Here is a 56915-nt window from a genome sequence, read left to right as displayed (position 1 = left end):
GGCCTACGACGGGACCCTGCAGACAAGCGCCGACGGCGTCAACTGGACGCAGTCGCCGTCGTCCTTCGCTCCCGCAGTACTGGCCGGCAGCCCCGCCAGCACCGTTGTCCTGGCCACCACGGAACAGGGCCTGCAACGGTCCACCGATGGCGGAAAGACGTGGCAGCCTAATCCCGGCGCCCCGGTCATGCAGTACGCCGCCTTCGCAACTTCCAAGGACAAAGCAACGACGGCGGCCGTCGGAGTCACGCCGGACGGCAGGGTCTACCTTTCCGGCGACGCGGGACTGAGCTGGGTGCAAACCGGCCAGATCAGCGACCAGGTGCAGGCGATCGCAGCAATTGAGGGAGAAACGGGGAAGCCGCAGATCTGGGCAGCCACCTTCTCCGGTGTCCAGGTCTCCACCGACGGCGGAGCCACCTTCAGCCCAGCGGTATCCGGGTAGCTCAATGAACATCGGAGAATTTTTCGCCACGACTGTCAGCTCCGGAGCTCGTAGGGGCACCAAACCTTGCTGTCGCAGATCTTCGGAAGGAGGTGTTTCTATACCTGACGTGACCTGCCGGGAGAATGAACTATGAGCATCGAACTCCGCATCATTGCTCATTGCCCTAACAGCGCGCCCGCCCGTGAGCTTTTTAGGCGTGCCTTGGAGTTGGAAGGCCTGGATGGCCAAAGTCTCACGGTGCGGGAGATTACGACGCAGGAGGAAGCGGAAGAGTTACATTTTCATGGTTCGCCGACATTCAGCATTAGAGGTCTGGACCTTTTTCCGTCTGAAGCGGATCCGGCCATCACCTGCCGGATGTATGCCTGCCCGTCCGGGCTATCCGGGTTACCGACGTTGGCTGCGTTGCGTCAGGCACTGAATGAACTAATATCCTGACGACATCGGCAGAACCCGCTGGCCGGCTTTATCGGTGGAGTTCAGGCCCGGATCCGCGGCCACCCCTGAGCCGCACAAGTAGTAGACCGTCCGACCCTTGAAATGGCGCGTCATCGCCTAATAGGGTCGAATTTCAAAGTTTCGGGAAACGACAGAGTGGCTGTACGCCTGGCAGCCTTGGGTGGGCGTCAACTGCTGGACGTGGCGATCAGTACGTTGCGTGCCGAATTATCGAGGTGGATCGAACGGGCTCGACCAGCTCATCCCGGGTAGGTTGCTGCGCCGGCCGGTCCGTGCTGGTCGTCCTGCCGCGCGTGGTGCCGGCCGGCTATATGCGCGCGGTTCCGCCAGAGCTCCCCGCCCTGGCTACGGGAACGGATAGACCTGCAGAAAAGCGAGTACTGGGTTCGCGAACAGACCCAGCAGCAGCGACAGGATTCCTAGCGCCAGTGCCACTCGGGCACTGCTCGGCGCGCCGAGGGCGGCACCTTGTCGGTGGGAAGTCGTCGGTGCGGAACCGTCGGAGGGGGCGGCTTCCCCCGGCAAGCCGGCGCCGCCGTCGTCCGCAGATGGCTGACCGCGCACCGGTTGGAAGAGCGGGTAGATCCAGCGCAGGTAGTAAAAGACGCTGGCCACAGAATTTATCAGCGCGAGCACCACCAGCCAGCCGAGACCGGCGTCGACCGCGGCGGTGAAGGCGGTGAGTTTGCCCACGAAGACGGCCGTGGGGGGTGTGCCGACCAGCCCAAGCAGGCAGACGATCAGGCTCAGCGCCAGCCAGCGGTGGGTGCGGAACAACCCACGGTAATCGTCCAGAGTGCGCAGCGCAGGTAGCGCACAGACGATGGCAAAGGCCCCCAAGTTGGTGAAGGTGTAGCCGAGCAGATAGAACAGCAGGCTGGGCAGCGCGAGGGTCGAATGCCCAAATGCCGCGGCAACCATCAGCAAGTAACCGACCTGGCTGATGGTGGAGTAGGCGAGCAGCCGCAGCACCGTATTTTGGAAGAACGCGGCCAAATTGCCCAGCGTCATGGTTAATGCCGCCAGTACTGCCAGCATCAGCGGCCAGGCTACGGGCACACCTGGCAGGGAGCTGAGCCGGAAAAGCGCAATGAGCGCGCCGATTTTGGGGATCGTGGAAATAAACGCGGCGGCCGGCCCGGTGGTGCCGTCGATGGCGTCCGGGACCCAGAAATGGGCCGGGACGGCTCCGGCTTTGAACAGCAGCCCGGCTGCAACTGCCAGCAGCCCGACGGCGGCGGCACCAGCGGGTGCGCCGGGCAGGGCGCGGGCTAGATCGGCATAGGAGGTGCTCCCGGCGGCACCGAATAACACCGTGATTCCCACCAGCAGCAGCACGCCGAAGAGCGCGCCCATCAGGTAATACTTGAGCATCGCCTCGGTGTCGGTTGAGCCTTTGGCGAATCCCACCAGGGCATAGAGCGGAATACTGGCGAGCAGGTAGCCCGCTCCCAGTACCAGCAGGTCGCTGGCGCCGGCCAAGACCAAAGTCCCGAGGGACCCGAGCAGCAGCAAAACGTAGAACTCAGATTCTCGTTTGTGGCCGCTAAACCTTCCGCCGGCCAGCACCAGGACGACGGCGGTGCCGGCCAGTACCGCGATGCGGGCCACACTTAGGGATGAATCGATGGTGAAGGTTGCCGCCGCAGTGACTTCCGCAGGCTGCGCCGCTCGGGCCACGGACAGGATCAGTGCAGCAATGACGGCCGCCATCGCCAGCGAACGGGACAGATATTGCCGGCGCCTCGGGAGCCAGCTGCCCAGCAGCAGGATGGCGACGGCGGCCAGGGCCACGATGATCTCGGGCGCCAGGGCGGCGAGACTGATGGCCTCCCCAGCGGGCCTTGCGTTCACTGTGTCCCCGCCGCGACAAGGGCGATCAGCGCGCGCGCCGCAGGTTCAATCAGATCCAGCAGAAACCGCGGGAAGACGCCGATGACGACGGCCAGTACCAGCAGCGGAGCCACAGAGAGCAGTTCCCGCGGGCGCAGATCGTACGGCGTTTCAGCAGCTGGCGCGTCACGTTCCGACGCCTCACTCTTGGGCTGCCGCTCGGGGCCGAGGAACACCTGGGCCAGCATCCGCAGCAACAGGGCCGCGGTAATCAGGATGCCCAGCAGAGCCAATGCCGTGGGGATGGGCGCAGCACCCAGGCTCCCAGTGAAGATCTGGAACTCGGCGATGAACCCGGAGAGACCTGGCAGGCCCAGGGAGCCGAAGACGGCGACGGCGGTCAGGGCGGCGAACCGGGGAGCGGTGCCGGCGAGACCCCCGTATTCGGTCATTTCGTAGCTGTGGCCGCGTGCAAAGAGCACCCCGGCCAGCAGGAACAGGGCTCCAGTCAGGAGTCCGTGGCTGACCATTTGCGTCACCGCGCCAGTGACCGCCAGATTGGCTGCCTGCGGGTTGGATCCCGCAGCAAGCCCGGCGGCCCCGAGTCCCAGGATGATGTAGCCCATGTGATTGACTGAGGTATAGGCCACCATCCGCTTGAAGTTGGTCTGGGCCATGGCCACCAGTGCTCCGTAGAGCACCGAGACCACGCCGACAATAACGAAGACCATCGCATAGCTGTGCCAGGGTCCCGGCAGAATCGGGATGGCGATCCGGACAAAGCCGAAGGCTCCCATTTTGAGCAATACGCCGGCCAGGATCACCGAGCCAGGCGCCGGGGCGTCGGTGTGCGCGGGCGGCAGCCAGGTATGGAACGGCACAGTAGGTGTTTTGACAGCCAGGCCGATGCTGATGGTCAGCAGGGCCAAGCCGCCCACCAGTGGATCATTTTTCAGCGGATCCTGCCGGATGAGTTCGACGATGTCGAACGTGTGCGGGTCGCTGGCCAGATAAAGGACGATGAAGCCCAGCAGCAGGGCCAAGGAGCCGATAAACGTGTAGAGAAAGAACTGCAGGGCAGAGCGGGCGGCGTTCCCATGCCCCCAGACGGCGATGATGAAGTACATGCCCACGATGGACAGGTCGAAGAAGACAAAAAAGAGAATCAGGTCCAAGGACACGAACAGACCCAGCGAAACGGTCTGCAGGAACAAGAAAAGCGCGGCATGGGTCCGGGGACGGTGGTCCTGACGCACGGAGTAAATGGCACAGGCCAGAAACAGCAGGGCCGTCATGGCCGCCAATGGCAGGGACAGACCGTCCACGCCCACGTGATAACCGGACCCAAGCGTGGGCATCCAGGCAAGGTTGGTCTCGTAGGCGATCGCTCCCGTCCCGGATGACGCCCCGGCAACGGCTCCCGCTCCGGTGCTTCTGCCGCCGCCGGCCGCGTAGCCGATCCACAGCGCGACTATCAATGCGAGGTCGACGGCGGTCGTCGTGATCCAGATTCCGGCCACCAGCCGCCGTCGTGCTTCGGGCACCAGCAACAGACCGATCCCGACCAGAACCGGAAGAAAGACCACCATCGATAACACCGGCAGTTCAGATAACACAGTCACCTCAGAAAGCACAGTCACCTCAGGACGACGAAGAGGGCGGCAAGGACGGTCAGCGCAATGATGGCCTGCGCATAATACTGGTGAACCAGACCGGTCTGCGGCCGGCGGGCCGAGCGGGCCAGCTGCCGGACTGCGCCGGTGAGAGAGCCGACGGCGGCGCTGATGCCGTGCTCGATGCGTCGGTCGTTGCCCGTAGCGGCTTTCAGGACAAGCACCGCCGCCGCGTCGACACTGCGGGCCAGCACCCGGTCGTCGAACTGGGCCAGGGAAACCGCCAGCGCCATGGTCGGGCGAGTGACGAGCACAGACGCCGCGTGTTCAAGCCCGAGCCAGTCGCCGAGCCAAGTCTTTAGCCGGTTACCCGAGGGCGCGCCCAGCAGCGTGCCGTCCCTCAACAGCCGCCGGGTCTGCTGACCGTAAATACCCCCGATGACGGCGAGGGCCAGTACTCCCGAGACGGCCAGTTCCCACGGCTCCGGGGTGCTGGTCTCCGGCAGCCCCAGCAGGTCCTGCCACCAACGCGAGAGGGCGGGCAAGCCGGCGACGCCGAGTACGACCGCCGCGGTGGCGAGGACGGGCAGGGGAAGCAGCGCCGCGGTAGGAAGAGGATGTTGTTGGCGTTTCCCGGCGGCGGCAGCCGGGTTGGCGTCGGAAGCGGATGCTGCCGGTTTTGCCGGGCCGGAAACCGACGTGGCCGGTTTTGCCCAGACCACGGCAAGCGCTTTGGCAGCGTAGGCCGCGCTAACGGCAGCTGCGGCGAGCCCCACTATGTAGAGCGCCGGAGATTCCTGCAGAACCCCGGCAAGGATCTCGTCCTTCGCGGCCCAGATAGACAGCGGCGGCAGGCCGCCCAGGGCGAGGGCGCCGGCAGTGAACGTGATTCCTGCGATCCGGTACCCGAGGACGGGCCCGTTCGCAGGGCCGCGGGCTACGCCGCGCAGCTCCAGCAGGTCCTTGGTTCCCAGTGCGGTCAGCCAGAGCCCGGCCACCAGGAAGAGCAGGGACTTCACGGCTGCGTGGACCACGAATTGGGCGCCCCCGCCGGCCACGCTTCCGGCGCCCGCGGCGAGCACGATGAAGCCGATCTGCGAACACGTAGAGGCGGCCAGCAGTTGCTTGAGGTCCCGCTGGGCAAAGGCGACGGCGCCCAGCAGCAGGGCCGTCAACGCGCCCACCCACGAGACCGCCAGTCCGAGCCAACCGGTAGCGGCCATCCCGGGCTCAATACGCAGCAGCAGATACCCGCCGGCTGCGACCATGGTGGCCGAATGCAAGAGAGCCGAAACGGGGGAGGGGCCGACCATGGCATGCGAGAGCCAGAAACTAAACGGCAATTGCGCGGATTTACCCAGCGCGGCCAGCGCCAATCCGGCCAGCGCAGCATCCCGCCAGCCGCTCGGCATCCCCGCGAGGGAATCGAGACGGAGTCCGGCTGCGCCACCAGCTGGACCCGGACCGCCGGCTGCGCCCGCAACTGCGCTGCCGGCCAACGCCGCTCCGGCGGCCAGATACATGCCCAGGTCTGCCGCCCTGGTGGTGATAAACGCCAAGGTCGCGGATCTGACCCGTGCGGCGTCCGGCCACCAGTATCCGATCAGTGCATACGAAATGGCGCCCATCAGTTCCCACGAGCCGAGCAGCGTCAGAATCCCTGTCGACGTGACAGTCGTGAGCATGGCGGCACCGAACAGCAGCATGAGGCCGAAAAACCGGGCTCTGGCCTCGGTGGGTCCGAGGTCCGCACCGGCAAAGACGACCACGGCGAAAAAGATGCCGGTCACCGTCACCACCGCCGCGCCGGCGAGCCCATCGACGGCCAGACCGGCAGGGATGCCTTCGAGCCCCGGTGCTTCGACGGCGGGCCGCAGGAGCGCCGCGGCCACAGCAAGACCGAGCAGCACAACGGCGACCAGCACAGACACCGGAGCCGCGGCGCCGTCGGCCTTCCGTCCGACTGCCAGCAGGATTCCGCCGGCGAGCGCGGGTAGAAGAATCAGCAGCCACAAGACCATACCGGTTAGCCCGCCAGATCCGAGGCGGAATCAGCCATGTCCACATCGCGGGCGCGGAAAATGGCAGTGGTGATGGCAAACCCCATGGCCATTTCAATCGCCATTGCGCTGATGGCAACCAACACCAGGACCTGCCCGTCGGGTCGTCCGGATGCGGCGAAGAACCAGAACGCGGCTGCGGCGACGATAATACCGTTGATAGCGAGTTCGAGGCCCATTAAGATCATCACGATTGACTGCTGGCTCAGCAGCCCGTAAAGGCCCACTGCGAACAGGGCCGCGGCCAGGAGGAGGAACAACTGCAGCGTCATTTGCCCAGCCCTCCCCGCACCGGATCGTCCGCCGGTCTGCGCTGAAGATCATCGCCGAACCTGTCATAACGTCCGCGGTGGGTAGAGAGGACGACGACGGCGACCATGGTCGCGAACAGGGCCAGACCAATGACGATCATCACCAGCATGTGTGGGCCCATCAGATCCAGTCCGAGCGCGAGCGTCGGGTCAGCGGCGGACCTGCCGGCCGCCGTCGTCGATCCTGGAACTGCCGCCTCCGCCGTTCCGGAAGGCCAGGGAGTGAAGAGCACCCCGGCTGCGAGCAGGACGAAGACCGCTACAGCGATAACCAGTGACATTTTGTTGTTGTGGACCATTTTCATCGGCATGAGTCCGGCCGGGTTCATCATGTACATGACCATGAAGACGGCCATGATCATCATTTCCATCACCATCATCAGAATCACCAGCATCCCGAGGTACGACAGGCCCAGCAGTAGGATCGGGGCGGCCGCGAAAATAAAGGATGCCAGCAGCGCAAGGGTGGCCCGGGCCATAGAGTCCACCCGGAATACCGCGATGCCCGCCGCCACCGCCCCGACGGCGCAGATCAGGAAAATTACCGTCTGCAATGTTGCCTCCTCACATCCATCCAACAAGGACAAAGATCGATACGGCCAGCGCCTGGAGAATGGTCAGCGGCAGCATCACCAGCCAGCTGATCTCGGTGAAACGTTCCATCCGCACCGCCGGTACCCGGTGGCCGATCCAGACCAGGACCGCCAGGACCACTCCGGTCTTGAACAGAATCCATCCCCAGGCCGGCAGTAGCGGGCCGGCACCGCCGCCCAGAAACAGCGGAACAGCCATGGCGGCGCCGGCCGTCAGCAGCAGGTACCTGCCGGCGAGGAGCAGTAACCTGTCGATTCCGGATAGTTCGGCTGCCGCCCCGCCGGCGATCTCCCTGCCGAGGGGTTGACTGAACGGACCCCAGAAGGCGAACCCCAGCGCCGAGAGCAGGAAAACCAGGAACGCCGCAGGCATGTACACCACGAACCACAGATGCCCGGATTGTCCCTGCACCGCGGCAATGTCACTGACGCGCAGCGACCCGGCCCCCACGGCAGCCGTGATCAATGCGAACATATGCGGGAGTTCGTAGGCCAGACCCTGTGCCAGGAAACGGTTGGCTCCGACCAGGCCCCAGCTGGAATTGGACCCCCAGCCGACCATCCACACGGCGGCCCAGGCCAGGACCTCCATGGCATTGAACCAGACCACGCCGACGGACAGATCGCTGATGGCGTGCTGACCCAGCGGGATCACCAGGATGGACATCAGCGCAGCCAGCGGCAGTAACCCGGTGCCGAGCCTGGCGAGCATGGGGTCAGCGCCGGGAGTGACGCTGCGCTGGCGGATCAGCAGCCGGGCCGTCTCCCGGCCGGGCAGCGTCAGCGCCGCTGCCGCCGGCGTTCCGCTTTCGCGGGCGTTCATGGCAGCGGACAAGGCTGCAGCCGCATAGGCCAGCATGCCAAAGACTGCGAAGCAGGCGATGATGCTCCACGGCGGCGCGCTAGTCATGGGGCCGCCTCGGTGCGGATTTCGCTGCGAACAGTGCTTCGATGTCCGGATCAAGAGAGGCGACAATCAGGCGGACAGACGCCAGCTCCTGACCGGCGAGCATGTCCGGCAGTGCGGCCAGGGCGGCACGGGCGGTTGCGGCGCGGTTGTCCGCGGTGCGGCTGGCCGGACCTGATTCGGGGCCGGGCCGAAACGCTGGATCGAGGACAATGGCAACGTCATCCAACCAGCGCAGCACGCGTGCGGTGACATCGCCGGTCAAACCCGACGAAACGCGGTCGTCGAGTTGCCCCGGATTCAGTTGTTCCAGCTCCAGTAGTCCCAGACCAGCCGTAGACCAGCGCAACACCTGCGAACGCCGCACGGTGCGCAGCCAGCGCCTGTATCGGGGAACCAGCGCGCGCTTCAGGGCCGCAGTTCCAGTCGAAGGAGAATTTCTTCGGGCAGCATCCAGCAGTTCATCGCGCAGCCACCGTCCGGTCCGGGCAGCGGATGGCCAGCCGGCCACGTTTAGGAACCGCTGCAGCGAATCCGCGGATGCGGCGGCGCGGGCCAGTTTGTAGCGCCGGGGTTCCTCCGACTGCTCCGATCGCTCTGCCACGCCGAGTGCAGCTGCCCAGAAGCACGAATGTGGCCGGTAGCCCGGATCGGCGTCCAGCATGGAAATCTCCGCACTTTGAGCAATGTCGCCTTGCAGGACCAGTCGGACCACCAACCCGGTGGGCCAGTCCGGCAGAGCCGGCCCCAGGACCAGATGCAGCTGGTCAAGCTTTAGCCCATCGCGGTCGGCGCCGCGGTCCGCCATCGGCAGGCCGCCCGGCAGCTCCATGTCCATATCCATGTCACCCATGTCGCCCATACCCGTGCCGGGCGTTGCGGAGTCCATGTCCGCGTGGTCTGTTGTGTCGGCCTCACTTGTGTCGTCTTTCGCAGCGTCGTCTTTTGCAGCCGCGTTGGTTTCCCCGTGTGCTGCAGGGGCATCCAGCCGGTTGGCTTCGGCTCGCCGGAGCCCTTCGACGTCCCGCAGGGCCGCGGCCGCCGAGTCCAGGCTGCTCGCCGCCCCTTCCGGGACAGTAATCAGCATGCGGGTCCGCGGGGCAGGCAACTGGTGCCATACCCGGTCTATCGCGTCGTTGAATTCGGTGCGGCCATTTCCGCACTGCACCAGCATGTCCGCATCGGCCGGGCTCAGCGCCTCTTGCCAACCCCGCTCGCGGATCTGCTGCTCCACGGCCAGGCGCACCGCCGTGAAACCAGGGGCCGTGATCACGAAAGGGTGCGGAACGCCGAGTGCGAGCAGCCGGGAGGTCAGCTCCACCGGAACGCCCCTTCCCGCCATGCGTAAACGACTGCGGAGAACAGCACCGCCAGGAAGGCGAACATTTCCACCACTGCTCCGGCACCCATCTGTCCCACCACTAGCACCCATGGATACATGAAAACCATTTCCATATCGAAGGCAAGGAAGAGCACCGCGACCGTGTACCAACGCACATGGAAACGTGACACGGCGTGTTCGACGGGAGCCATCCCGGACAGGAACGGCTCCCGGGACAGCGGCTGGCGGATCACTCGGACAGCAGCGGACAGCCCGCAAACGGTCAGGATAATGACCACGGCAATGCCAAAGACCAGTAGAGCGGCTCCGAATTCCATCTCGTCCCCTGTCTTGGTTTCGCCTTGTTATCGGTCCACGCGGTCTTGGTTCCATTCGGCCGCCGGCGCGCCTGCGCCATTCGTACTTGTCAGTCTTACTTGCCGAACCGCCGCAGGCGCAAGGAATTGGTGACCACCAACACCGAGCTGGCAGCCATAGCCGCCCCGGCGATCATTGGATTCAGCAGTCCCAGCGCGGCAACGGGGATGCCAATGGCGTTGTAGAAAAAGGCCCAGAAGAGGTTCGTCTTGATGGTCCCGAGGGTTTTGCGGGACAGCTCAATGGCCTGCGCCACTTGGGCGAGGTCATTGCCCATCACGGTCAGATCCGCCGCCTCGATCGCGACATCCGTGCCGGATCCCATGGCGATCCCCAGATCAGCCTGCGCAAGCGCTGCTGCATCATTGACGCCGTCGCCGGCCATCGCCACAGTGGCGCCTTCGGCCTGGAAACGCTTGACGGCGTCGACCTTCCCCTCCGGCAGCACGCCGGCATAGACATCTTCCGGCGCGATACCGACGACGGCGGCCACCTGGGCTGCTGCGGCGGCGTTGTCTCCGGTGAGCAGGATGGGCCGCAATCCCAGCGTCTTGAGCCTGCCAATGGCGGCCGCTGATCCGTCCTTGATGGTATCGGCAAGGCTGATGATGCCCTCCGGGGTTCCATCCACGGCTACCCAGATGGCGGTGGCGCCGGTCTGCTCCGCGCTGAGCAGTGATTTCTGTTGGGCATCAGTGATTGCGATCCCGTTTTCTCCCAGCCATCCGACCCGCCCGGCCACAACTAGGTGCCCGTCAACGGTGCCTCGCACGCCGCCACCGGGAGCGGACTCGAACCCGGTTACCGCTGCGAGGCCTACTGCCGCTCCCGCAGGCCGTCCTTGCGCGGCTGCCGCCGCGATGGCGCGGGCAATAGGATGTTCGCTGGCCGACTCGACAGATCCGGCCAACCACAGCACTTCGGTTTCCCGGCGCCGGCCCAGTGGGATAATGCCGCTGACGGCGAGTTTGCCCTCGGTGACGGTGCCGGTCTTGTCCAAAAGAATGGTGTCGACCGTGCGGGTGTCTTCGAGGACCTGCGGGCCCTTGATGAGAATGCCCAATTGGGCGCCGCGCCCGGTGCCCGTGAGCAGGCCGACGGGTGTAGCCAGTCCGAGGGCGCAAGGACAGGCGATCACCAAAACGGCGACGGCAGCGGTGAAGGCGCTTTGGATGTCCCCGCTGAGCAGCAGCCACAGGACAAACGTCACGACGGCGAGGCCCAGCACGATCGGGACGAAGACGGAACTGATCCGGTCCGCCAACCGCGCAATAGGCGCCTTGCCGGACTGCGCCTGACTGACCAGCCTCCCCATCTGGGCCAGGGTCGTTTCGCTGCCCACGCGGGTGGCCTTGACCAGCAGCCGGCCGGACGTATTAATGGTGGCACCGGTGACCGGGTCATCTACGTCCACGTCTATTGGCATCGATTCGCCGGTGATCAGGGAGGCGTCCACGGCGGATCTACCCTCCACGACGATGCCGTCAGTGGCGACCTTTTCACCCGGCCGGACGACGAAGATATCCTCTGCCACGAGCTCTGCGGCTGGAATGCTGACCTCGGCGCCATCGCGAATCACTGTGGCATCCTTCGCACCCAGGCTTAGGAGTGCCTTGAGTGCGTCCCCGGCCTTCGCCTTAGCCTTCGCTTCCAGGTAGCGGCCCAGGAGCAGGAAAGTCACGACTATCGAGGCGACCTCAAAATACAGTTCCGCGTGGCCGTCCATTGTGGGGTGCGCCGTCATGGCCGGGTCCAATGCGAGCATGACGGCAGAAAACAAGTAGGAGGCGGTGACGCCCAGGGAGACGAGCGTGTCCATAGTGGAGGAGAAGTGCCGGGCGTTGATGGCCGCAGCACGGTGAAACGGCCAAGCGGACCAGGTCACCACCGGCAGGGCAAGCGCGCCAACAACCCAGCCCCAGTTGGAAAACTGCAGAGGAAGAAACATAGAGATCAGGAATACCGGCACGCTGAGCGCCGCTGCGAGAATCAGCCGGGGCCGTAATTGCGCCGCCACGTTGACGGCGGGTTCCTCCACCGATTGGCCAGAACCGCCCCCGGCCGCGTCGAGCCCTGTCCTTGTGCCGCCGTCGACCGTTCTAGTCCGGCTTTCAGCCCTCAGCCGCGCCTTGTACCCCGTGGCGTTGACGATGTCGATGATCTTCTGATCGGTCACGCCCATCGGAACGGTCACCCGGGCTGACTCCAGCGGCAGATTCACCGCCGCCTGCACGCCGTCGAGCTTTCCGAGTTTGCGCTCCACCCGGCTCACACAGGAGGCACATGTCATGCCCTCAATATCCAGGTCAATGACCCGGGTAAGCGGCTGATGCAGCAGTTTTTCGGTGCTCATGGATTGTCCTCTGCAGGTGGTGGGTTTTTCGCGGTTGGACGACGCAGACCCTCAGGCGTCGTTGGCGACGACGAGATAGCCGGCCTCGGCGACCGCCTCGCCGATCTCCTCCGGGGAGATTGTCAGGTGCGAGGTTATGGTGGCGGTGGAAATCCCCTCGGCGGCCAGATCTACGCTGACGTCGTCGACGCCCTTAAGGGATGTGAGTTCTTCGGAGACCGCTGCGACGCAGTGTCCGCAGGTCATGCCCGAGATGCTAACGGTGGTGATGATGGGGTTCATGATCGTTCTTTCTTGTCGGTAGCGGTAGGTAACGGGGGTGACTAACGCAAAAGCCGCCCGATCGCGTCGGTGGCTTCCTTGACCTTCGCCTGGACAATCGCCGGATCCCCGGCTTTGTCCGACTCACGGGCGGCCCCCACGACGCAATGAGCTATGTGATCTTCGATCAGACCGAGGCTCACTGCGTGAAGCGCCTTATTGATTGCCGCCACCTGAGTGAGAATGTCGATGCAGTATTTGTCGTCATCCACCATGCGGGCGATACCGCGGACCTGACCTTCAATCCGCTTGAGCCGGCGCAGGTAGGCATCCTTGTCGGTGGTGTAGCCGTGGTCGAGATGCTGGTCGACCGTCTCGCTGCTGATAGTGCCGCTCATGATGGTTCCTTCCCGGGGCTTCGTTCAATAGGATATACCCCTTGGGGGTATATGTCCACGGGTTCGTATCGCCACAAATCAGCTGATTTCTTACGGTTCAACCACCGCACGTTATCGTCGGCGGACGTCGAACGTCGGGCCCGCGCGGCCATGCACGTCCGCGCTGGCCTTGGATCATCGCACGGAACTGGTCCAGCCCAATGGTGCAACCGTCTATTCACGCACTCGACCGCGTAGCCTAGTCTCGAGATAGGTCCAGCCGTACAGCCGTGCCGCGGAGACATCCGATATGAGAGGCAAGCACATCGTGGTTCAAACCTTGCAGAACTTTATTAACGGGCAATTTGTGCCCGTGATGGGCTCGGATTCGCTCGAGGTCGTAAACCCGACCAATGGCGAGACGGTCGCCATTGCGCCGATCTCCGAACAGGCCGATATAGCCGCAGCCATGAGCGCTGCGGCCACCGCCTTCCAGACCTGGCGCCGGACCACCCCGCGTGAACGCCAGTCGTTACTGCTGCGGCTGGCCGATGCCATGGAGGCCCGCAGTGATGAATTGGTCCAGGCACAGCACCGCAACACCGGTCAGGTGCGGCAGATGATTGCTGATGAGGAAGTGGCAGCGGGCGCGGACCAGCTCCGCTTTTTCGCCGGCGCGGCCCGGCTGTTGGAAGGCAAATCCGCGGGTGAATATATGGAAGGGTTTACCTCCTTTGTGCGCCGCGAGCCAGTGGGCGTCATTGCCCAGGTGACGCCGTGGAATTATCCGTTGCTGATGGCAATCTGGAAGATCGGTCCGGCCTTGGCTGCGGGGAACACCATTGTCCTCAAACCTAGCGATACCACCCCGGAAAGTACGCTGGTGCTCGCGGATATTACCAAGGACATCCTGCCGGCTGGAGTTTTCAACGTGCTGTTGGGCAATGGCGCGACCGGGGCCGCCATGGTGGAACACAAGATTCCTGCCATGGTGTCCATTACCGGTTCCGTCCGGGCGGGCATCGCCGTGGCAACGGGGGCAGCCGCCGGGTTGAAGCGGGCGCACCTGGAATTGGGCGGCAAGGCTCCCGCGGTGGTCTTTGCGGACGCGGACCTGGGTAAAACCGCTCAGTCCATCGCCGAATTCTCTTTTTTTAACGCCGGTCAGGACTGCACCGCCATCACGCGCGTTCTGGTCGAGGAATCTGCCCACGATGAACTGCTGACAGCGCTGGCAACAGCGGCCAAGGGCCTGGAAACGGGCAATGAAGATGAGTCCAAAAACTACTTTGGCCCATTGAACAACGTCAATCATTTCAATGCGGTATGCAAGGTTGTGGAGAACATTCCGGAGTACGCGACGGTTGTGACCGGCGGCAAACGGGTAGGAGAGAAGGGCTTCTTTTTCGAACCGACGGTGGTCGACGGCGTCCGGCAGACGGATGACATTGTGCAGCACGAAACGTTTGGCCCGGTCATCACGGTTCAGACGTTCCGGACCGAAGAGGAGGCCGTGGAGTTGGCCAATGACGTGGACTTCGCCCTGGCTTCAAGCGTCTGGACCAGCGATCACGGAACCGCGATGCGCGTCTCCCGGGAGCTGGATTTCGGCGCCGTCTGGATCAATACGCACATCATGCTGACGGCGGAAATGCCGCACGGCGGGTTCAAAAAGTCCGGGTACGGCAAGGATCTGTCGATGTACGGCGTCGAGGATTACACGCGGATCAAGCACGTTATGAGTGCGCTGGACGCGTAGTTTCGACGACGACGACGGCCGGCTGAGCCGGACATGGCCCCACACTTATCTAAAAGACGTGAGAAGGAAGAAAAGATGGCGGAGATTCAGTACCGGTTGGAGCAGAAGCGGCAGATCCTGGGTGCATTTCCGGGGCCTAAATCAGCAGCATTGACGCAGCGGCGAAAGGCTGTGGTTGCAGCCGGCGTGGCCTCCAGCGTGCCCGTTTACGTGGCGGACGCGGATGGCGGCGTGCTCGTCGATGTGGACGGCAACTCCTTCATTGACCTCGGTTCCGGCATCGCGGTCACCAGCGTCGGCGCGTCCGATCCCGCCGTCGTCGGCGCCGTCAGGGACCAGGCCGGGCATTTCACCCATACCTGCTTCATGGTGACGCCATATGAGGGGTATATCGAGGTTGCGGAGGAGCTGGCTAAGCTGACCCCAGGGGATCACGAGAAGCGCACGGTGCTGTTCAACTCTGGGGCAGAGGCTGTGGAAAATGCCGTCAAGGTGGCGCGCCTGGCGACCGGTCGGGACGCAATTGTGGCCTTTGACCATGCGTACCACGGCCGAACGAACCTGACCATGGCGCTGACGGCGAAGGCGATGCCGTACAAGGCGCATTTCGGTCCCTTTGCCCCCGAGATCTACCGGGTGCCGATGAGCTACCCCTATCGGGAAGAAACCGAGATCAAGGGCGAGGACGCCGCCCGCCGGGCGATCAGCATGATTGAAAAGCAGATCGGCGCGGACTCCGTGGCGGCCATCCTGATCGAGCCGGTACAGGGTGAGGGCGGCTTCATTGTCCCCGCGGACGGATTCCTGCCCACCCTCGCAGCCTGGACAAAGGACAATGGCGTTGTCTTCATCGCTGACGAGGTGCAGTCCGGTTTCTGCCGGACGGGCGCGTGGTTTGCATCCGAGCACGAGGGCGTGGTGCCGGACATCATCGCGATGGCGAAGGGGATCGGTGGGGGCCTGCCGCTGAGCGCCATTACCGGCCGTGCGGAGCTGCTGGACGCGGTGCACCCGGGCGGCCTCGGCGGCACGTACGGCGGAAATCCGGTGGCCTGTGCCGCTGCGCTGGCCGCGATCGGTACCATGCGCACGTTCGATCTGAATGCGCGCGCTCTGCGGATTGAAAAGATCGTGATGGACCGGCTCGGTGCGCTGGCGGCGGAAATGGGCGACGGCGGCATCATCGGCGACCTGCGCGGCCGCGGTGCGATGCTGGCCGTCGAACTGGTCCGGCCGGGCACCGCACGGACCACCAAGGAACCTAATGCGGAGGCAACCAAGGCCGTCGCCGCGGCGTGCCTGCAGGCCGGCGTCGTCATCCTGACGTGCGGCACCTATGGAAACGTGGTCCGGTTGCTGCCGCCGCTGGTGATCAGCGACGAACTCCTAAACGACGGGCTGGACGTGCTGGTGGAAGCGATCCGCGCCAACGCCTGATGCTGCGGGTAGAGTCTGAGCTACATGGCCGGCAGCACAGATGCCGACAGCCCCGGATGAAGGGTTCTCTTGATGCGGTATGTAGTCGGATATACGCCCAATGAACGCGGCGCGGATGCCATTAATTTGGCTGCAGTCATCGCCCAGACCCAAGGCGCCCGCCTGGACTTGGTCTATGTGGTCGGGGAGCGGGCAGCCACCGTCCAGAATGCGGAGGCGGTCAAGCGGGACGCACTCGAACTCGTTCCGGACGGCGTGCAGGTCGAATTCCATGTTCGGCATGCGGATTCCTTCGCCAGTGGGCTGATTGAGGCTGCCGTTGAATACTCTGCCCTGCTGATAGTCGTCGGCGCGGCCAGCAGCGGGCTGTTCAAGCGCTTCACCGTCGGCAGCGTGGCCAATGCGCTACTGCACGCCTCGCCGGTGCCGGTGGCACTGGCGCCGCGCGGCTATCACCGCACGGAGCCGCTCACCAGGCTGACCGCTATGGTGGGGACCAGGGAGGGCTGGGAATCCGTGACGAACGTTGGAATCAATGCCGCGGACCGGCGCCATCTGCCGCTGCGCCTGGTATCCGTCGTCGAGCTCGATGAACTAATGCAGCGCCACTATGAGCTGGACAATGCGCTCAGCCCGGCCCGCCAGCATGCCAACACTGTGCTGACCGAGGCCGCGCAACGGCGCTCGGGCGGGTCCACGACGGTGACTCTGGCGCACGGCCGGACCATCGAGGAAGCGATCGACAGCCTGGGCTGGGAGGACGGCGAACTCGTCATTGTCGGCTCCAGCCGGCTGGCGGAACAACGGAAGCTGTTCATGGGCGCAACTGCCAACAAGATCCTACGCGCGCTGCCGGTGCCGATGGTGGTCGTTCCCCGGGACTACGAGCGGATCGACGGCTAGCCACCGCGGCGGCGCAGGGCTGGGGCGGCGCTGGACTGAGGCAGCGGCTCAGTCCAGCGGAAGGGGCGGCGCAGCATCGTTCCCGCGGCCTTGCCCCGGCTTCGCGGCCGGAGTTGCCGAGGCGGCGGGAAGCATTGCTGAGCGGGCCCGGCGCAGGCTGCGGTTCTGGCCGTAATTGCGGAGCATATCAACGGTGAGCAGAACCAGCGCCAGCCAGACGATGCCGAAGCCGATCCACCGTTCGGGGCCCATTTCCTCGCCCAGCACTGTGATGGCGAGGATGAACTGGATGACCGGGGTGAAATACTGCAGCAGTCCGATCGTGGTCATCGGGAGCCGTCGGGCAGCAGCTCCAAAAAAAAGCAGCGGCACCGCAGTTATAATTCCGGAGGCGGCCATCAGCCAGAAATGGCCCGCGCCGAGGGTACCCAACGTGTCCCGGCCGTTGAGCGAGAGAACGATCATAAACACGGCGGCGAACGGCGCCAGCACGGCCGTTTCAATGCTCAGGCTCGACGCCGCATCGACCCGGGGGCCGACCCGCTTCTTCATGAACCCGTACAGACCAAAGCTGGCGGCCAGGACCAGGGCGATCCACGGCAGCCTGCCGTAGCCGATTGTCAGCACGACGACGGCGGCAAACCCGACGCCGACGGCAGCCCACTGCAGGCGGCGCAGCTTCTCCTTCAGGAAGATCACGCCCAGCAGGACGGAAACCAAGGGATTGATGAAATAGCCCAGCGACGCCTCGATGGCCTGGCCGCTGGTAACGCCGAATGTATAGGTCAGCCAGTTCACGCCAATCAGTGCGGCGGCGACGGAGAGGTTACCCAAGATACGTTTGTTCCGCACGGCCGCGATCAGCTGCGGCCATGCCTTGGTCACAGTCAGCAGAAGGGCACAAAAACCCAGCGACCAGACGACCCGGTTGGCCACGATCTCGAACGGCCCGGCGGGGACGAGCCAGATGAAGTAGACCGGAAGGAGTCCCCAAAGGCTGTAGGCGCCCATCCCGAAGAGAACGCCTGCGGTAGAGTCGCTTCGCGGTGGACGCCCGGGCGTTGACGCGCCGGGCATGGACTTGAGGGAGGAGTTGCTCGCAGACACATGTCCAATAACATCAGTATTCCCGACAGTATTCCGCATCACGTCTTTGCTCCGCAGCTCAAGCGGCCATTTAGACTGGTAGCTGGTGGCCGCGGGATATCCCTGCGCCGCGAAGCCCCTCTTGCTGATCGAACGTTTGGAAGGACCCTCTGTGTCTATCTCGGCAGCCGCCCGCCCCCTTCGGGTGGCCATCATCGGTTCAGGCCCGGCCGGCGTTTATGCCGCGGATATTCTGACCAAGTCCCAAGAAGTGCGCGGCGGCGATGTTGAGGTCAGTATTGATCTTTTTGAGTCCTACCCGGCCCCGTACGGTCTGATCCGCTATGGTGTGGCTCCGGATCATCCCCGGATAAAAGGAATTGTGAACGCCCTGCACAAGGTTCTGGATCGGGGCGATATCCGCTTCCTGGGCAACGTGACCTACGGCCGGGATCTGACCTTGTCCGATATCCGCCACCTCTACGATGCCGTCATTTTCTCCACCGGCGCCATCAAGGACTCCGGTCTGGACATTCCGGGCGTCGAGCTGGAGGGCTCGTTTGGCGGGGCGGATTTTGTCTCCTGGTATGACGGGCATCCGGATGTGCCGCGGGAGTGGCCGTTGGAGGCGAAGGAAGTTGCCGTGATCGGGAACGGCAATGTGGCTCTGGATGTGGCGCGGATGCTCTCCAAGCATGCCGATGATTTGTTGGTGACGGAGATTCCGGACAATGTGTACCGGGGGTTGAAGTCCTCGCCGGTGACGGATGTGCATATTTTTGGCCGCCGCGGGCCGGCGCAGGTGAAGTTCACGCCGTTGGAGCTGCGGGAGTTGTCGCATTCGAAGGATGTGGACATTGTTTTGTATCCGGAGGATTTTGTCTTTGATGCCGCCTCGGATGAGGCGATCCGGACGAATAACCAGGTCAGGACCATGGTCAACACCTTGACGAACTGGCTGGTGGAGGAGCCGTCCCACGCTGACAAGCCGGCGTCCAGGCGGCTGCACCTGCATTTCCTGCACAGCCCGGTGGAGATCACCGGCACGGATGGAAAAGTCAGCGGGATGAAGTTTGAACGCAATGAGCTGGACGGCACCGGCCGTGCCCGCGGTACCGGTGAGATTGTTAATTACCCGGTGCAGGCCGTTTACCGGGCCATCGGCTACTTCGGCTCGGAACTGCCCGAGGTGGGCTTTGATGCCGGGCGCGGCGTCATTCCCAATGAAGCGGGCCGGGTGCTGGATGCGGACGGTACACCGGTTCCCGGCATCTATGCCACCGGCTGGATCAAACGCGGACCAGTCGGCCTGATCGGCAGTACCAAGGGGGACGCCTTGGAGACTATCGGCTGTCTGCTGGAGGACCGGCTGAGTCTGCCCCGGGCCGAGAAGCCTCAGGAGCAGGCCATCATCGATCTGCTCGAATCCCGCGGAGTGCAGTACACGAGCTGGGAGGGCTGGCTGAAGCTGGACGCGCATGAGGAAACGCTCGGTGCTGAGTACGTTCGGGCCGACGACGCAGCCGGCCCCGGCGAGGGCACCACCGCCAAACGCCCACGGGTAAAGGTGGTGCCGCGGGAGGACATGATTTCCATTTCCCGCGGGACGTCGGCCGGAATCAGCCCGCGGAGCACGCCCGGGGAATGACGGTTTGTCTCACTATCTGAGACGACGAAGGGGCCCGGGCGGGCGAAGCAGGTGCGGGTTCGGTACCGTAGATGGGTCCCTTCGGCCCCAACCATGACGGATCTCCATGAATCTACTGCGCACAAAGTCCATTGAAAGTTCCCTCCGCGATGCCCAAGAGCCCGGACGGACCCTCAAACGTTCCCTCAATACCTGGGATTTGATGATCATGGGAATCGCCGTGGCTGTGGGCGCCGGCATCTTCTCCGTCGGGGCCAAAGCCGCAGCACACAATGCCGGTCCGGCCGTGACGGTCAGCTTCATTCTGGCCGCGCTCACCTGCGCCCTGGCGATCATGTGCTACGCGGAGTTTGCCACCGCCATCCCCGTCACTGGCAGCGCCTACGTCTTTACTTACGCCACCATGGGGGAGCTGCTGGCCTGGACTATCGGCTGGAACCTGATTCTGGAACTGCTCATGGCCGGCTCGGTCATCGCCAAGTACTGGGGGGTCTACCTCAGCGACTTCCTGCAGGCGGTCAACGTGGACATCCCCGCGCAGCTGCACCTCGGCGCCCTGACCCTTTACTGGGGGCCACTGGTCGTCGTCGCCGTCTTTACTACGGTGCTGGTGCTGGGCACCAAACTGTCGGCCCGGGTCAACAGCGTCTTCACCATCATTAAGATAGCGATCGTTCTCTTCGTGATCCTGGTTGGGTTCTTCTTCGTCAAGGCGCAGAACTACACTCCCTTCGTGCCCGCGTCCGCGCCGGCGCCGGCAACGGGCGGCTCCTGGACCGAGCAGCCGTTCTTGTCCTTCCTCAGCGGCGCCAACCCCGCCATGTACGGTTTCACCGGCGTGATTTCCGGTGCCGCGCTGGTTTTCTTCGCGTTCATCGGCTTCGATGTGGTGGCCACCAGTGCTGAAGAAGTCAAGGACCCGAAAAAGACCCTGCCGCGCGGAATCTTTGCCGGGCTGGCCGTCGTCACGGTCCTGTATATCCTGGTCACGTTGGTCGTCACAGGCATGGTCTCCTACCAGGAGCTCGCCAAAGCTGCGGATCCGTCTCTCGCCACAGCCTTCCACCTGGTCGGTGCGGACTGGGCCGTCGTCGTCATTTCGCTCGGTTCCCTCATTGGCCTGACGACCGTGATTATGGTGCTGCTGATGGGCCTGGCCCGGGTCACCATGGCGATGAGCCGCGACGGCCTGCTCCCGCGCGGGCTCAGCAAGACCTCCGCCAAGCGCAGCACTCCTGCACGTACGCAGATTATCTGTGGCGGCCTGGTGGCACTGCTGGCAGGCTTCACTCCTGTTGATCTGCTGGCTGAGATGATCAACATTGGCACGCTGTCCGCCTTTGTCATGGTGAGCATCGGTATCCTGGTGCTCCGCCGCAAGCGCCCAGATCTCAAGCCCTCCTTTCGGGTGCCGTTTGGCCCCGTCATTCCGGTGGCCTCGGCACTGCTCTGCATCTACCTGATGTTCAACCTGGCCACTTTGACCTGGGTCTTCTTCGGCATCTGGCTGGTGGCTGGTCTGGTGATCTACTTCTCCTACGGAGCATGGAATTCCCGGCTGGGCAGGCAGTTGAAGAGCAGCCGCTCCGGCGAAGGTGGTAGCAGCGGTTCGGTGGCGGTCGACGACGGCGACAAGGTCGCCATAGACGCCTGAGGACTGTCGCGGGGGAATCGGGCCGCGGCGCGGACGCAGAAAGGGCGGGTTCCCGGTGAGGGAATCCGCCCTTTCTGCTCAGTCCTGTGTGCAGCTCAGTACCGTGTGCTGCTCAGTACTGTGTCGTACTCAGTCCGTGTTGGATCTAGTACTTGGCGGCCGCTTCGGCATCCGATTCGATGCTTTCGCCGGCACCGAGGTTGGCGCGAAGCTTGGCGCCGAGATCCGAGTCAACGTTGGTCCAGTACTGGATGGCGCGTTCCTTGATGCCGCCGTCCTGGACGCCAGCCACGGCGCCGGTGATGGTTTCCAGCAGCCGGGCGCGTTCGCCGTCGTTGAACACCTCGCGGTAGAGCGTGCCGGCCTGGCCGAAGTCATCATCGGCCGAGTGCAGGGAATGTGCCGAGAGCGTCAGTGCGCCGTCGTTCTCCCAGCCGCCGCCGACAGTTGCCGGCTCAACGGCCGCCGGGCCGCCCTTGGAGTTCGGTGCGTAAACCGGAGTGCTGGCGTCGTTGAAGGTGTAGCGGGCAGCACCGTTCTGGCTGTAGTTGTGCACCTGGTTCTTCGGCGCGTTCACCGGCAGCTGGGCGTGGTTGGTACCCACGCGGTAGCGGTGTGCATCCGCGTAGGAGAAGATCCGTGCCTGCAGCATCTTGTCCGGGCTGCCGGCGATGCCGGGCACGAAGTTCGACGGCGCGAAGGCGGCCTGCTCGATCTGGGCGAAGTAGTTCTCCGGGTTCCTGTCCAGGGTCATCGTGCCGACCTTGATCAGAGGGTAGTCCTTCTTGGACCAGATCTTGGTCAGGTCAAACGGGTTGAACCGGTAGTCCTTGGCATCCGCGTACGGCATGATCTGCACGTGCAGGTCCCAGGAGGGGAAATTGCCGGTCTCGATGTTGTCGTGCAGGTCGCGGATGTAGTAGTCCGCGTCCGAGCCTGCCAGCTGCTCGGCCTCGTCGCCGCTCATGGCGCTCACGCCCTGATTGGAGTGGAAATGGTACTTGACCCAGAACTGCTCGCCGGCGGCGTTGATCCACTGGTAGGTGTGCGAGCCGTAGCCCTGCATCTGACGCCAGGAGGCGGGCAGCCCGCGGTCGCCCATCAGCCAGGTGACCTGGTGCGCGGACTCGGGGGAGAGGGTCCAGAAATCCCACTGCATGTCGGCGTCGCGCAGGTTGGAACCGGGAAGGCGCTTCTGGCTGTGGATGAAGTCCGGGAACTTGATGCCGTCGCGGATGAAGAACACCGGAGTGTTGTTGCCCACCAGGTCGTAGTTGCCTTCGGTGGTGTAGAACTTCGTGGAGAAGCCGCGCGGGTCCCGCCAGGTGTCCGGAGATCCGGCCTCGCCGGCCACGGAGGAGAAGCGGGTCAGGGTTTCGGTCTCCACGCCGGGCTGGAAAAGCGCAGCCTTGGTGTAGGCGGAGACGTCCTCGGTGGTCTTGAACGTGCCGAACGCGCCGCCGCCCTTGGCATGCACCACGCGCTCCGGGACCCGCTCGCGGTTGAACTGGGCCAGCTTTTCGACCAGGTAGTGGTCGGTCAGCGCGATGGCGCCGTCGGCACCGGTTGACTGGGCGTGCGCGTCACTGATGACGGGGGCACCGGACTGTGTAGTGGAATGCGGCGTTGTAGAAGCGGTCGTCATATCTCTCCTTGGTGGTGGTTGGGGTTGGCAGGGAAAATCAGTGGGACGGACCTACCTCGTCAGGTTTGACCGTCAGTGGCTCGTTGGCCGTGGCTGCGCAGGCGCTGCAGGTTCCCTGGTACAGGACGTCCGCGATGATGATGTGGCCGATGGTTGCGCCAGCGTCCAGCTCGGGGGTCAGGCACGGGGCATGACCGACCGCGCAGTCCACGTCTTCGATCCGTCCGCAGCTGGTACAGATGGCGTGGTGATGATTATCACCGGTCCGGGTCTCGTAACGGGCAGGGGAGTTGGGCGGCTCGATGCGGCGCAGCATGCCCAGTCTGGTGAGGTCAGCCAGCACCACATAAATAGACTGCACAGTGATGCTTGGCAGCTCCGCGCGGATAGCTGCGGTGATGGCTTCGGCCGTCGAATGCTGGGAACGGGCGACGGCGGCCAGCACAGCGAGCCGCTGTTTGGTCACGCGGCGGTCGTGGGAGTGCAATTGCTGCTCCCACTCGTGCTCCGCTGTTGCTCCGGAGCCGCCTTCCGTCCGTGTGCCCGTCATCATAGTTTTAGTTAACCACTTATTCTGAGTAATTCACAATAAGGGTGTCGTGGCTTGCGCCGTCTTGACGGGCTGATGTGGTCCCCTGGCGTGGTGCGGCAGCCGAGGCGAGCCGCGGCCGGAGGGCAACAGCCCACCGGTATCCTTGACCGATGCGCAATCTGCTGGCCGATCTCACCCCGCTTCGTGAAAGCCCGGACTTCCGGCGGCTCTTCGTGGGCCTAGGACTGTCCTCGATCGGCACTCAGCTGACGGTGGTCGCAGTCAGCCTGCAGATCTACAGTCTGACGCGATCTACGCTGGCCGTGGGCCTGCTGGGAATATTTGCTCTGCTCCCGCTGGTTTTCGCCGGCCTGTACGGCGGTTCTATCATTGATTCGCTGGACCGCCGGAAGGTGGCACTGGCGTCCGCGGCGGTGTTGTGGGCGGTGACCATCGGCATCGCGCTGCAGGCCTGGCTGGGTCTGCATGAGACGTGGATCCTGTACCTGCTGGTTGCCATTCAATCCGGCGCGGCAGGCATCAACCAGCCGGCCCGCAGCGCGATCATTCCCCGTTTGGTGCGACTGGAGCTGCTGCCGGCAGCCAATGCCCTGAGCATGATCGTCTTCGGCCTTGGTACTACCGTAGGGCCGCTGCTTGCGGGGATCCTGGTGGCCAATATCGGATACGCCTGGACGTATACCATCGATGTGCTGACCTTTACGGCCTCATTGTGGGCCTTGTTTGCTTTGCCGCCGATGCTGCCGGAGGGGAAAGTACGCAAAGCGGGGCTGGGCTCCGTGCTGGAAGGGCTGACGTTCCTGGGAACCCGGCCCAATGTGCGCATGACATTCCTGGTGGACCTGTGTGCCATGGTCTTTGCCATGCCGCGGTCGCTCCTGCCGGCCATAGGGGCAGTCTGGCTGGGGGGAGGCGAGGAAACAGCCGGAGTTCTCCTGGCGGCGATTGCCGCCGGTTCCTTGCTTGCCGCGCTGTTTTCTGGTCCCCTCGGGCAGGTGCGGCGGCAGGGCCTGGCCGTGGTGTGGTCCGTGACCGTGTGGGGAATGGCCATTGCGGCGATGGGTGCCGCCGTCGCTCTTGGCGGGCGGCACAGCGGAGAAGGTACTTCCCCGTGGATCATTGCCGCCGTCTTCGCCCTGGTGGTTTCCGGAGTCGCGGATTCGGTCAGCAGCGTGTTCCGGTCCACTATTTTGCAGGCCGCCACGCCGGACCATCTCCGCGGCCGGCTGCAGGGGGTCTTTGTGGTGGTGGTTGCCGGTGGGCCACGCTTGGGGGACCTCTTTGCCGGCGGGACCGGACAGGTTCTCGGGGAGGCGCTTGCCGCCGTCGTCGGTGGTGGTTTGTGTATAGCAGCCGTGTGGCTGCTGGCCCGCTGGCAACCTAGGTTCCTGCACTACGACGCGCTCCATCCCGAACCGTAGCGGCAGGACCTGCGGCACCCGAAGATCAGGGCAGAAGCGTCCCCGGCTAAACGCGGCTAAGCTAAAAACACCAGACCGGCACGTCTGCGCACCCCATCTCGCAGTAAGACCCAGGGCGTTCCGGCAGGCCGGGGCCATCCGCGGCGCCGAAGCGACGGCGGGAACGCCAGCGTCCACTGGGCCGTTTTCCTAACGTAGCCGTGGCAGCTGCCGGCGGCGACTAAAGGAGAAGTAAACGTGCACAGGCATTTCAACGGGTTAAAGACCGCTGCGCTCTTTGGCGTGCTGTGGGTGGTCCTGCTGGTGATCGGAGGAATTCTCGCCACCGGGCTGCGAAGCTCGGCCCCGATCTGGATCATGGCGCTGATCGGCGTCGGGACAACCGCATACGGCTACTGGAATTCGGACAAGATCGCGATCCGCTCCATGCAGGCGTATCCGGTGACCCAGGAGCAGGCGCCGGGCATTTACCGGATTGTGCAGGAACTCTCCACCAAGGCCAGTGAGCCCATGCCACGCATCTATGTTTCCCCCACCTTGGCGCCGAATGCCTTTGCCACCGGACGCAATCCGCGGAACGCAGCGGTGTGCTGCACCCAGGGGATCCTGAACATTCTCACCGAACGAGAGTTGCGGGGCGTGCTCGGGCATGAACTGATGCACGTCTACAACCGGGACATTTTGACCTCATCGGTGGCCGCAGCTGTCGCGGGTGTCATCACGTCGGTGGCCCAGTTCGCGCTCTTCTTCGGCGGTGGCCGGGATAACAGGAACGCCAATCCGCTGGCCATGATCGTCATGGCGCTGCTGGCGCCGCTGGCCGCTTCGGTGATTCAGCTGGCCATCAGCAGGACTCGCGAATACGATGCCGATGAGGATGGTTCAACGCTCACGGGGGATCCGCTGGCGTTGGCATCGGCATTGCGCAAGCTGGAGCGGGGCGTGGAGCAGGCACCGCTGCCGCGGAAGCAGGACTTGGTCAACACCAGCCATCTGATGATCGCTAACCCGTTCCGCGGCGCTGCGGGGCGGATGTTCTCCACCCATCCGCCCATGCCGGACCGCATTGCCCGGCTCGAACGAATGGCGGCCCGCCCGTGATGCTTTTCAAGGACAATTGAGACATGCGACTGATTCTGATCCGGCACGGCCAAACACCGTCCAATGTCCGTAACCTCCTGGATACGGCGGTGCCGGGACCCGGGTTGACTGAGTTGGGCCATCGCCAAGCGAGCGCAATTCCGGCGGCCGTAGCCCGCTGGGACGGCAGGCAGCCGCCGGCTGCGATCTACGTTTCGAACCAGACCCGGGCACAACAGACGGGGGCGCCACTGGCCGCCGCTGCTGGACTTGAACTGCAGATCCGCGACGGACTGCGCGAGATCGACGCCGGAGATCTGGAGATGCAGGGGGATTCGGACTCCATCGGGCGGTACCTGGAAGTTGTGCGCAGCTGGATCGGTGGCACGCAGCAGACCCGGATCCCGGGCGCCCCCGACACAGGGACGCAAACCTTGGCGCGCTTCGATGTGGTGGTGCGCGAGGCCGAGCAAGCGGTGGACGGCGGGACGGCTGTCCTGGTCAGCCACGGTGCCATGATCCGCACTTGGGCGGGCTGCCGGGCCGGCAATATAGACGCCGCACAGCCGGAGAATTACGGGCTCAGTAACACTGGCTTCGTCGTGCTGGAGGGGTCGACGCAGGTGGACGGCTCGGCCGGCCGGCGCAACGGTGAGCGGACCTGGGAGATCATCAGCTGGCAGAGCGGGCCGGCCGGCGGCCCGGAGCTGGCAGACAGCACCGCGGACGGGCCAACGGAGGATGTCGATGGACCTGTTGACGGATCCGCAAATCCCGCCCAGGCCCAGGGGCGGCACCGGTGACCGCAGCCAAACGCCTTGATCTTGCCACCCAGATGGCCGCGCTGCCACAGCTGAGATTAAAGAAGATCAGCTGGGCCTGGCTTGGATTTATCACCGCCTGCGTGGCACTGATGGCCGTAGGCGCGTCCCTGAATGTGAATCTGTACAAAATGATGCTCCCCTTTGCCCTGGGGATGGCAATTCTGCACACCGGTTCGCTGGCGCTGACGGTTGTCCGCCCGGTCCCGGGGGCGCTGCTGTCCCTGGTGCCGCTGGCGATCATGCCGCTCGTGTCCTCGCCGGTGGGCTCGGCCCCGATGCCCTTTAGCGTTGTCGCTATGGTCACGCAGATTTTGGTCATGTGCGTGGCCGGTCTGAAGAGCCACTGGGCGCTTCCTGCGGTCACCTGGCTACTGAGCACGTTCATTGGTGTCGCCGTCAATTATCTTGGCGAGCCGACTGAAGTTCCTCTTGGCTCGGAGATGAACGTTGTGGTGTTCGCCTCGGTCGCCGGTGGCCTGATGGTAGCCGCCGTGATCACCCAGCAATGGCAGAATATCCGCCAGCAGCTGCTGGCCGAACGGACTCTCTCCGCGGAGGAGCAGTCGATGCGCCGGCTGGCCGAGGAGCGGGCCAGGATCGCCCGCGAACTCCATGACGTCGTCGCCCATGGCATGTCCATTGTGGTGGTGCAGGCGACGACGGCACAGTACCGTCACCCGGATCTGACCGAGTCCCTTAAACAGGAATTCAATGACATCGCCGCGAATTCCCGCCGTGCGATGACGGAAATGCGCAGCATGCTGGGAGCACTGCGCAGCGATGGCGCAGCCCGGGACCTCTCGCCCAAACCGGGTTTAACGGATATTCCGCAGCTGATCGCGGCGGCCCGGACGGCCGGCGTCGCGGTTTCGATTGATTTGGACTCCGACAGCATTGGTGCAGACCAGGCGGTGGATGTCAGCGAAGTGATTGGCCTGACGGCGTACCGGATCGCGCAGGAGGCGCTCAGTAACGTGATACGGCATGCACCCGGTGCCGAAGTCACCGTCTCCCTGCGCGCGATCGCCCGGACACTTCAGCTGGAGATCAGCAATGGCCCGTCCGGAATCGGTGCCGTGCTGGCGCAGCTGGACCGGACGCACCCCGGACAGGGTCTGATCGGAATGCGCGAGCGGGCCAGCATCGTCGGCGGCTCGGTGCTGTGCATGCCGCTGAGCAATGGAGGATTCACTGTTACGGCAACACTGCCCCTGGTCACCGTGGGAACGGGAGGAGCACAATGACTATCCGAGTTTTAGTGGTCGATGATCAGGCCATGGTCCGCGCCGGGTTCGCGGCGTTGTTGGGCGCCCAACACGATATTGACGTCGTCGGGCAGGCCAAGGACGGGGCGGAAGCCGTAGATCTGGCGGCCGCGTTGCTGCCGGATGTGGTGCTGATGGACGTGCGCATGCCGGTGATGAACGGGCTCGAGGCGGCCCGCAAGATACTTGGCGGCATGGATCCGGGCCAGGACGCGCCAACCACGCACGTCCTGATGCTCACGACTTTTGACGCGGACGATTACGTCTACGACGCACTGCGGCTCGGTGCCAGCGGGTTCCTGCTCAAGGACGCGCTGGCGGATGAACTGGTGGCGGCCGTGCGGATTGTGGCTGCGGGGGAGGCATTGCTCGCTCCTTCGGTGACCAAGCGCCTGATTGAGCAGTTCGCCAAGAGCCAGCCGCGGACCCTGCCGTGCCGCGATCGGCTGGGGGGACTGACCGAACGCGAACTCGAGGTGATGGTTCTGGTGGGGCGCGGGCTTTCCAATCAGGAGATAGCCGCGGAGCTTTACATCGCGGAGCAGACGGTGAAGACACATGTCAGCAAGATCCTGACCAAGCTTTCGCTGCGGGACCGGGTTCAGGCAGTGGTGCTCGCCTACGACACCGGATTGGTCGAGCCGGCCGGCTAGCCGTTCGCCTGGGAGATCCTGAACGTGGCGCCGGTCGGGTCCGACAGCATGGCTACCCGGCCAAAGTCGGAGTTCTCCGCGGGCTGGAGCAGCTGCGCGCCAAGGGAAAGCGCCTTAGTAATCACGTCGTCGGCGTTCTCGACGCCGAAGTACACCTGCCAGTTTCCCGGAACACCGTCCGGCAGGTAGCCGGCCGCGTCCAGGATGCCGGCCGTGGCGTCGTCGCCGGCTCCGAGGGTGCTGTAGCGGAACTCCGGGGTGTCACTGAGCACACTGGTATCCCAGCCGAACACCTTCCGGTAAAACGCCACGGCCACCGGATAATCGCGCGTCTGCAGCTCGTGCCATACCGCGGTGCCGGGCTCGCCATGGGCCTGAAAACCGACATGGCCACCGACCTGCCAAAGCCCGATGGCAGCACCGGACGCATCCGCGATCATGCTCATGCTGCCCTGTTCAGGGACCTCCATCGGCGACATGAAGACCTGCCCGCCCGCTGCCGTAACGTCCTCAACCGTGGCCTTGATATCTTCCACGCGCAGGTATGTCGTCCAAACGTCCGGGTAGCCGGACTGACCATCATTTTTCATCATTCCGGCCACCTGCAGGCCGCCTTTAAACGCCGTCGTGTAGCCGCCGTATTTTTCCTGGTCCCCGACTTCGTAGGTCCAGCCGAAGATTTGTGCGTAAAAATCCTGCGCCCTGGCGGGATCTGAAGTCATCAAATCGATCCAACACGGAGCGCCGGCGGTGATGTCAGGCTTAGGCATTGGAGCGTCCTGTCACGGTGTGGAATAAAGGGAGACAACTTCGACTCTATGCGCACCCACGAAGGGGATCAAGAGGTCGACGAGACCCCCTCGCCGGCGCCGGCATCTAGCGGAAGTTGATGAACTGGAGGTCGGCATCCTCGAAATTCTTCAGCAGCGCCATGGTCGACTGCAGGTCGTCACGGCTCTTGGAACTTACCCGCAGCTCGTCTCCCTGGATAGTGGACTTAACACCCTTGGGCGCTTCGTCGCGAATGAGCTTGTTGATCTTCTTCGCGATGTCCTGCTCGATGCCTTCCTTGATGGCGGCCTCCAGCCGGTATTCCTTGCCCGAGGCGAACGGTTCGCCGGCATCGAGGGATTTCAGCGAAATACCGCGCTTGATCAATTTGCTCTCGAAAACGTCCAGAACTGCCTTCACGCGTTCCTCCGAGTTTGCCTTCAAGAGGATCTTTTCACCGCTGAAGTCAATCTCCGCCCCAATGCCTTTGAAGTCGTAACGCTGGGCAACTTCCTTCTGCGCCTGGTTCAAGGCATTGGCGACTTCCTGCTTGTCGACTTTGCTGACGACGTCGAATGTTGATTCGCTGGCCATGAGGCCCTCCAAATAATCGAAAATGAGTACAATGCGCTTTGTCTTCTAGCCTATCCGGCTAACCGGCGTTGGCTAGCGGCCGACGACGGCACACGGCGGCCGCCGTCGGGCACGGTTTCTCAGTTCACTCCAAGCGGACGCAAAGCGGGAGCACAAAAAGGCCCGGCAGAGTTGGAACTGTAGAGGGGACCAGAAGCCTTTCATCAAAAAGGGAGATCAGCATGTCCACCGGAAAACCGCGCCGATACATCGTCCGGGGCGCGAAAATTGCAGCGGGAACCATGATCGCCGCAGCCACCCTGGCCGCCTCCACAGCGTTTTCCGCAGCAGGCTCCACACCGTCGCCAACTGCCGCAGCGTCGTCCAGAATTGACGGCGTGCACGCAGACCTGGCTCGTGCCGTCGCTCTTCGGCAGGTGACGGAGGAACAGGCCGGGCGGTTTGAGCAGCAGCTCATCCGGCGAATCCAGACGGATGCCTAGGCCACCAGCTGGCATCCCCGGAAGGAATGCCGAGGCCTCGATTCGATTCCTGGCCACTTTCCTAGTATCGTTTTAGTGCTTCCACTTGTAGGGAGCAAATGTTGGTCCGGATTATCGGAGCGGCAGGCCTGCGGCAGATTACCCGAGCGGCCAAAGGGGGCTGACTGTAAATCAGCTGGCAACGCCTACGGGGGTTCGAATCCCTCATCTGCCACATCATGAGAGGCCCGGAACGCGACGAGAGATCGTCAGGTTCCGGGCCTTTTTGACGCTCTGATTCTGGTGCCAACACCTCCGAAGGGTGCGGTATTCGAGGGCAGATCAGGGGTGCAGCAGGATCCTGCCCGTCACAGTCCCCGCCTCCATGTGCTCGTGAGCGGACGCCGTTTGTTCCAGCGGCAGCCGTTCTGTGATCCGCGCGTGCAATTGGTTCCGGACCAACATCCGGTTGATCAGGCCCGCGGCCCCGGCCAGGTCTGCCACGCTGGCGCGGCTGATCACAAACCCCAGCACGCTGATATCCCGGGTGTATAGCTGGGCCAGCGGAACATTTGTTGTGGCGGCCGCCGTGCCGCTGGTTGCAGCCCCGGGAGCTGCCGTGATCAGGACCCTGGCCCCGGGAACGGTCGCGCCGGCCGCGGCCGCGAAGTCGGTATGTCCGGACGTGTCCCAAAAAATATCCACTCCCTCCGGTGCCCTATCGGTCAGGTGATCTGCCAACGCCGGGTCGCGGTAATCGATGACCGCGTCCGCGCCGGCCCGGCGGCAGCGGGCGAAGTCCTCCGGACGGCAACTGGCCACCACGCGTGCGCCCGCCAGTGCCGCCGTCGTCACCGCGGCCAGGCCGACATTACCGGCGCCGCCGCCGACGAACACCGTTTGGCCCGGCCGCAGCCCGCCGTGCACAAACCAGGCCAGGTACGCCGTCGCAGTCGGATGCGCCACGGCGATGGCGGTTTCGGGATCGACGCCGTCAGGCAGCCGGTACAACCGGTCCGCAGGGACAACGGCGAACTCGGCGAAGGAACCCTGCCGCCCATCGTGCCCCAAGCTGTTGCACCAGACTCGGCCGCCGGTAGAAAATCCCTGCACCGCGGTTCCGCTGCGCACCACGGTTCCGACGAGATCACGTCCGACGACGAAGGGCAGCGGCAGATTGGTGCGGTACCGGCCGGATCTGACGAGCGTGTCGACGGGGTTCAGGGCGACGGATTCGACGGCGACCAGGACTTCGTTGGCTGCGGGGCTGGGCCTGGGTAGGCGCCCCACTTCGATGCTGGCGGCGGCACCGCGCCGACGAACATACGCAGCGGTCATCAGGGACTGCGTTCCCAGAGACTGTGTTTCCAAGGACGGCGGCAACAGCGGTTCGGGCATAATTCCATACTGGCGGGTATGAGCTTGCAGCGGGAACTTCGGCGTGAGATTTTTAGAACGCCATAATTTTCCACAGTGCTAATGGCACCCGGACGAGTACGCCGTACCCGGACAGCGACAAGACGGCGACAAGGAGATCATGGTGTCTTGGGTAATTTTGGTAATTTCCGGCATTTTCGAGGCCGTCTGGGCGACGGCGCTGGGAAAATCCGAAGGGTTCAGCAGGCTCTGGCCGACGGTCGTCTTTGGCATGGGCCTGGCGCTCAGTATGGCCGGCTTGGCGTTCGCCATGCGTGAGCTGTCCACCGGAACCTCGTACGCCGTGTGGGTGGGAATCGGCGCGGTGCTGACCATAACGTACGCAATGATCTTCGACGCCGAACCGGTATCCGTGCTTAAAATCGCCCTGCTGCTGGGGATCGTGGCGTGCGTGGTGGGCCTGAAAGTCCTCCACTAACGAGTCACGACGGGCTTGGGTGCGAAGATTGGCAGGTGAAAATCCTCCGCAGTGCAGCACTTCCCGCGGCCCTGTTCCTGGCCGGAGTGGGGATGCTGGTCAGCGGGCTGCTGCCCTGGCCGGACTTCGTCGGCCTGGCCGACCGGACAGGGCCGATCCTGCTGTTCGTGGTGGCGATGACCTTGGTGACAGAGTTGGCCGACGAGGCGGGGGTCTTCCGTCTGGTGACCAGGGCGCTCGCACGGCTGGGTACCCGCTCAGGCCCGGCAGACACCGATACCGGTACTGGCACGCACACCGATGGAGGCACTGAAGCCGGCACAATAATGGGAAGAGTCTGGCTGCTGTGGCTGTTCGTGGTGGCGCTCTCTACCGTCAGCACGGTCTTCTTGTCCTTGGACTCGACGGCGGTGCTGGTTACGCCCGTCGTCGTCCTGCTGGCCATCCACGCCCGCATCCCTGCGCTGCCGTTCGCGCTGACCACGGTCTGGCTTGCCAATACGGCGTCCCTTTTGCTCCCCGTTTCCAACCTGACCAATCTGCTGGCGCAGCAGCGGCTGGGGCTTTCCCCGGCAGCTTTCGCGGCCATGATGTGGGCGCCGGCTCTAGTGGGCGTTGCGGTTCCGGCGGCGTTGCTGTGGATCATGTTCGGCCGCCAGCTGCGCGGTGACTACACTCCGGTGGACGCCGGGTCGGCACCGGATCGGTTGTTGCTCATACTTGCCGGTGTCGCGGTGCTGCTGCTGCTTCCGGCCCTGGTCTCGGGGGTGCCGGTGGTGATCCCGGCCGGCATTGCGGCCGTGTTCCTTCTGGTCGTCCTTGGGTTCCGCCGGCACCAGGCCCTGCGCTGGTCCATGTTCCCGTGGCTTCCGCTCCTGCTGACATCCGGGCTTTTTCTCGTGGTGCAGACAATGCATTCGCATGGGCTCGGCGCCCTCCTGGTCCACGTAGCGGGTTCGGGCAACGGACTCGCGGGCCTGCTGCAGCTGGCCGCTGTTGGCGCCCTGGCTGCCAATGGGGTTAATAACCTCCCCGCCTATCTGGCCCTTGAACCCGTGGCCGGCTCGCCGGTGCGGCTCGCGGCGCTGTTGATCGGCGTAAATCTAGGTCCGCTGATTTCACCGTGGGCATCGCTGGCGACGCTGCTTTGGCATGAACGGCTCAAGGCCCTGGCGGTTAATGTCTCCTGGGGCTGGTACGCCTTGGCGGGGCTGGCGACGGTCATTATTGTCCTTCCGTTGGCCGTGTTAGCTCTTTGGGCAGCGGCGGGTTGCCCGTAGCGTTGCGGTGCCTGCCGGGAAAACGTAGCCAAGGAACCATTCGTTGGCTACCACCAACGATTGGGTTCCCCTTGGCGAGCTGAATCCAGGCTGTGCTGCGATCCTCCGTCATCGCATTCTCGCGTCCGCTCAGCTGCGGGCCGGACGGCCGGACGCTGGCCCAGGCAGCGGGTCAGGCCAGGGTGTCCAGAATGGGTACCGCAGCGGCGGCTGCCCACGCCTGCGGGAAACACGACATGGGGTAGGGAACCGGCGCGGGAGCCTGGCTGCGGGAGTAGCCCCCGAACAACTCCGGCAGACGGTAGTGAAAGGCTTCCGCCGCATCCAGCAGGCCGGAGGCGATCCGGTGGGCGGCGTTGGTATGCCCATCCTTTAGCAGTCCGGCGACGATGATGGCCGTGTCATGGGACCAGACAGACCCGCAGTGGTAGCTCAGCGGCCAGTAGCAGGCATTCGTCTGCGACAGTGTCCGGATCCCAAAGCCGGTGAAAAGATCCGGGGCCGTCAACCGCTCGGCGACGGCCTGGCTTTCCCCGCCGTTGAGTAGTCCGGTCCCGAGCAGGTGGCCCATATTGCTGGCGGCGCTGGACACCGGACGTTTTTGTGCATCCAGGGCAATGGCCGGGAACCGGCCGGAAAGGTCTTCGCACCAGAATTTGTCGCGGAAACGGCCTTGGAGGTCGGTACCCCAGGCCCGCCAGCGTGAGGCGCTCCGTCCGAAGGCCGTCAGCAGTGCGGAGCCGCCCATCGCTGCCTCGTACGCGTAGGCCTGCACCTCGCAGAGCGCAATCGGCCCTGACGCCAGAGTTCCGTCCGGCCAACGGATGGCCTCGGCTGAATCCTTCCAGCCTTGGTTGGCCAAACCCTTGCCGGTTGGATCGATGTACTCAAGGAAACCGTCGCCGTCGGAATCCCCGTACTCCACCATCCATTCCAACGCCGCCTCGCATGAATCGAGTAGGCTCTCCACCTCCTCATGCGCCATCCCGGCCTGCCAGGCCTCATGCAGCAGGCAGACCCACAGTGGTGTTGCGTCAACGGTGCCGTAGTACAACGGGGGCAGGTACAGACCCTTGCCCTGATTCTCACTGGGAATGCTGAAACTGTCCCTGCGCAGCTCATGCGGAATCTTCCCCGGCTGCTCCGCCGTCGCGGGGTCGGACGTACTGCCTTGGAAAGCCGCGAGCGTGCGCAAGGTTCCGACAGCCAGCGACAGATCGCGGGAAAGGAGCAGCCGTGCCGCCCAGAGCGAGTCCCGGCCAAACAGCGTGAAGTACCAGGGCGCCCCTGCGGCGAGAAAGGTTGCGCTGGGCTCCCCGGCGACGTGGTGATGCTTCCCGGACAAGCCACGCAGGGTCAGGCGCAGCCCGGCAACGTCGGAAGCAGATTGCGCAGCGAGGGCGGCGAGCCGCGGATTTGTGTCCGCAGTCAGCTTAGGTTCCTGCCAAGCGGGGGCCGCGGACACGGGGCAAAGCGGGTCCGTGCCGGTCAGCTGCCAGCCGAACTTAGCAGTGCCGTGCGGCTCCAGAGTGACTGAATGGACGACGACGGCAGATGCGTTATCGGCGGCGGTTGACGTAGCGGCGCCTGCCCTGGCGGCAGGAGTGTTAAGCACCAGCGTTGATTCGACGCCGTCGGACGTGTCCCAGCGGTAGGTTGCGGCCGCGATGCGCGGCATCAGCGGTGCTGTTATGGCTCCGCCGCGGACGGCATCCATACCGGCCAGATCTGCGGCCAGTTCCAGGCCGAGGTGGACGGTCAATGCCGTCCTGAGAGCCGACTCGATACAGATGGATTCCCCGACGCCCTGCGGGGTGACCAGCAAAGACCGGGTCAGCTGGCACGGGGGTGCGAGCACCGTCGAGCCGGCTCCGCGGAAAATGAAGCGTGCTTCAATGAGCTGGCCGCCAACTGCTGGCCGGACATGCACGGACACTGCTTCCGGCTCCCGTCCGTCGACGGTGAGAAGGGCACAGGACAGGATCCGGGTATCACCCAAATATGCGCCCTGCGCCCCCGAGGTGCGAAGCTGGCCATCGTCGCCGAGCCAGAGCTGATAGGGTGCGGCAACCGCCGCTGTCAGCCGGTGAAGGAGCGGTTGCCGGGACGGGGGTCCGGTGCCATTGTGCGCCGTGCTTTCAGGCATTCTTCATTGCACCACTTCCAGATGCATTTGACACTTAGGTAGCCTAACTATTAGGCTACCTAACTATGAGTGAAGAAGTCTTATATGAGCTGGCGGGCCGCTACCGGGAGAGTCTGCGTCGGGCCGTGTACCTGATGAGGTCCTTGGATGTCGATGACGATTTGAGTACCGGTCAGGTCAGCACCTTGAACATCGTGGCGGAAGGGCCGGTCCGCGTGAGCGAGATTGCGCGGAAGGCCGGCGTCCGGGTTCCCAGCGCGACGGAGCAGATCATCCGGCTGGAGAACGCAGGCCTGGTGCAACGCACCCAGGATGCGAAAGACGCCCGCGCCGTGCTGGTCAGCCTGACGGCCAAGGGCGGTGCCGCGCTGACCTCGGCCAATCATGCCCGAAACATCATGCTCGGTGACGGTTTGGCCCAGCTGACGCAGCCCGAGCGGGACGCTATCGCCGGCGCGATCGGGGCGATGAACAAGCTCAACAGGGCACTGACCGGCTCAACCCCGTGAACCCCGGAAACCCTGATTCCCGCAGAACTATCCCAGCATCAGTCAGCACAGCAAGCAAGAGGAGGAACCGTGGCAGCCACAAGGGCAGCTAATACGGCAGAAACAACCAGAGCGGTCTCAGCAGCGGGCGAGGTTGCAGAAATCGAAGAAACATTTCGGGCGGAAAGAACGTCCATGCTCAAACAGCCCAAGGCCGTGTGGGCCGTGGCCATCGCTTCCGTATTCGCTTTCATGGGCATCGGACTGGTGGACCCGATCCTGCCGGCGATTGCGGAAAACCTGCAGGCCACACCCAGCCAGGTGTCCTTGCTCTTCACCAGCTACTTCCTCGTCACCGCAGTCGCGATGCTGATCACCGGATTCGTATCCTCCAGGATCGGCGGAAAGAAAACGCTGTTGATCGGGCTGGGCGTCATCGTGGTTTTTGCCACCCTGTCCGGGACTGCCGGAAATGTTTCCACGCTGGTCGGATTTCGGGCCGGCTGGGGCCTGGGTAACGCGCTCTTCGTTGCCACGGCGCTTGCCGTCATGGTCGGCGTGGCCAGCGGCGGCAGCGCCACCGCGATCATTCTTTATGAAGCAGCCCTTGGTCTGGGCCTTTCGCTCGGCCCGCTGGTAGGCGCACTGCTGGGCGGCTGGCAATGGCGTGCCCCCTTCTTCGGGACCGCCACACTTATGGCGGTGGCTTTCATTGCGCTGCTCATTTTGCTGCCAAAGACACCTACTCTGGCCAATCGCACACGGCTCCGGGACCCGCTGCTCGCACTTGCCCACCCAGGGCTGCGGACCACCGCGGGCAGCGCGCTCTTCTACAACTACGGCTTCTTCACCATCCTGGCGTTCACGCCCTTTATTCTGCACATGAACGCCTATGGAATCGGTGCCGTCTTCTTCGGCTGGGGAGTAGCAGTTGCCGTGTTCTCCGTTTTTGTAGCACCCGTGCTGCAGCGCCACTTTGGCCCGGTGAAAACCCTGCTCGGTTCCCTGGGCGCCTTGGTGCTGGTGCTGGTGGGTATGGGCCTGGCTGCAGGACATTCCATCCCGACCATCGTGGTGCTGGTGATCATCGGCGGCGCCCTCCTGGGCATCAATAACACGCTCTTCACGGAACTCGCCATGGAGGTCTCGGACTCACCGCGGCCCGTGGCCAGCGCCGGCTACAACTTTGTCCGCTGGCTCGGCGGGTCAATCGCACCGTTCGCCGCTGCCAAACTGGCCGAGCACTTTGGTGCGCCGGTAACGTTCTATACCGCCGCCGTCGCCCTGCTGATTGGCATGCTGATCATAGCGACCGGGCGTAAGTACCTCGCGGCGCATGCCCCGCATGGTGTGTAAGGAATGTTTCCGCTCACGCGGTCAGCGAAATCGGCTGCTGTCACTGGTGCCGGCGGATGGCCTGTCGTAGCGTTAAGGCATGGCTACAGTCGATATCACCACAGATTCATTCGGAACCACCATCGAGGGCAACGACATTGTCCTCGTCGATTTCTGGGCATCCTGGTGCCAGCCGTGCCTGCGTTTCGCGCCGACTTATGACGCCGCGTCCCAGCAGCATGACGACGTCGTCTTCGGCAAGGTGGACACCGAAGCCGAGCAGCAGCTGGCCGCGGAGGCAAACATCACGTCGATCCCGACCCTGATGGCCTTCCGTGAAAAGGTGCTCGTTTTCTCACAGCCCGGCGCACTCAACGGCCCGCAGCTCGCCGAGGTCATTACCGCGGTCAAGGCGCTGGATATGAAGGAAGTCCACGAGCACGTGGCACGGCAGCAGGCCCAGGCGCCGGCTCCCTCGGCGGACGGGGATGCCCCAGCGACCGGCGAGATTATCTAGCCGACGGGAAATATTCGGCCAGCAGGGCTTGTCCCGCCAGCAGGGGAGTATCCCGCCAGAAGGGCGTGTCCCGCCAGCAGGGGAGTATCCGGCCAGCAGGGCTTGTCCCGCCAGAGGGGCGTATCCCGCCAGAAGTGCAGTGAGGCCGGCGGGATTAGCCCCGGTCTAGTTTTACCGGCTCGGCGAGCAGGGCACTGAGCGACTCATTAAGATCCTGTACTGCGGTGCCCTTGCTGTGCCGATCCAATTCCTCCGCACCGGCCCATCGCTCCGTCAGGACGATGCGTTCCTCGCTGTCCTCGGTGATTTCATAGCGCAGGCAGCCGGGCTCCGCGACAACCTGCTCGATGGCGATTTCCAACGCGAGTTTCACGCGGAAGTATTCGCCGGGGTTGGGGATGAACGTAGCGGTCAGATCGATGGTTTCAGTCATGGAACCAGCCTAACCGCAGGTTGCCGGCGGCGGTTCGCCGGTCATCTGGACGGATGCCGTGGAAATTTCCACGGCACCGGTCCATTTCCACGGCGTGCCGGCAGCAACGGCGAATAGCGGGTGGAGTCAGTGCCAGCGATGGTCCTGGATCGTCATCCGGGGGCCAAATGCGGGTTTGCGGAATCCGCTCAGGCCCAGCATCCGCACCACGCGCTGGCGGTGGCCGCGCCAAGGCTCCAGCAGCGCGCACATACCCGCGTCATCCACGGGGCGTCCGGTGAGGGCGCGGCCGACGAACGCCGCAAGATGGTAATCACCGACCGAAATGGCATCCGCGTCGCCGTGGGTTCGCTGGGTCACCTCCGCAGCCGTCCATATTCCGATGCCAGGGATGGACTGCAGTTTCGCCGCAGCCTCCTGCGCCGGCACCGCGGCCAGGCGCTCCAACGCCGAGGCGACCTTGGTCAGGCGCATGACCGTCGCCGAACGCTGCGGGCCCACTCCGGCCTGGTGCCATTCCCAGGGCGGAATCCGCGCCCACTGTTCCGGGCTGGGTGCGATCATCAACCCGGCGGGAACGGGACCCCCTGCGGCCGCCCCCGGGGCCGCCGAGCCGAATTTGTGCACCAGGAACCGGAAGCTGTGCCGTGCCTCCTTCATCGTTACCTTCTGCTCTAATACCGCCGGGATGATGGCGTCCACCATCCGACCGGTGGCCGGCAATCGCAAGGCTAGGTTCCGCCGTCGTGCTTGAGTCACTAAACGCGGCAGCGTGGCATGGAAGTCCGGGTGGTCGAAGCCTGACCAATCATCGTTACCGCCCAGCAGAGCCGGCGCGCCGGCAAGAGCCGCGGACGCTCCCGGGCCCCAGGCCGTCGCTGTCACGGTGTGCGGTCCGGCGCCATGGGAGCGGACGGTCAGCCGAAGAGTAGCGGCGCCCGCGTCGGTGGCCAGACCCAGCCACGCCTGGTTGCCGGCGAGCATAATGGTCCGATCCGAACTGCCGCGGGGCAGCGTACCCAGGGTCTGCTGCAGGTCCAGCGGCCCAGATGGTTCCCACTCAAACTCCAGGACGCTGGTCTCGGTTGTGCCGGCTGTCATCCATCCATGGTCCCATGAACGCCGGAGCGGGCTGCATCCTGGTTCCGCCGTCTCGCCGGCTGGCTGGTGGTGCCCGCGCTTCGGCAGCCGCGCTTATGCAGCCGCGGAAATTAGGGAGCGCCGCCCTGCCGGATCGCCTCAGCGGCACGCTTGAGGACTTCGCGGCAGGCCAGAATGGCGGGGCGGCGCCGGCTGGCCTGGCGTGCGGAGGTGAATACGGTGCGGCGGGGGAGATCGGGAAGATCGAGCAGCCGGACCGTGGTGGGGCGTCCGGTCCAGACAAGGTCAGGCATCAGGGCGACGGCGTTACCCGACTCGATCAGTCGGATCTGGGCCTGCAGGTCAGCGGTTTCATACCGGACATCTGGTTCGAAGCCCGCCTGTCGGCAGGCCTGCTCGGCCCAGTGCCGGGAAGCGGCTCCGTGCGGCTCCATCACCCACGGCAGGGCGGCGGTATCGGCCAGGGAAGCGACGACGTGGCCGCCCCAGCCGTCGAGGGGCGTCGCGAGGCGGATGGCGTCGCTGGTCAAGGTGACGCGGTCGAGCTCCGGGTAGCGGGGTGCGGCATGCCCCGGATACTGCTCGGCAATGACCAGGTCAAAGTCCCGGGCCCAGGTTTCATAGAGGGCCGTCTCGGGTTCCTTCTGCGTCATTTCCAGCCGGACATCGGGATATTCATTGCGCATGATGGTCAGGGCGTCGGGCATTAGTGCCAGGGCGGCGGACTGGAAGACGGCGAGGCGGACGGTGCCCGTGACAGTGGTCAGCGAAGCGGCAAGATCGGCCTCGGCACGTTCCAACGTTTCGAGCAGCTCCGCGGTGTGATCGATGAGGATCTGCGCCTGCGGTGTGAGCTGCACCCGGCGACCGGATTTGCGCAGCAGCACAACGCCGGCTTCCTTCTCCAGCAAGGCGAGCTGTTGCGAGACCGACGACGGACTGAAGTTTAGTGCTTGAGCAACGCCAGCGAGGGTTCCCCTGATCTTCAGCTCCCGCAAAAGACGCAGTCGTCGTACGTCCAGCATGACCGTCCCCCTGTCTTGGAAGCGAGCCACCCGGCGGCGGCGAACCATCGTCAATACTCATCGGCAATAATGATGATTATTGATCGGAAAAGATCGCTTTTTCTTATCTGATTCTAGTCACATACTGAGAGGAACAGCGCCGCACGACCCGTCAGAAGGAATCGATTCCAGCATGCCGAAATCAATCCAGGAAAACAGCTCCAGCCCCGAAGCGCCAGCTTCAGCCGAGGAGGCAGCAATGCCTGCCGGAAACGCCGCGGGTTCTTCCGCCGGTGTCTCGGTGTCCAACCCGCAGGAACTGGCGGAGGAGACCATCGCCGTCGTGCGTCGGTGGCTGACCGAGGCAGCCAAGGTGCCGGTGGATGTCTCCGCCAGCCGGCTGGCCGGCGTGCTGAAGGACCCGAATGGGCTGGACTTCACGGTGGGTTTTGTTGACGGCGTGATCCGGCCGGAGGACCTCGCCGTGGCCGGGCGCAATTTGGCCACGCTGGCGCCGAAGGTGCCCGCGTTCCTGCCGTGGTACATGCGCGGCGCGGTCCGTCTGGGCGGAGTGATGGCCCCGGTGCTGCCGCAGGTGGTGATTCCGGTTGCCCGCCGCGTGCTGCGCGAGATGGTCGGTCACCTGATTGTGGATGCCACCGACGCCAAGCTGGGCCCCGCCATCGCGGGGATCCGCCGGGACGGCGTGGACCTGAACATTAACCTGCTCGGCGAAGCCGTGCTGGGCGAGCACGAGGCGCAGCGCCGGCTGGAGGGCACATTGAAGCTGCTGTCCCGGCCGGACGTGGACTACGTCTCGATCAAGGAATCCTCCACCGTCGCCCCGCATTCCCTGTGGGCCTTTGACCAGGCGGTGGAGCACGTGGTGGACAAGCTGACCCCGTTGTACCGGCTGGCGGCGTCCTTCCCGAAACCCAAGTTCATCAATTTGGACATGGAAGAATACAAGGACCTGAGCCTGACGATCGCGGTCTTTACCCGGATCCTGGACAGGCCGGAATTCCAGAACCTGGAGGCCGGGATTGTGCTTCAGGCCTACCTGCCCGACGCCCTCGCCGCCATGATGCAGCTTCAGGAGTGGGCCACCGCGCGCCGGGCACGCGGCGGCGCTCCGATCAAAGTGCGCGTGGTAAAGGGCGCGAACCTGCCGATGGAGCAGGTGGAGGCGTCCATCCATGACTGGCCGCTGGCAACCTGGGGGAGCAAACAGGATTCGGACACCAATTACAAGCGCGTCATCAATTATGCGCTGACGGCCGAGCATATTGACGCGGTCCGGATCGGCGTGGCGGGCCACAACCTCTTTGATGTCGCCTTCGCCTGGCTGCTGGCACAGCAGCGCGGGGTAACGGCGGGCATTGAGTTTGAGATGCTTCTGGGTATGGCCACGGGCCAAGCCGAGGTGGTGCGCAAGGACGTGGGAAGGCTGCTGCTGTACACGCCGGTGGTCCACCCGGCGGAGTTCGACGTCGCCATCGCCTATCTGATCCGCCGCCTCGAGGAGGGCGCCAGCCAGGACAACTTCATGTCCGCTGTCTTCGAGCTCACCGAGAACGAGGCCCTCTTCGAACGCGAGAAGCAGCGATTCCTGGCCTCTCTGGCCAACCTGGATGACACCGTTCCCGGGCCTAACCGCACCCAGGACCGCAGCCGGAAAGCGGCCGCGGCACCGTCGGAGGGTTTCGAAAACACCGCTGACACGGATCCGGCTCTGCCGGCAAACCGGACATGGGGCCGGGCCATCCTGGACCGCGTTCCTTCCTCCACATTGGGGAACGCAGCGGTGCAGGCCGCGATGATCACCGACGAGCCGGCGCTGAATGCTGTGCTCAACACCGCCGCGGAGCACGGCAAGGCCTGGGGGGCGCTCAGCGGCGCCGAGCGTGCTGCCATTCTGCACCGCGCCGGAGATGCGCTGGAAGCCCGCCGCGCGGACCTGATCGAAGTGATGGCCGCTGAAACCGGCAAGACCATTGACCAGGGTGATCCCGAGGTCAGCGAGGCTATTGACTTTGCCCATTTCTACGCGGAGCGAGCCAAGGACCTGGACGCGGTCGACGGTGCCACCTTCGTTCCGGCCCGTGTCACCGTGGTGACGCCGCCGTGGAATTTTCCGGTGGCCATTCCGGCGGGCTCGACACTGGCAGCGCTCGCCGCGGGCTCCGCCGTCGTTATCAAGCCGGCAACTCAGGCCCGCCGTTCCGGTGCCGCCATGGTGGAGGCACTCTGGGAAGCCGGCGTGCCCCGCGAGGTGCTGGCACTGGTCCAGCTAGGCGAGCGCGAGTTGGGGCAGCAACTGGTGGCGCATCCCAGCGTGGACCGGGTAATCCTGACCGGTGGCTATGAAACCGCTGAACTATTCCGCAGCTTCCGCACCGACCTGCCGCTGCTGGCCGAGACCTCCGGAAAAAACGCCATCATTATTACGCCGAGCGCCGATCTGGACCTCGCGGCCAAGGATGTTGTCTCCTCCGCCTTCGGACACGCCGGGCAGAAATGCTCCGCCGCCTCGCTGGTGATTCTGGTGGGCAGTGTTGCCACCTCCAAGCGCTTCCATCATCAGTTGGTGGATGCTGTGCGTTCGCTGAAAGTGGGCTTCCCGTCGGACGCAACCGTGCAGATGGGGCCGATTATTGAACCGGCCAAGGGCAAGCTGCTCAACGCCCTCACCACGCTGGGCGAGGGGGAAAGCTGGGCCGTCAAGCCGGAGAAGCTCGATGCCGACGGCCGGCTGTGGTCCCCGGGCGTGCGCTCCGGGGTGCGTCGCGGTTCGTACTTCCATCTCACGGAATTCTTCGGGCCGGTGCTGGGCGTGATGACCGCAGCAACTCTTGAAGAGGCGATCGCAATGACGAACCAGATCGAGTACGGACTCACCTCCGGGCTGCATTCGCTGGACTCCGCGGAGATCGGCACCTGGCTGGAGACCATCGAGGGCGGAAACCTGTACGTAAACCGCTCAATCACCGGCGCGATTGTCCGCCGCCAGCCGTTCGGCGGCTGGAAGAAATCCGCCGTCGGCGCAGGCGGCAAGGCCGGCGGCCCTAACTACCTGATGGGGCTGGGCAGCTGGGTTCCGGCCGAACCGGCTCCCACGACGGGCACCGGCGGTACTCCCGGCGGCAAACTCCCGGACGTGGCAGCCGCGCTGCTCGGCGCAGTACGAAGCGGCTCGAAAACCTCTGTGTCGGACGCGGAGAGCGAAGCGCTGGCAGCGGCGCTGCACAGCGATGCCGCGGCCTGGGCCCAGGAATTCGGCACCAGCAAGGACGTTTCGGGCCTCATCGCGGAGCGAAATATCTTCCGCTACCGCCCGGTTCCCGTCACCGTCCGGCTCAGTGCGGGCGAGCCGCTGGTATCCCTGCTCCGGGTGCTGTCCGCGGGCCTGCTGGCCGGATCGGCGCTGACCGTTTCCTCCGCCGTCGTACTCCCCTCTGCCGTCGCCGCCGTCCTGGCGGAGCACGGCGTCCGCGTGCGGGTGGAGGACGACGACGGCTGGCTGGCAACCGCGGCACGGCTCGGTGCCGGGCGCATCCGGCTCATCGGCGGGGACGCCGTAGCCCTGGCCGGTGCCCTCGGCGGGCGGCCGGATGTGGCGGTGTATCACAGCCCGGTGACTCCGGCCGGGCGGATCGAGCTGCTGCCGTTCCTGCGCGAACAGGCCATCAGCATCACCGCCCACCGCTTTGGTACGCCGAACCACCTCTCGGACGCGCTGATCTAGCCGTTTCCGGGACGGGACCGTGATAGCTGCCCACGTTGTGGAAATTCGCGCCGATTTTTGCGCCGTGACCTCCGGCCGCCGGAGCGTCGTTCCGGAACGTGGGCAGAGGCCATTGTGGCGCCGCGTTAGCCCTATGGTTGGCCAGCCCATAACCTAGGGAGTATGAAGTACGCCAATTCCGTCCTGGACCTGATCGGCAATACGCCGCTGGTCAAGCTGAACAAAGTTACTCAAGGCCTGGCCGCCACCGTCCTGGTGAAACTGGAGTATATGAACCCCGGCGGTTCCGCGAAGGACCGAATCGCGGTGAAGATGCTGGATGAAGCCGCCAAGGCGGGCCTGATTGCTCCCGGCGGCACGATCATCGAGCCGACCAGCGGCAATACGGGCGTGGCGATGGCGATGGTGGCGCAACAGCGAGGGTACGAATGCGTCTTTGTGGTCCCGGACAAGGTGGGCGAGGACAAACGCGCCGTGTTGGCCGCCTATGGCGCCGAGGTGGTGGTGACCCCGACTGCGGTGGCCGCAGACAGCCCTCAGTCCTACTACGGCGTGTCCGACCGCTTGGTGCGCGAGATTGCCGGGGCTTACAAGCCGGACCAGTTTTCCAACGCGAACGGCCCCTTGAGCCACTATGAGACGACCGGCCCGGAGATCTGGAAGGACACGGACGGGCGGGTGACGCACTTTGTGGCCGGCGTGGGCACGGGTGGCACCATCAGCGGGACCGGGCGTTATCTGCGCGAGGTCTCGGCGGACCGCGCAGCGGAGAACGGCGGCGAGGTACGGATCATCGGTGTCGATCCGGAAGGCTCCGTCTACTCCGGCGGCACGGGGCGGCCGTATCTGGTGGAAGGCGTCGGTGAGGACATCTGGCCGTCCTCCTACGATCCGGCTGTCCCGCACGAAATCATCGCCGTCTCCGATGCCGACAGCTTCGCGATGACGCGGCGGCTGGCCCGTGAGGAAGGTCTGCTGGTCGGCGGATCCAGCGGCATGGCGGTGGTGGCCGCGCTGAAGGCCGCCAAGGGGCTGGGAGCCGATGACGTCGTCGTCGTTCTGCTGCCGGACAGCGGCCGCGGCTACCTGGGCAAGATTTTCAATGACAAGTGGATGCAGTCCTACGGCTTCCTGAAGACCGACGACGAGCCGGCGATCGGCGATGTGCTGCGGTCCAAAAACGGGCAGCTGCCGGCGCTGGTGCACATCCATCCGAATGAGACCGTCCGCGATGTGATCTCCCTGATGAGCGAGTACGGCGTTTCGCAGATTCCGGTCCTGACGCAGGAACCGCCCGTGGTGATGGGAGAAGTGATCGGCGCCGTGGACGAGCGGACGCTGACCGGCAAATTGTTCCGCGGCGAGGCCAAGCTGACGGACAAGATCACCGAGCACATGCAGCCCGCGCTGCCGATCATCGGTTCGCTCGAACCGATCGCCGCTGCACGGCACAAGCTGCAGGACGTGGACGCGCTGATGGTGACGTTTGTGGGCGCCCCCGTGGGAGTGCTGACCCGGCACGATCTGCTGAACTATCTCAACGACTGAAGGCAAGGAATATTATGAGCCAGGGATTCAATACGCGCGCCGTCCATGCCGGACAGGAGCCTGACGCCACCACGGGTGCCGTTGTTGTGCCGCTTTATCAGACGTCAACATTCGCCCAGGACGGTATCGGGGTGCTGCGCAACGGGTACGAATACGGCCGCGGAACCAACCCGACGCGGGACTCGCTGCAGGCCCAGCTCGCCGCGTTGGAAGGGGCTGAGTATGCGTTCAGCTTCGCGTCGGGGCTGGCGGCCGAGGATGCGCTGATCCGTGCGGCGCTGGTGCCCGGGGATCATATTGTGCTGGGTAATGACGTGTACGGCGGCACCTACCGGCTGATCAACAAGGTGCTGTCGGGCTGGGGGATCAGCAACGCCGCGGTGGACATGGCGGATCACGATGTCGTCCGCGCCGCGCTAACCACCGGCAGCCGGCCGGGTGCGACCAAGATGATCTGGGTGGAGACACCGTCCAATCCGATGATGAAAATCACCGATATCGCCGCAATCGCGCGCATCGCGCGGGACGCCGGGGCTGTGCTCGTGGTGGATAATACGTTTGCCTCCCCGTACCTGCAGAACCCGCTCGCCTTGGGGGCCGACGTCGTCGTTCATTCCACCACCAAATACATCGGCGGGCATTCGGACGCGAGCGGCGGGGCGGTAGTGCTCAACGATGCGGCTCTTGCGGAGAAGATCGGTTTTGTGCAGTTCGCCGTGGGGGCTGTGTCCGCGCCGATGGAGGCCTGGCTGACCACGCGGGGGTTAAAGACGCTCGGGGTGCGGATGGACCGACACTGCGAGAATGCGCAACGCATCGCCGAGTGGCTCCTGACCCGGCCCGAGGTGGAGCGCGTGCTATACCCGGGGCTGCCGGACCATCCGGGACACGAGCTGGCTGCCCGGCAGATGCGCAAGTTCGGCGGGATGATTTCGGTGCAGTTTACCGGTGGTGAAGCTGCCGCCCGCACCGTGGCCGAAGCCACCGGGGTCTTCACGCTGGCCGAGTCGCTGGGCGGGATCGAGTCCCTGATGAACTATCCGTCCGAAATGACGCATGCCTCAGTGAAGGGGACCGAACTGGCCGTACCGGAGAACCTAATCCGGCTTTCCGTCGGCATCGAGGACATTGAGGATCTGCTCGCTGACCTGGCGCAGGCGCTGGATCGGATCTGACGGTTCACTGGGAACGCGCCGAACGTGCAGTGGAAGTCCTCGAGTACCTTACTGTACTGTTGCGGTACGTCACGGCAATATAACAATATGGTAATTTTTATATCGATTTGGCATCGACTCTAAAATGCTCTAGCGTGGGGGGAGCCCCCCGGGGCCGCGGCCGCCCAGCGCGCCGCTGAACTCAAACGCACGGGCCTGTCTACACCGAACGCCGTCACGACGGCAGGCACCGGAAATGTCCTCCACATCAGCAGGTTCGACGGCGACGCAGAGAAGTCCGGGGACGGGCGGAGCGCAGGTGGCCCTTCGGAGTAGTAAGCCATGAATAAAATGACGATCAGCCGCGGCCTTCGCCGGGGAATAGCAGTAGCCGCGATTGCCGGAGCAGGCTTGGCGGTCTCCGGAACAGCAGCAAATGCAGCACCGGTAAGCACCTGGGACGCACTGGCACAGTGCGAAAGCTCGGGCAACTGGAACACCAACACCGGCAACGGTTTCTCCGGCGGGCTGCAGTTCACCCCGAGCACCTGGGCCGCCTACGGCGGAACAGGGGCACCGCAAAATGCTTCCAAGGCCCAGCAGATTGCCGTGGCGGAGCGCGTCCAGGCAGGTCAGGGCTGGGGCGCATGGCCGGCATGCTCGGCTGGATTGGGATTGTCCGGCGGCGGTGGCGCAGCCCCCGCACCGGTCCAGGTTCAGGCCCAGGCAGTAGCTCCCATCGCGGCCCGGCCGGTAGCTCAGGCTCCGGTAGCTCCGGTGGCCCAGGCGCCGGTTCACCAGGCGCCGGTTTACCAGGCGCCGGTCGCCCAGGCCCCGGTTCAGGTTGCGCAGGCTCCGGTCCACGTTGCCCTGAGCGGGGAGACCTACACTGTTGTCTCCGGAGATACGCTTAGCACCATCGCGGAGAAGCTCGGCGTGGTTGGCGGTTGGGGTCCGTTGTACAGCGCCAACACCGGCACCATTATTCACCCCGACCTCATCATGACCGGTCAGGTTCTGCAGCTGCCTGCCTAACATTACAGAGTTGTAGGGAGCAAGGCCTGGCGAAACGAAAGCGCCCCGCCGGTCAGGCGGGGCGCTTTCGTTTTGCCAGGCTTTGCCCGGAACCGGAAGCACCCGCGCTAGCGGGGAGCCACAACCCCGACCTGGTTTTCGCCGTCGTACTCGTAGACCGGCTTCCCGCCGATCCACACCGCCAGTGCCCGCTGCATGACGTCCAGCGGATCGCCGCTCCACAGGACTAAGTCCGCATCCTTGCCGTGCGCCAGTGAACCGATCCGATCCGCCAGCCCCAAGACCTTGGCGGGGTTGATGGTAATGGCCCGCAGCGCCGTTTCGCGGTCCAGCCCCTCCTTGACTGCTAAGGTGCACTGATGGACCAGGAAGTTCACCGGCACCACCGGATGGTCCGTGATGATGGAAATTTCAACCCCCGCCGCCGCCACCTTCCCGGGATTCGCCAGCGAGCGCCCACGCAGTTCCACCTTGGACCTGGAGGTGAACAGCGGCCCGATCAAGACAGGAATGCCGCGTTCCGCCAGCACATCGGCCAGCACGTGCGCTTCCGTCCCGTGGTCCAGCACCAGCTCATAGCCGAATTCGTCCGCCAGCCGCAGCGCCGTGGCGATGTCATCGGCGCGGTGACAGTGCTGACGCCAGGGGATCTCCCGGCGCAGCACCATCGCCAGCGCTTCCATCCGGGGGTCGCGGGCGGCGGGATCCGCCTTTGCCATGTAGTTCTGCGCCTCGATGAAGGCCTTGCGGATTACCATGGCGGTACCCAGACGCGTGGAGGGGGTCTGTTTTTTATCGCCGTAGACCCGTTTAGGGTTCTCGCCGAGGGCGGATTTGAGGCCGCTGGGCGAACGGAGCACCATCTCCTCGATGTACCTGCCATGGGTGTGGAGCGCCACGGCTAGACCGCCGATCGGATTCCCGGAGCCGGGATTAACATTCACCGCGGTGATTCCGCCGGCTAGCGCGTCGTCAAAGCCGGGGTCAAAAGGATCCACCGCATCAATAGCGCGCACGGCCGCCATATTTGGATCGGTCATTTCGTTCACATCGCTGGTGGAATCGACCTCGCCTTCGGGATGCATTCCGAGATGGACGTGCGCATCGATGAAGCCGGGCAGCAGCCAGCCCCCTGCGGCATCGATAGTAGGGGCGCCGGCGGGAATTTTCACCTTCGGACCCAGCGCCGAAATTCTGCCGTCCGTGACCACCAAAGTCCCGTCAAACGGGTCGGCGTCGATCGGGACAACATGGGCGTTGGTGATAGCGAACGCTGATTGTGCGCGGACTCTGGTGCGGGAGGCGGAAGTGGTTTTCACGAATGGACCTTTCACCGGTCGTTGGAGGTTGGTTTCCAACCTACCCGGGGTCCGGCGTCGCCGGCCGATGCACGGCGGATGCATCTTAAAAGGGGGTGGTCCCCGGACCGCTCTGCTGGCTCGATGGCTGAGCACAGGATGCGGAAATCCGCTTTGATTACCGGCGTGGGACGCAGCGTTGGAATTGGTGCCGCGATTGCCCGGGCACTGGCCGGGGACGGCTGGCACCTGGTGCTGAACTACTGGCCGGAATATGACGCCCGGATGCCATGGGGTGTACAGCTGGAGGACGTCGGCAGGCTCGCCGCGGAGCTGGAGGCGGCCGGTGCCAAGGTCCTTTCCGTTCCCGCCGATCTGGCCGATCCCGGTGCAGTGAACGCGCTTATGGCGCGGATTGCAGCGGAGGCCGGCCCGCTGCAGGGTCTGCTGCTCTCGCACTGTGAGTCGGTGGATTCGTCCATCCTGGACACGTCGCTGGAGAGCTTTGACCGGCACTTTGCGGTCAACACCCGCGCGAGTTGGCAGCTGGTGGCCGCCTTTGCCCGGCAGATTCCGGACGACGGCGGCGCCATCGTTGCGCTGACCAGCGACCATACCGTGCACAATCTGCCCTACGGCGCCTCGAAGGGCGCGTTGGACAGGACTATCATTGCCGCCGCACGCGAGCTGGGTCCGCTGGGAATTAGCTCAAATGCGCTAAATTCCGGCCCGGTGGATACCGGATGGATGGACCCGGTCCTGCGCGCCGAGCTAGCCGCGGTGCAGCCCGCTGGCAGGCTCGGCACCCCGGCCGACGTTGCCGGGACCGCGGCGTTCCTGCTCTCTGCCGCCGGCCGCTGGGTGAGCGGGCAGCTGATAAAGGCCGACGGCGGCTTCTCCGCCCTCGCGCATTAGCCAGCAGGCCACGGTGCCGGAAGCCGGGGCCGCGCAAGGGTCAAGTACTGAAAGAATCGACCTATGGCACGCGGCATCTTGAGAATCTTCCTGGGCGCGGCCCCCGGCGTGGGTAAAACCTACGCGATGCTGGAGGCGGGGCAGGAACTGCGTGCCGGCGGTACTGACGTGGTCGTCGGCATCGTCCTGGACCACGGCCGCATCCACACCAGGAACCTCGCCGTTGGGATGGAGCAGGTCCCCACGATGGCTCTGGACTATGGCGGGGACCAATTCGAAGAGCTTGACGTCGCCGCGGTGCTGGCCCGCAGGCCCGCAGTGGCACTGGTGGATGAGTATGCCCACTCCAATATTCCCGGCGCCGGGCGTGCCAAACGATGGCAGGACATCGAAGAGCTGCTTGGAGCGGGGATCGATGTCATGTCCACCGTCAACGTTCAGCATCTGGCCTCTCTGGGAGATGTGGTGCACGCCATCACCGGCGTCAGCCAGAAGGAAACCGTGCCGGACGAAGCCGTGCGCCGGGCGGACCAGATCGAGCTGGTGGACATTGCGCCGGAGCTGCTGCGCCAGCGGATGGGCGCGGGCCAGGTGTATCCACTGGACAAGGTGGATACTGCCCTGGCCAACTACTTCCGGCTGGGCAATCTGACCGCGCTGCGCGAGTTGGCCCTGCTCTGGCTGGCCGACCGAGTGGAGGAGGGGCTGGCCGACTACCGGTCCACGCATGGGATTGATGCCAGCTGGCCCACCCGCGAGCGCGTCGTCGTCGGGCTGACGGGTGGTCCCGAAGGGCAGGTGCTGATCCGGCGGGCCGCGCGGATCCTCAGCCGGGTCAGCGGCGGCGAGTTCCTGGCGGTGCATGTTCGGCGCTCCGAGGGCGTGGCGGGAGAGTCGCCCCAGGAGCTCGAACTGCAGCGTGAGCTGGTCACGGACCTGGGCGGGACCTACCATTGCGTGGGCGGGGACGATGTGGCGGAGGCGCTACTGGAATTTGCCCGTAGCGTCGATGCCACCCAGCTGGTGGTGGGCACCTCCAGGCGGCGGACTTGGGCCGGGCTGCTCCGCGGCGCCGGCGTGGGCGCCCGCGTCGTGCGCGGTTCCGGCGACATCGACGTCCACATGGTCTCGCACCCGCTCGGCGGGAAGGGCGTGAACGCGTCGGCCCGGAGCAGACTGGGCCGACGGCGGGTGGCCATCGGCTTCGCCCTGGCGGTGCTGCTGCCGCCGCTGGTGCAGTGGCTGGAAGGCTACCCGCAGAGCATGAACTTTGCCACCGTGATGCTGTTCCAGTTCACGGCGGCCATTGCCGTCGCCCTGGTGGGAGGCCTGTGGCCCGCCGTGGTGGCAGCCGTCTGGGGCAGCCTGCTGCTGAACTACTTCTCGGCACTTCCCACCGGGACGCTGACCATCAGCGACCCACAAAACCTACTTGCGCTGGGTCTGTTCCTGGCCGTTTCTTCGGCCGTGGCCGTGGTGGTAGACCGGTCCGCCCGGCGGTCCAAGGATGCAGCCGTGGCCGGTGCCGAGGCAGCGACGCTCAGCGAGCTGGCCCGCGGCGTGCTGGCCTCCCCGGACACCGTGCAGGTGTTCCTGGAGCAGGTGCGCGAATATTTCCAGGTCTCCACCGTGGCCCTGTTTCGTCGTGTGTCAGCCCGGGACGACGACGACGGCGGCGCGCGTCTTGTGCCGGTGTCCGGCTGGACGCTGGCGGCAAGTGTGGGGGAGGGCCCGCCGTCGGACCCCAGCGGCGCCGACAATGTGGAGGAGGTTTCCGCCACGCTGGTGCTGGCACTGAGCGGCCGGACGCTGCCGGCGCGTGACAGGCGGCTCCTCGGTGCTTTCGGCGCCCACCTGATGGCGATGGAGCAGCGCGAAGAGCTCAGCGCATCGCGCAAGGCCAACCTGCGCCTGGCGGAGGGAAACAAGATGCGCACCGCCGTGCTGCGCGCCGTCTCGCATGATCTACGCACTCCGCTGGCCGGCATCAAACTCGCCGTCAGCAGTCTGCGGCAGACTACTGTCACCTTCTCGCCGGAGGATGAAGCGGAGCTGCTGGCCACTATTGAAAACTACTCGGACCGGCTAAATTCTCTGGTGGACAACCTGCTGGACATGTCGCGGCTAAGCGCGGACACCGTGACTCCGCTGCTGGAACCGGTGAGTTGGCGCGATGTCCTGCCCGAAGTGCTGCGCGGCGTCCCGGCCGGACGGGTCTTGCTCCAGCTGCCCGCCAACATGCCGCCGGTGGACGCGGACGCCGGCATGCTGGAGCGGGTGTTGGCCAATATCGTGGAGAATTCACTCAAGTACGCGCCCGACTCGGAGATCCGCATTGTCGGGGCCGTGGGCGGGTCCGGATGGGCCACCATTGAGGGACAGCCGGCCAGCGAGCTGCGGATTATTGACCGAGGCAGGGGTGTGCCCGCGGACGCCGTCGTCGCGATGTTCCAGCCCTTCCAGCGCCTCGATGACGTCTCCTACTCAGCTGCCGGCGGCCCCGGAATCGGGCTCGGCCTGGCCGTGGCCAAGGGATTCATGGAAACGATGGGCGGTGTGCTCGAGGCTGCTCCCACACCCGGCGGCGGTCTGACCATGGTGGTGCGGCTGCCCATTTCAACAGGTGTGAGCCGACGGAGAGTCCTATGACATGGGTGCTGATTGTCGACGACGAACCCCAGATTCTGCGCGCCCTGCAAATCAATCTGCACGCCCACGGATACCAAGTGATTGCCGCCAATGACGGCACCTCCGCACTCCTGGCTGCGCAGAAGCACCCGCTGGACGTGGTGGTGCTGGACCTGGGGCTGCCGGATATGGACGGCGTGCAGGTGATCGAGGGGCTACGCGGCTGGACGTCTGTGCCCATTATTATACTCTCCGCCCGGCACGGCTCCGATGACAAGGTGCTGGCCCTTGACGCCGGGGCAGACGACTACGTGACAAAGCCCTTCGGCCTGGACGAGCTGCTGGCCCGGCTGCGCGCAGCGACCCGGCGGGCCACCAGTAACCCGGAGGAGGCGCCCACCATGACCACTGCGGACTTTGTGGTGGACCTGGCCCAGAAGCGTGTTACCCGGGCCGGCGGCGACGTGCGGCTGACGCCCACGGAGTGGAAAATCCTGGAGGTGCTGGTGCGCAACCCGCGCCGGCTGGTCAGCCAGCAGCAGATCCTCACTCAGGTCTGGGGGCCCGCATATGCGGGCGAAACTCATTATCTGCGCGTCTACATGGCCCAGCTGCGACGCAAGCTGGAGCCGGATCCGGCCGGCCCGAGGCACCTGCTGACCGAGGCCGGGATGGGGTACCGCTTCGAGCCGTAGCCGGGTGGCCAGAGTGCTGGACGTCACTTAGTATTTCTTGATTAGTCATAAAACGATTACTATTCTTGAGGGATGTCCAAAAGGTCACCCCTTGCACTCGCTGTTTTGGCGTTACTCGCGGAGAACCCGATGCACCCCTACCGGATGCAGCGGCTCATCACCTCCCGGGGCAAGAGCGACGTCATCAACGTCACGGCACGGGCCAGCCTGTATAACACCATCGACCGGCTTGACCGTGACGGGCTCGTGCAGCTGAGGGAAACCACCCGCGAGGGCCAGCGTCCGGAGCGGTCCGTCTACGAAATCACTGACGCCGGCCGCGCGGCGGCGGACCTGTGGATGCGGGAGATGATCTCCGCGCCCAAGCCGGACTATCCCGAGTTCACCGCGGCCGTGGCCCATCTGCCGTTGCTGGAACCGGCGCAGGCCGCCGAATACCTGCGCCTGCGGGCTGCGGGAATCGCTGCGGAGATCGGGCGGATCTCCGCGGAGCTCGACGCGGCCAAGGGCCGGCTGCCCCGGCTGTTCCTGCTGGACACTGAACTCATCCTGGACACCCGCCGCACCGAGCTGCGCTGGATTGATAGCGTGCTGGCCGATCTGCACAGCGGCGCCATGGATTGGAGCAGGGAATCCCTGGCCCAGCTCTCACTCACCCTTGAAAAACCGGATGAACATCCTGACACTGAGGAACACACACCATGAAAACGCACGCCGTGCCCACAGGTAGAGCACGTTCCTTTGCGCTTGTCTCGCTCTTCCTGGCCTCTTTCATGGAGCTTCTCGACGCGACCATTGTCAACGTCGCCCTGCCCCAGATCGAACAATCACTCGCTGCCCACAGCAGCGAGCTGCAGTGGATGGTGGCGTCCTACACGCTGGCCCTGGCAATCGGCCTGATCACCGGCTCGCGGCTGGGCGACATCTACGGGCGCAAACGGCTCTTCGTCGTCGGACTGGTTCTCTTCACCCTCTCCTCCGTGCTCTGCGGGCTGGCGATGAATCCGGAAATGCTGATTGCCTCCCGGGGGCTGCAGGGCTTTGCCGCGGCGGCGATGATTCCGCAGGTGCTCTCCAGCATCCAGGTCATGTACAAGCCATCCGAGCGGGCCGGTGCGATGGCCGGATTCTCCGCACTGGCCGGAGTAGCCGCGGTTTCCGGCCCGATCCTGGGGGCCGTCCTGACGGATGCAGATCTCTTCGGCTGGGGCTGGCGGACCATCTTCTTTGTGAACGTTCCGGTCGGAATCTTCGCCGTGCTGTGCGCCATCAGGTTCATCCCCGAATCCGCAGCCCCGGTGCGCCACCGGCTGGATATTCCGGGCGTGCTGATGCTGGCCGCCGGAATGCTGGGCGTACTTTACCCACTGACCATGGGCCGCGAGCAGGACTGGCCGCTATGGACCTTTTTGATGATGGCGTCCGGCGTACTCGTGCTGGTCGGCTTTGTTCTCCTGCAGTGGCGTGAGGAGCGCGGCGGAGGCGAACCTCTGGTGGCGGTTTCGCTGTTTAAGAACCGTTCATTTGCTGCCGGTATCGCGCTGATGATGCTCTTCTTCATTCCAATGAACGGCTTCTTCCTGATCCAGACCTTGTTTTTGCAGCTGGGGCTGGACTATCCGATCCTCAAATCCGGGCTGACCATGATCCCGTTCTCCGTGATGGTGCCGATTCTGGCTGGCCTCTCCGCGGCAATCCTGGCTCGAAAAATTGGCAGGGCGGTGCTGCAGCTGGGTCCGCTGGTGATCGCCGCCGGCTTTGTGGTCCTCATCTATACCGTCCAGGCAGCCGGTGCCGGTGTCACACCGTGGCAGCTCATTGCCGGGCTGGCCCTGGGCGGCGCGGGCTTTGGCATGGTTGTGGCCCCGGTGGGGATCTTTGTCCTCTCCGAAGTTCCAGTGAGGAGCGCGGGTTCGGCGTCCGGGCTATTCAACACCACCACCCAGCTCTCCGGAGCCCTCGGTGTTGCGATCATCGGCACACTCTTCTTCAACGCCCTGGACACCAGCACCGGCACCAGCAGACCGGTGATCTTTGAGGGCGCCTTCACCAGCACCATGTGGATCATGGCCGGCGGCATGGTCCTTGCCGCCATCGCCGCATCCTTCCTGCCGCGCTGGGCGTCGGAAGCAGACCCGCTGGAGACCGACCCGTGGGAAGCGGACCCGTCCGACCCGCTGGAGTCGCCAGAGGGCGATGGCCAGGGCGACGGCGCGGGCGAGCCGGCGCAGACAGCTGAGTCCTCGCTCGTCTAGCTGCCACTCTTTGCGTCTTTGCGTTCGTCTCGCCGGTCCCTCATTTCCCCGTCGTCCTGATCGGCGGCGGCGTCCCGGTGAACAAACCCGATGGCCATGGAGTTAAGCTGGCACGGTGACTACCGGAACCCTGCTCGTCGTCTGCCGCGTCCACGTATTACACCCGGACGCCGGCGGCGCCGGAGTAACCGCCATCGACAAACGGCCAGTGGCCGGCCCGGTTAAAGTCAGGCAGCTCGGGCTCTTCGGCGATGTCCAGGCGGACCGAAAGCACCACGGCGGGGCGGATAAGGCGCTGTATGCGTATGCCCAGCATGAAGCCGAGGACTGGGCGGTGAAATTGGGCAGGGCGGTACCCCCGGGTCTGTTCGGCGAAAACCTGCGCACGGACGGGATCGAGACCACGGGCGCCGTGATCGGCGAACGCTGGGCGATCGGTTCCAGCGTGGTCGCCGAGGTCACCATGCCCAGAACGCCCTGCGCCACCTTCCAACGTCGCCTTCGCGAGCCCCAATGGGTCAAACGATTTACAGCCGCTGGAAAGATCGGCACGTATCTGCGGGTACTTACCAAAGGCGACATCCAGTCCGGCGACGCAATCACGGTCATATTCCGGCCCTCGCATGGCATCACGGTAGGCAAGTTCTTCAGCAATCCGACGGCGGAGGATGTCCGCACGCTGACAAAGCTGCACGACGACGGCGAACTTCGGCTCGCACACGAGCTGCGCGCCTCCTTCGATAAGATTCTCCGCCCCGGGTTGCAACGTCCGCCCCCCACTGGGTGAGTGGGTACCTATGCCCCGCTAAACCATG

The 56915-nt window shown here is 64.6% G+C and carries 50 protein-coding genes, 1 tRNA gene and 1 riboswitch; of the genes, 29 read left to right on the top strand and 22 right to left on the bottom strand.

Annotated elements, in window-relative coordinates; all coding sequences use genetic code 11:
* Nucleotides 1-445: WD40/YVTN/BNR-like repeat-containing protein (locus tag OS914_RS06650; protein ID WP_420713879.1), on the top strand; the 445-nt coding region annotated here is incomplete at its 5' end.
* Nucleotides 446-577: 132 nt separating this feature from the next.
* On the top strand, nucleotides 578-886 hold the full coding sequence (locus tag OS914_RS06645) for a hypothetical protein (protein ID WP_267545267.1): 309 nt from the start codon (nucleotides 578-580) through the stop codon (nucleotides 884-886).
* 366 nt (nucleotides 887-1252) lie between these two features.
* Here OS914_RS06645 and OS914_RS06640 read toward each other — a convergent pair whose 3' ends face one another.
* From OS914_RS06640 to OS914_RS06590, 11 genes are all read right to left on the bottom strand, one after another.
* Nucleotides 1253-2761: an NADH-quinone oxidoreductase subunit N gene (locus OS914_RS06640; RefSeq protein ID WP_267545266.1), complete on the bottom strand. Its 1509-nt coding sequence runs from the start codon at nucleotides 2759-2761 to the stop codon at nucleotides 1253-1255.
* Nucleotides 2758-4362, bottom strand: a complete 1605-nt coding sequence (locus tag OS914_RS06635; protein WP_267545265.1) for a complex I subunit 4 family protein — start codon at nucleotides 4360-4362, stop codon at nucleotides 2758-2760. The genes OS914_RS06640 and OS914_RS06635 overlap by 4 nt, the downstream gene beginning before the upstream one ends.
* A 14-nt stretch (nucleotides 4363-4376) precedes the next feature.
* Nucleotides 4377-6374, bottom strand: a complete 1998-nt coding sequence (locus OS914_RS06630; RefSeq protein WP_267545264.1) for a proton-conducting transporter transmembrane domain-containing protein — start codon at nucleotides 6372-6374, stop codon at nucleotides 4377-4379.
* 5 nt (nucleotides 6375-6379) lie between these two features.
* Nucleotides 6380-6685 (bottom strand): NADH-quinone oxidoreductase subunit NuoK, encoded by a 306-nt coding sequence (locus tag OS914_RS06625; protein WP_267545263.1) that lies wholly within the window; start codon nucleotides 6683-6685, stop codon nucleotides 6380-6382.
* Complete coding sequence (locus OS914_RS06620; RefSeq protein ID WP_267545262.1) at nucleotides 6682-7278, bottom strand: NADH-quinone oxidoreductase subunit J; 597 nt, start codon at nucleotides 7276-7278, stop codon at nucleotides 6682-6684. Before OS914_RS06620 ends, OS914_RS06625 begins: the two co-directional genes overlap by 4 nt.
* Before the next feature lie 10 nt (nucleotides 7279-7288).
* On the bottom strand, nucleotides 7289-8227 hold the full coding sequence (locus OS914_RS06615; protein ID WP_267545261.1) for a complex I subunit 1 family protein: 939 nt from the start codon (nucleotides 8225-8227) through the stop codon (nucleotides 7289-7291).
* The gene (locus OS914_RS06610) at nucleotides 8220-9545 is read right to left on the bottom strand and encodes a hypothetical protein (RefSeq protein ID WP_267545260.1); all 1326 of its coding nucleotides are present in this window, start codon (nucleotides 9543-9545) and stop codon (nucleotides 8220-8222) included. The genes OS914_RS06615 and OS914_RS06610 overlap by 8 nt, the downstream gene beginning before the upstream one ends.
* A complete protein-coding gene (locus tag OS914_RS06605; RefSeq protein WP_267545259.1) occupies nucleotides 9536-9883 on the bottom strand; it encodes an NADH-quinone oxidoreductase subunit A in 348 nt (115 codons plus the stop codon). Before OS914_RS06605 ends, OS914_RS06610 begins: the two co-directional genes overlap by 10 nt.
* 95 nt (nucleotides 9884-9978) lie before the next feature.
* Nucleotides 9979-12276 (bottom strand): heavy metal translocating P-type ATPase, encoded by a 2298-nt coding sequence (locus OS914_RS06600; RefSeq protein ID WP_267545258.1) that lies wholly within the window; start codon nucleotides 12274-12276, stop codon nucleotides 9979-9981.
* Between the two features lie 51 nt (nucleotides 12277-12327).
* On the bottom strand, nucleotides 12328-12558 hold the full coding sequence (locus tag OS914_RS06595) for a heavy-metal-associated domain-containing protein (protein WP_267545257.1): 231 nt from the start codon (nucleotides 12556-12558) through the stop codon (nucleotides 12328-12330).
* Between the two features lie 41 nt (nucleotides 12559-12599).
* Entirely contained in the window at nucleotides 12600-12935 is a 336-nt protein-coding gene (locus OS914_RS06590; protein ID WP_267545256.1) for a metal-sensitive transcriptional regulator, read from the bottom strand.
* A gap of 289 nt (nucleotides 12936-13224) precedes the next feature.
* Between OS914_RS06590 and OS914_RS06585 the strand changes: the two genes are divergently transcribed.
* The 3 genes from OS914_RS06585 to OS914_RS06575 all read left to right on the top strand — a co-directional run bounded on the left by OS914_RS06585 (nucleotide 13225) and on the right by OS914_RS06575 (nucleotide 17013).
* Nucleotides 13225-14673 (top strand): gamma-aminobutyraldehyde dehydrogenase, encoded by a 1449-nt coding sequence (locus OS914_RS06585; protein ID WP_267545254.1) that lies wholly within the window; start codon nucleotides 13225-13227, stop codon nucleotides 14671-14673.
* Between the two features lie 75 nt (nucleotides 14674-14748).
* On the top strand, nucleotides 14749-16110 hold the full coding sequence (gene gabT, locus OS914_RS06580) for a 4-aminobutyrate--2-oxoglutarate transaminase (RefSeq protein ID WP_267545253.1): 1362 nt from the start codon (nucleotides 14749-14751) through the stop codon (nucleotides 16108-16110).
* A gap of 72 nt (nucleotides 16111-16182) precedes the next feature.
* The gene (locus OS914_RS06575) at nucleotides 16183-17013 is read left to right on the top strand and encodes a universal stress protein (protein ID WP_267545251.1); all 831 of its coding nucleotides are present in this window, start codon (nucleotides 16183-16185) and stop codon (nucleotides 17011-17013) included.
* Nucleotides 17014-17061: 48 nt separating this feature from the next.
* On the opposite strand, the gene rarD is transcribed toward OS914_RS06575, so the two are convergent.
* Nucleotides 17062-18090: an EamA family transporter RarD gene (gene rarD / locus OS914_RS06570; RefSeq protein WP_324290625.1), complete on the bottom strand. Its 1029-nt coding sequence runs from the start codon at nucleotides 18088-18090 to the stop codon at nucleotides 17062-17064.
* Between the two features lie 181 nt (nucleotides 18091-18271).
* Here rarD and OS914_RS06565 point away from each other — a divergent pair, with 181 nt between their 5' ends.
* The gene (locus OS914_RS06565; protein WP_267545249.1) at nucleotides 18272-19747 is read left to right on the top strand and encodes an FAD-dependent oxidoreductase; all 1476 of its coding nucleotides are present in this window, start codon (nucleotides 18272-18274) and stop codon (nucleotides 19745-19747) included.
* A 106-nt stretch (nucleotides 19748-19853) separates the two neighbouring features.
* The gene (locus tag OS914_RS06560; protein WP_267545247.1) at nucleotides 19854-21401 is read left to right on the top strand and encodes an amino acid permease; all 1548 of its coding nucleotides are present in this window, start codon (nucleotides 19854-19856) and stop codon (nucleotides 21399-21401) included.
* 145 nt (nucleotides 21402-21546) lie between these two features.
* Here OS914_RS06560 and OS914_RS06555 read toward each other — a convergent pair whose 3' ends face one another.
* Together OS914_RS06555 and OS914_RS06550 are read right to left on the bottom strand one after the other, a co-directional pair.
* Nucleotides 21547-23046, bottom strand: coding sequence for a catalase (locus OS914_RS06555; RefSeq protein WP_267545245.1), 1500 nt, complete (start codon nucleotides 23044-23046; stop codon nucleotides 21547-21549).
* A 37-nt stretch (nucleotides 23047-23083) separates the two neighbouring features.
* A complete protein-coding gene (locus OS914_RS06550; protein ID WP_267545244.1) occupies nucleotides 23084-23599 on the bottom strand; it encodes a Fur family transcriptional regulator in 516 nt (171 codons plus the stop codon).
* 149 nt (nucleotides 23600-23748) lie between these two features.
* Between OS914_RS06550 and OS914_RS06545 the strand changes: the two genes are divergently transcribed.
* The 5 genes from OS914_RS06545 to OS914_RS06525 all read left to right on the top strand — a co-directional run bounded on the left by OS914_RS06545 (nucleotide 23749) and on the right by OS914_RS06525 (nucleotide 28842).
* On the top strand, nucleotides 23749-25020 hold the full coding sequence (locus OS914_RS06545; protein ID WP_267545242.1) for an MFS transporter: 1272 nt from the start codon (nucleotides 23749-23751) through the stop codon (nucleotides 25018-25020).
* 237 nt (nucleotides 25021-25257) lie between these two features.
* Nucleotides 25258-26121 (top strand): zinc metalloprotease HtpX, encoded by an 864-nt coding sequence (gene htpX, locus OS914_RS06540; RefSeq protein WP_267545241.1) that lies wholly within the window; start codon nucleotides 25258-25260, stop codon nucleotides 26119-26121.
* 23 nt (nucleotides 26122-26144) lie between these two features.
* A complete protein-coding gene (locus OS914_RS06535; protein ID WP_267545240.1) occupies nucleotides 26145-26903 on the top strand; it encodes a histidine phosphatase family protein in 759 nt (252 codons plus the stop codon).
* Nucleotides 26900-28168, top strand: coding sequence for a sensor histidine kinase (locus OS914_RS06530; protein WP_267545239.1), 1269 nt, complete (start codon nucleotides 26900-26902; stop codon nucleotides 28166-28168). Before OS914_RS06535 ends, OS914_RS06530 begins: the two co-directional genes overlap by 4 nt.
* Nucleotides 28165-28842 (top strand): response regulator, encoded by a 678-nt coding sequence (locus OS914_RS06525; protein WP_267545238.1) that lies wholly within the window; start codon nucleotides 28165-28167, stop codon nucleotides 28840-28842. The genes OS914_RS06530 and OS914_RS06525 overlap by 4 nt, the downstream gene beginning before the upstream one ends.
* Here the strand turns inward: OS914_RS06525 and OS914_RS06520 are convergent.
* Together OS914_RS06520 and OS914_RS06515 are read right to left on the bottom strand one after the other, a co-directional pair.
* The gene (locus tag OS914_RS06520; protein ID WP_267545237.1) at nucleotides 28839-29612 is read right to left on the bottom strand and encodes a VOC family protein; all 774 of its coding nucleotides are present in this window, start codon (nucleotides 29610-29612) and stop codon (nucleotides 28839-28841) included. The genes OS914_RS06525 and OS914_RS06520 overlap by 4 nt on opposite strands.
* 106 nt (nucleotides 29613-29718) lie before the next feature.
* Entirely contained in the window at nucleotides 29719-30207 is a 489-nt protein-coding gene (locus OS914_RS06515) for a YajQ family cyclic di-GMP-binding protein (RefSeq protein WP_267545236.1), read from the bottom strand.
* A gap of 221 nt (nucleotides 30208-30428) precedes the next feature.
* Here OS914_RS06515 and OS914_RS06510 point away from each other — a divergent pair, with 221 nt between their 5' ends.
* Nucleotides 30429-30689: a hypothetical protein gene (locus OS914_RS06510; RefSeq protein WP_267545235.1), complete on the top strand. Its 261-nt coding sequence runs from the start codon at nucleotides 30429-30431 to the stop codon at nucleotides 30687-30689.
* A gap of 132 nt (nucleotides 30690-30821) precedes the next feature.
* A tRNA-Tyr gene (locus OS914_RS06505) sits at nucleotides 30822-30903 on the top strand.
* Between the two features lie 107 nt (nucleotides 30904-31010).
* Here the strand turns inward: OS914_RS06505 and OS914_RS06500 are convergent.
* Entirely contained in the window at nucleotides 31011-32066 is a 1056-nt protein-coding gene (locus OS914_RS06500; RefSeq protein ID WP_267545234.1) for an NADPH:quinone reductase, read from the bottom strand.
* Between the two features lie 72 nt (nucleotides 32067-32138).
* Nucleotides 32139-32198: riboswitch (guanidine-III (ykkC-III) riboswitch) on the top strand.
* A gap of 10 nt (nucleotides 32199-32208) precedes the next feature.
* Between OS914_RS06500 and OS914_RS06495 the strand changes: the two genes are divergently transcribed.
* Nucleotides 32209-32523, top strand: coding sequence for a DMT family transporter (locus OS914_RS06495; protein WP_267545278.1), 315 nt, complete (start codon nucleotides 32209-32211; stop codon nucleotides 32521-32523).
* A 35-nt stretch (nucleotides 32524-32558) separates the two neighbouring features.
* Nucleotides 32559-33803, top strand: a complete 1245-nt coding sequence (locus OS914_RS06490) for an SLC13 family permease (protein ID WP_267545233.1) — start codon at nucleotides 32559-32561, stop codon at nucleotides 33801-33803.
* A gap of 172 nt (nucleotides 33804-33975) precedes the next feature.
* Here the strand turns inward: OS914_RS06490 and OS914_RS06485 are convergent, their stop codons facing one another.
* On the bottom strand, nucleotides 33976-35949 hold the full coding sequence (locus tag OS914_RS06485; protein ID WP_267545232.1) for a glycogen debranching N-terminal domain-containing protein: 1974 nt from the start codon (nucleotides 35947-35949) through the stop codon (nucleotides 33976-33978).
* 65 nt (nucleotides 35950-36014) lie between these two features.
* Between OS914_RS06485 and OS914_RS06480 the strand changes: the two genes are divergently transcribed.
* The 3 genes from OS914_RS06480 (at nucleotide 36015) to OS914_RS06470 (ending at nucleotide 38289) form a co-directional block, all read left to right on the top strand.
* On the top strand, nucleotides 36015-36458 hold the full coding sequence (locus tag OS914_RS06480; RefSeq protein ID WP_267545231.1) for a MarR family winged helix-turn-helix transcriptional regulator: 444 nt from the start codon (nucleotides 36015-36017) through the stop codon (nucleotides 36456-36458).
* Nucleotides 36459-36599: 141 nt separating this feature from the next.
* Nucleotides 36600-37793: an MFS transporter gene (locus OS914_RS06475; RefSeq protein WP_267545277.1), complete on the top strand. Its 1194-nt coding sequence runs from the start codon at nucleotides 36600-36602 to the stop codon at nucleotides 37791-37793.
* Nucleotides 37794-37872: 79 nt separating this feature from the next.
* Nucleotides 37873-38289, top strand: coding sequence for a thioredoxin family protein (locus OS914_RS06470; protein ID WP_267545230.1), 417 nt, complete (start codon nucleotides 37873-37875; stop codon nucleotides 38287-38289).
* Between the two features lie 154 nt (nucleotides 38290-38443).
* Here the strand turns inward: OS914_RS06470 and OS914_RS06465 are convergent, their stop codons facing one another.
* The 3 genes from OS914_RS06465 to OS914_RS06455 form a co-directional block, all read right to left on the bottom strand.
* A complete protein-coding gene (locus tag OS914_RS06465) occupies nucleotides 38444-38722 on the bottom strand; it encodes a putative quinol monooxygenase (protein WP_267545229.1) in 279 nt (92 codons plus the stop codon).
* A 126-nt stretch (nucleotides 38723-38848) separates the two neighbouring features.
* Entirely contained in the window at nucleotides 38849-39823 is a 975-nt protein-coding gene (locus OS914_RS06460) for a DNA-3-methyladenine glycosylase family protein (protein WP_267545228.1), read from the bottom strand.
* A 110-nt stretch (nucleotides 39824-39933) separates the two neighbouring features.
* Nucleotides 39934-40848 (bottom strand): LysR substrate-binding domain-containing protein, encoded by a 915-nt coding sequence (locus OS914_RS06455; RefSeq protein ID WP_267545227.1) that lies wholly within the window; start codon nucleotides 40846-40848, stop codon nucleotides 39934-39936.
* Between the two features lie 238 nt (nucleotides 40849-41086).
* Here OS914_RS06455 and OS914_RS06450 point away from each other — a divergent pair, with 238 nt between their 5' ends.
* The 4 genes from OS914_RS06450 to OS914_RS06435 all read left to right on the top strand — a co-directional run bounded on the left by OS914_RS06450 (nucleotide 41087) and on the right by OS914_RS06435 (nucleotide 48309).
* Nucleotides 41087-44572: a bifunctional proline dehydrogenase/L-glutamate gamma-semialdehyde dehydrogenase gene (locus tag OS914_RS06450; protein ID WP_267545276.1), complete on the top strand. Its 3486-nt coding sequence runs from the start codon at nucleotides 41087-41089 to the stop codon at nucleotides 44570-44572.
* A gap of 162 nt (nucleotides 44573-44734) precedes the next feature.
* Nucleotides 44735-46120 (top strand): cystathionine beta-synthase, encoded by a 1386-nt coding sequence (locus OS914_RS06445; RefSeq protein ID WP_267545226.1) that lies wholly within the window; start codon nucleotides 44735-44737, stop codon nucleotides 46118-46120.
* Nucleotides 46121-46134: 14 nt separating this feature from the next.
* Entirely contained in the window at nucleotides 46135-47295 is a 1161-nt protein-coding gene (locus OS914_RS06440; protein WP_267545225.1) for a cystathionine gamma-synthase, read from the top strand.
* A 321-nt stretch (nucleotides 47296-47616) separates the two neighbouring features.
* A complete protein-coding gene (locus OS914_RS06435; RefSeq protein ID WP_267545223.1) occupies nucleotides 47617-48309 on the top strand; it encodes a transglycosylase family protein in 693 nt (230 codons plus the stop codon).
* A gap of 107 nt (nucleotides 48310-48416) precedes the next feature.
* Here the strand turns inward: OS914_RS06435 and OS914_RS06430 are convergent, their stop codons facing one another.
* Nucleotides 48417-49628: an amidohydrolase gene (locus tag OS914_RS06430; RefSeq protein ID WP_267545222.1), complete on the bottom strand. Its 1212-nt coding sequence runs from the start codon at nucleotides 49626-49628 to the stop codon at nucleotides 48417-48419.
* Nucleotides 49629-49751: 123 nt separating this feature from the next.
* On the opposite strand from OS914_RS06430, the gene OS914_RS06425 reads away from it, so the two are divergent.
* The 6 genes from OS914_RS06425 to OS914_RS06400 all read left to right on the top strand — a co-directional run bounded on the left by OS914_RS06425 (nucleotide 49752) and on the right by OS914_RS06400 (nucleotide 56887).
* A complete protein-coding gene (locus tag OS914_RS06425) occupies nucleotides 49752-50522 on the top strand; it encodes an SDR family oxidoreductase (protein ID WP_267545221.1) in 771 nt (256 codons plus the stop codon).
* Between the two features lie 63 nt (nucleotides 50523-50585).
* Nucleotides 50586-53171 carry a DUF4118 domain-containing protein gene (locus OS914_RS06420; protein ID WP_267545220.1) on the top strand — a complete coding sequence of 862 codons (2586 nt, stop codon included), beginning with the start codon at nucleotides 50586-50588 and terminating at the stop codon, nucleotides 53169-53171.
* Complete coding sequence (locus tag OS914_RS06415) at nucleotides 53168-53845, top strand: response regulator (protein WP_267545219.1); 678 nt, start codon at nucleotides 53168-53170, stop codon at nucleotides 53843-53845. Before OS914_RS06420 ends, OS914_RS06415 begins: the two co-directional genes overlap by 4 nt.
* A gap of 72 nt (nucleotides 53846-53917) precedes the next feature.
* Nucleotides 53918-54550 (top strand): PadR family transcriptional regulator, encoded by a 633-nt coding sequence (locus tag OS914_RS06410; protein WP_267545218.1) that lies wholly within the window; start codon nucleotides 53918-53920, stop codon nucleotides 54548-54550.
* Nucleotides 54547-56100, top strand: coding sequence for an MFS transporter (locus tag OS914_RS06405; RefSeq protein WP_267545217.1), 1554 nt, complete (start codon nucleotides 54547-54549; stop codon nucleotides 56098-56100). The genes OS914_RS06410 and OS914_RS06405 overlap by 4 nt, the downstream gene beginning before the upstream one ends.
* A gap of 115 nt (nucleotides 56101-56215) precedes the next feature.
* The gene (locus OS914_RS06400; RefSeq protein ID WP_267545216.1) at nucleotides 56216-56887 is read left to right on the top strand and encodes an MOSC domain-containing protein; all 672 of its coding nucleotides are present in this window, start codon (nucleotides 56216-56218) and stop codon (nucleotides 56885-56887) included.
* The last annotated feature ends 28 nt before the right edge of the window (nucleotides 56888-56915 follow it).

The organism is Arthrobacter endolithicus, from assembly GCF_026627425.1.
Taxonomy (GTDB): Bacteria; Actinomycetota; Actinomycetes; order Actinomycetales; family Micrococcaceae; genus Arthrobacter_M.
The sequence above is the reverse complement of the archived record's forward strand: the minus strand, read 5'-3'. Positions and strand labels throughout refer to the sequence as shown.

Coding starts and splice junctions, on each gene's coding strand:
- OS914_RS06645 (WP_267545267.1), top strand. CDS start 578: ATGAGCATCGAACTCCGCATCATTGCTCATTGCCCTAACAGCGCGCCC.
- OS914_RS06630 (WP_267545264.1), bottom strand. CDS start 6,374: ATGGTCTTGTGGCTGCTGATTCTTCTACCCGCGCTCGCCGGCGGAATC.
- OS914_RS06625 (WP_267545263.1), bottom strand. CDS start 6,685: ATGACGCTGCAGTTGTTCCTCCTCCTGGCCGCGGCCCTGTTCGCAGTG.
- OS914_RS06615 (WP_267545261.1), bottom strand. CDS start 8,227: ATGACTAGCGCGCCGCCGTGGAGCATCATCGCCTGCTTCGCAGTCTTT.
- OS914_RS06605 (WP_267545259.1), bottom strand. CDS start 9,883: ATGGAATTCGGAGCCGCTCTACTGGTCTTTGGCATTGCCGTGGTCATT.
- OS914_RS06600 (WP_267545258.1), bottom strand. CDS start 12,276: ATGAGCACCGAAAAACTGCTGCATCAGCCGCTTACCCGGGTCATTGAC.
- OS914_RS06595 (WP_267545257.1), bottom strand. CDS start 12,558: ATGAACCCCATCATCACCACCGTTAGCATCTCGGGCATGACCTGCGGA.
- OS914_RS06590 (WP_267545256.1), bottom strand. CDS start 12,935: ATGAGCGGCACTATCAGCAGCGAGACGGTCGACCAGCATCTCGACCAC.
- OS914_RS06585 (WP_267545254.1), top strand. CDS start 13,225: ATGAGAGGCAAGCACATCGTGGTTCAAACCTTGCAGAACTTTATTAAC.
- gabT (WP_267545253.1), top strand. CDS start 14,749: ATGGCGGAGATTCAGTACCGGTTGGAGCAGAAGCGGCAGATCCTGGGT.
- OS914_RS06575 (WP_267545251.1), top strand. CDS start 16,183: ATGCGGTATGTAGTCGGATATACGCCCAATGAACGCGGCGCGGATGCC.
- rarD (WP_324290625.1), bottom strand. CDS start 18,090: ATGCCCGGCGCGTCAACGCCCGGGCGTCCACCGCGAAGCGACTCTACC.
- OS914_RS06560 (WP_267545247.1), top strand. CDS start 19,854: ATGAATCTACTGCGCACAAAGTCCATTGAAAGTTCCCTCCGCGATGCC.
- OS914_RS06555 (WP_267545245.1), bottom strand. CDS start 23,046: ATGACGACCGCTTCTACAACGCCGCATTCCACTACACAGTCCGGTGCC.
- OS914_RS06550 (WP_267545244.1), bottom strand. CDS start 23,599: ATGATGACGGGCACACGGACGGAAGGCGGCTCCGGAGCAACAGCGGAG.
- OS914_RS06545 (WP_267545242.1), top strand. CDS start 23,749: ATGCGCAATCTGCTGGCCGATCTCACCCCGCTTCGTGAAAGCCCGGAC.
- OS914_RS06535 (WP_267545240.1), top strand. CDS start 26,145: ATGCGACTGATTCTGATCCGGCACGGCCAAACACCGTCCAATGTCCGT.
- OS914_RS06525 (WP_267545238.1), top strand. CDS start 28,165: ATGACTATCCGAGTTTTAGTGGTCGATGATCAGGCCATGGTCCGCGCC.
- OS914_RS06520 (WP_267545237.1), bottom strand. CDS start 29,612: ATGCCTAAGCCTGACATCACCGCCGGCGCTCCGTGTTGGATCGATTTG.
- OS914_RS06515 (WP_267545236.1), bottom strand. CDS start 30,207: ATGGCCAGCGAATCAACATTCGACGTCGTCAGCAAAGTCGACAAGCAG.
- OS914_RS06510 (WP_267545235.1), top strand. CDS start 30,429: ATGTCCACCGGAAAACCGCGCCGATACATCGTCCGGGGCGCGAAAATT.
- OS914_RS06500 (WP_267545234.1), bottom strand. CDS start 32,066: ATGCCCGAACCGCTGTTGCCGCCGTCCTTGGAAACACAGTCTCTGGGA.
- OS914_RS06485 (WP_267545232.1), bottom strand. CDS start 35,949: ATGCCTGAAAGCACGGCGCACAATGGCACCGGACCCCCGTCCCGGCAA.
- OS914_RS06480 (WP_267545231.1), top strand. CDS start 36,015: ATGAGTGAAGAAGTCTTATATGAGCTGGCGGGCCGCTACCGGGAGAGT.
- OS914_RS06470 (WP_267545230.1), top strand. CDS start 37,873: ATGGCTACAGTCGATATCACCACAGATTCATTCGGAACCACCATCGAG.
- OS914_RS06465 (WP_267545229.1), bottom strand. CDS start 38,722: ATGACTGAAACCATCGATCTGACCGCTACGTTCATCCCCAACCCCGGC.
- OS914_RS06460 (WP_267545228.1), bottom strand. CDS start 39,823: ATGACAGCCGGCACAACCGAGACCAGCGTCCTGGAGTTTGAGTGGGAA.
- OS914_RS06455 (WP_267545227.1), bottom strand. CDS start 40,848: ATGCTGGACGTACGACGACTGCGTCTTTTGCGGGAGCTGAAGATCAGG.
- OS914_RS06450 (WP_267545276.1), top strand. CDS start 41,087: ATGCCTGCCGGAAACGCCGCGGGTTCTTCCGCCGGTGTCTCGGTGTCC.
- OS914_RS06445 (WP_267545226.1), top strand. CDS start 44,735: ATGAAGTACGCCAATTCCGTCCTGGACCTGATCGGCAATACGCCGCTG.
- OS914_RS06440 (WP_267545225.1), top strand. CDS start 46,135: ATGAGCCAGGGATTCAATACGCGCGCCGTCCATGCCGGACAGGAGCCT.
- OS914_RS06435 (WP_267545223.1), top strand. CDS start 47,617: ATGAATAAAATGACGATCAGCCGCGGCCTTCGCCGGGGAATAGCAGTA.
- OS914_RS06425 (WP_267545221.1), top strand. CDS start 49,752: ATGGCTGAGCACAGGATGCGGAAATCCGCTTTGATTACCGGCGTGGGA.
- OS914_RS06420 (WP_267545220.1), top strand. CDS start 50,586: ATGGCACGCGGCATCTTGAGAATCTTCCTGGGCGCGGCCCCCGGCGTG.
- OS914_RS06415 (WP_267545219.1), top strand. CDS start 53,168: ATGACATGGGTGCTGATTGTCGACGACGAACCCCAGATTCTGCGCGCC.
- OS914_RS06410 (WP_267545218.1), top strand. CDS start 53,918: ATGTCCAAAAGGTCACCCCTTGCACTCGCTGTTTTGGCGTTACTCGCG.
- OS914_RS06405 (WP_267545217.1), top strand. CDS start 54,547: ATGAAAACGCACGCCGTGCCCACAGGTAGAGCACGTTCCTTTGCGCTT.